The 45,886-nt window shown below is 42.5% G+C and carries 39 protein-coding genes and 1 riboswitch (1 of these 40 running past the window's edge); of the genes, 27 read left to right on the top strand and 12 right to left on the bottom strand.

Features of this window, described 5'->3' with window-relative positions:
- The first annotated feature begins 574 nt into the window (after positions 1-574).
- The 5 genes from spoIIID to JI666_RS16330 all read left to right on the top strand — a co-directional run bounded on the left by spoIIID (position 575) and on the right by JI666_RS16330 (position 3,410).
- Positions 575-847: a sporulation transcriptional regulator SpoIIID gene (gene spoIIID / locus JI666_RS16350; protein WP_048311390.1), complete on the top strand. Its 273-nt coding sequence runs from the start codon at positions 575-577 to the stop codon at positions 845-847.
- Positions 848-986: 139 nt separating this feature from the next.
- A complete protein-coding gene (mbl, locus tag JI666_RS16345; RefSeq protein WP_048311391.1) occupies positions 987-1,988 on the top strand; it encodes a cell shape-determining protein Mbl in 1,002 nt (333 codons plus the stop codon).
- 34 nt (positions 1,989-2,022) lie between these two features.
- The gene (locus JI666_RS16340) at positions 2,023-2,310 is read left to right on the top strand and encodes a DNA-directed RNA polymerase subunit beta (RefSeq protein WP_286170897.1); all 288 of its coding nucleotides are present in this window, start codon (positions 2,023-2,025) and stop codon (positions 2,308-2,310) included.
- Between the two features lie 21 nt (positions 2,311-2,331).
- Positions 2,332-2,754 carry a 3-hydroxyacyl-ACP dehydratase FabZ gene (fabZ, locus tag JI666_RS16335; protein WP_206893796.1) on the top strand — a complete coding sequence of 141 codons (423 nt, stop codon included), beginning with the start codon at positions 2,332-2,334 and terminating at the stop codon, positions 2,752-2,754.
- Positions 2,755-3,233: 479 nt separating this feature from the next.
- Positions 3,234-3,410: a hypothetical protein gene (locus JI666_RS16330; RefSeq protein ID WP_206893792.1), complete on the top strand. Its 177-nt coding sequence runs from the start codon at positions 3,234-3,236 to the stop codon at positions 3,408-3,410.
- A 78-nt stretch (positions 3,411-3,488) separates the two neighbouring features.
- Here the strand turns inward: JI666_RS16330 and JI666_RS16325 are convergent, their stop codons facing one another.
- Entirely contained in the window at positions 3,489-3,821 is a 333-nt protein-coding gene (locus JI666_RS16325) for a helix-turn-helix domain-containing protein (RefSeq protein ID WP_206893790.1), read from the bottom strand.
- Between the two features lie 301 nt (positions 3,822-4,122).
- Between JI666_RS16325 and sinI (JI666_RS16320) the strand changes: the two genes are divergently transcribed.
- From sinI (JI666_RS16320) to JI666_RS22010, 3 genes are read left to right on the top strand one after another with little or no spacing between them, the layout of a single operon-like run.
- A complete protein-coding gene (gene sinI / locus JI666_RS16320) occupies positions 4,123-4,245 on the top strand; it encodes an anti-repressor SinI family protein (protein WP_136946738.1) in 123 nt (40 codons plus the stop codon).
- A gap of 12 nt (positions 4,246-4,257) precedes the next feature.
- The gene (locus tag JI666_RS16315; protein ID WP_206893787.1) at positions 4,258-4,521 is read left to right on the top strand and encodes a hypothetical protein; all 264 of its coding nucleotides are present in this window, start codon (positions 4,258-4,260) and stop codon (positions 4,519-4,521) included.
- The gene (locus tag JI666_RS22010) at positions 4,518-4,844 is read left to right on the top strand and encodes a DUF5658 family protein (protein WP_414635150.1); all 327 of its coding nucleotides are present in this window, start codon (positions 4,518-4,520) and stop codon (positions 4,842-4,844) included. Before JI666_RS16315 ends, JI666_RS22010 begins: the two co-directional genes overlap by 4 nt.
- Positions 4,845-4,877: 33 nt before the next feature.
- Here JI666_RS22010 and JI666_RS16310 read toward each other — a convergent pair whose 3' ends face one another.
- Positions 4,878-5,213, bottom strand: coding sequence for a helix-turn-helix domain-containing protein (locus JI666_RS16310; protein WP_206893786.1), 336 nt, complete (start codon positions 5,211-5,213; stop codon positions 4,878-4,880).
- 119 nt (positions 5,214-5,332) lie between these two features.
- Positions 5,333-5,455, bottom strand: coding sequence for an anti-repressor SinI family protein (gene sinI / locus JI666_RS16305; RefSeq protein ID WP_286170895.1), 123 nt, complete (start codon positions 5,453-5,455; stop codon positions 5,333-5,335).
- A 19-nt stretch (positions 5,456-5,474) separates the two neighbouring features.
- Positions 5,475-5,573: riboswitch (cyclic di-GMP riboswitch) on the bottom strand.
- Between the two features lie 180 nt (positions 5,574-5,753).
- On the opposite strand from sinI (JI666_RS16305), the gene JI666_RS16300 reads away from it, so the two are divergent.
- The 19 genes from JI666_RS16300 (at position 5,754) to amyS (ending at position 41,140) form a co-directional block, all read left to right on the top strand.
- Positions 5,754-6,050, top strand: coding sequence for a hypothetical protein (locus JI666_RS16300; protein WP_206893782.1), 297 nt, complete (start codon positions 5,754-5,756; stop codon positions 6,048-6,050).
- 85 nt (positions 6,051-6,135) lie between these two features.
- Positions 6,136-6,903 carry an SDR family oxidoreductase gene (locus JI666_RS16295; RefSeq protein ID WP_206893781.1) on the top strand — a complete coding sequence of 256 codons (768 nt, stop codon included), beginning with the start codon at positions 6,136-6,138 and terminating at the stop codon, positions 6,901-6,903.
- A gap of 83 nt (positions 6,904-6,986) precedes the next feature.
- Positions 6,987-7,373 (top strand): SMU1112c/YaeR family gloxylase I-like metalloprotein, encoded by a 387-nt coding sequence (gloA2, locus tag JI666_RS16290; RefSeq protein ID WP_414635149.1) that lies wholly within the window; start codon positions 6,987-6,989, stop codon positions 7,371-7,373.
- Positions 7,374-7,558: 185 nt separating this feature from the next.
- The gene (locus tag JI666_RS16285) at positions 7,559-13,087 is read left to right on the top strand and encodes an alpha amylase N-terminal ig-like domain-containing protein (protein ID WP_206893780.1); all 5,529 of its coding nucleotides are present in this window, start codon (positions 7,559-7,561) and stop codon (positions 13,085-13,087) included.
- Between the two features lie 347 nt (positions 13,088-13,434).
- Entirely contained in the window at positions 13,435-14,052 is a 618-nt protein-coding gene (locus JI666_RS16280) for a transposase (RefSeq protein WP_286170894.1), read from the top strand.
- Between the two features lie 46 nt (positions 14,053-14,098).
- Complete coding sequence (gene dprA / locus JI666_RS16275) at positions 14,099-14,974, top strand: DNA-processing protein DprA (protein ID WP_206893777.1); 876 nt, start codon at positions 14,099-14,101, stop codon at positions 14,972-14,974.
- 599 nt (positions 14,975-15,573) lie between these two features.
- Positions 15,574-19,383: a cell wall-binding repeat-containing protein gene (locus tag JI666_RS16270; protein ID WP_286170891.1), complete on the top strand. Its 3,810-nt coding sequence runs from the start codon at positions 15,574-15,576 to the stop codon at positions 19,381-19,383.
- A 180-nt stretch (positions 19,384-19,563) separates the two neighbouring features.
- Positions 19,564-22,029, top strand: coding sequence for a cell wall-binding repeat-containing protein (locus tag JI666_RS16265; protein WP_206893775.1), 2,466 nt, complete (start codon positions 19,564-19,566; stop codon positions 22,027-22,029).
- Between the two features lie 149 nt (positions 22,030-22,178).
- On the top strand, positions 22,179-23,798 hold the full coding sequence (locus JI666_RS16260; RefSeq protein WP_206893768.1) for a cell wall-binding repeat-containing protein: 1,620 nt from the start codon (positions 22,179-22,181) through the stop codon (positions 23,796-23,798).
- A 138-nt stretch (positions 23,799-23,936) separates the two neighbouring features.
- Positions 23,937-26,711, top strand: coding sequence for a cell wall-binding repeat-containing protein (locus JI666_RS16255; RefSeq protein ID WP_206893761.1), 2,775 nt, complete (start codon positions 23,937-23,939; stop codon positions 26,709-26,711).
- Positions 26,712-26,873: 162 nt separating this feature from the next.
- Positions 26,874-28,751, top strand: coding sequence for a C40 family peptidase (locus JI666_RS16250; RefSeq protein ID WP_206893758.1), 1,878 nt, complete (start codon positions 26,874-26,876; stop codon positions 28,749-28,751).
- Positions 28,752-28,912: 161 nt separating this feature from the next.
- Positions 28,913-29,581 carry a DUF2306 domain-containing protein gene (locus JI666_RS16245; RefSeq protein WP_206893754.1) on the top strand — a complete coding sequence of 223 codons (669 nt, stop codon included), beginning with the start codon at positions 28,913-28,915 and terminating at the stop codon, positions 29,579-29,581.
- A gap of 99 nt (positions 29,582-29,680) precedes the next feature.
- Positions 29,681-31,483: a cell wall-binding repeat-containing protein gene (locus JI666_RS16240; RefSeq protein WP_206893753.1), complete on the top strand. Its 1,803-nt coding sequence runs from the start codon at positions 29,681-29,683 to the stop codon at positions 31,481-31,483.
- A 62-nt stretch (positions 31,484-31,545) separates the two neighbouring features.
- Positions 31,546-32,829 carry a D-serine ammonia-lyase gene (gene dsdA, locus JI666_RS16235; RefSeq protein ID WP_206893748.1) on the top strand — a complete coding sequence of 428 codons (1,284 nt, stop codon included), beginning with the start codon at positions 31,546-31,548 and terminating at the stop codon, positions 32,827-32,829.
- Positions 32,830-33,041: 212 nt separating this feature from the next.
- On the top strand, positions 33,042-36,353 hold the full coding sequence (locus tag JI666_RS16230; RefSeq protein WP_206893745.1) for a cell wall-binding repeat-containing protein: 3,312 nt from the start codon (positions 33,042-33,044) through the stop codon (positions 36,351-36,353).
- 243 nt (positions 36,354-36,596) lie between these two features.
- Positions 36,597-38,435, top strand: a complete 1,839-nt coding sequence (locus JI666_RS16225; RefSeq protein ID WP_206893742.1) for a CocE/NonD family hydrolase — start codon at positions 36,597-36,599, stop codon at positions 38,433-38,435.
- Positions 38,436-38,634: 199 nt separating this feature from the next.
- Positions 38,635-38,934, top strand: a complete 300-nt coding sequence (locus tag JI666_RS16220) for a hypothetical protein (protein ID WP_206893740.1) — start codon at positions 38,635-38,637, stop codon at positions 38,932-38,934.
- Between the two features lie 36 nt (positions 38,935-38,970).
- On the top strand, positions 38,971-39,357 hold the full coding sequence (locus JI666_RS16215) for a nucleoside 2-deoxyribosyltransferase (RefSeq protein ID WP_206893739.1): 387 nt from the start codon (positions 38,971-38,973) through the stop codon (positions 39,355-39,357).
- 241 nt (positions 39,358-39,598) lie between these two features.
- On the top strand, positions 39,599-41,140 hold the full coding sequence (gene amyS, locus JI666_RS16210; RefSeq protein ID WP_349769348.1) for an alpha-amylase: 1,542 nt from the start codon (positions 39,599-39,601) through the stop codon (positions 41,138-41,140).
- Between the two features lie 192 nt (positions 41,141-41,332).
- Here the strand turns inward: amyS and gvpU are convergent, their stop codons facing one another.
- The 9 genes in view from gvpU to gvpN are tightly spaced (at most 28 nt apart) and all read right to left on the bottom strand, a layout consistent with a single transcriptional unit that may run on beyond the window.
- On the bottom strand, positions 41,333-41,725 hold the full coding sequence (gene gvpU / locus JI666_RS16205) for a gas vesicle accessory protein GvpU (protein ID WP_206893738.1): 393 nt from the start codon (positions 41,723-41,725) through the stop codon (positions 41,333-41,335).
- A gap of 28 nt (positions 41,726-41,753) precedes the next feature.
- Complete coding sequence (gene gvpT / locus JI666_RS16200; RefSeq protein WP_206893737.1) at positions 41,754-42,698, bottom strand: YtxH domain-containing protein; 945 nt, start codon at positions 42,696-42,698, stop codon at positions 41,754-41,756.
- Between the two features lie 18 nt (positions 42,699-42,716).
- Positions 42,717-43,043, bottom strand: coding sequence for a gas vesicle protein (gene gvpJ, locus JI666_RS16195; RefSeq protein WP_206893736.1), 327 nt, complete (start codon positions 43,041-43,043; stop codon positions 42,717-42,719).
- A gap of 27 nt (positions 43,044-43,070) precedes the next feature.
- Positions 43,071-43,355 carry a gas vesicle protein K gene (gvpK, locus tag JI666_RS16190; protein ID WP_206893735.1) on the bottom strand — a complete coding sequence of 95 codons (285 nt, stop codon included), beginning with the start codon at positions 43,353-43,355 and terminating at the stop codon, positions 43,071-43,073.
- Entirely contained in the window at positions 43,321-43,596 is a 276-nt protein-coding gene (gvpJ, locus tag JI666_RS16185; RefSeq protein WP_206893734.1) for a gas vesicle protein, read from the bottom strand. Before gvpJ (JI666_RS16185) ends, gvpK begins: the two co-directional genes overlap by 35 nt.
- A gap of 17 nt (positions 43,597-43,613) precedes the next feature.
- The gene (locus tag JI666_RS16180) at positions 43,614-44,423 is read right to left on the bottom strand and encodes a GvpL/GvpF family gas vesicle protein (protein ID WP_206893733.1); all 810 of its coding nucleotides are present in this window, start codon (positions 44,421-44,423) and stop codon (positions 43,614-43,616) included.
- A 4-nt stretch (positions 44,424-44,427) separates the two neighbouring features.
- Positions 44,428-44,688 carry a gas vesicle protein GvpG gene (locus JI666_RS16175; protein WP_206893732.1) on the bottom strand — a complete coding sequence of 87 codons (261 nt, stop codon included), beginning with the start codon at positions 44,686-44,688 and terminating at the stop codon, positions 44,428-44,430.
- Complete coding sequence (locus tag JI666_RS16170; RefSeq protein WP_206893730.1) at positions 44,685-45,455, bottom strand: GvpL/GvpF family gas vesicle protein; 771 nt, start codon at positions 45,453-45,455, stop codon at positions 44,685-44,687. The genes JI666_RS16175 and JI666_RS16170 overlap by 4 nt, the downstream gene beginning before the upstream one ends.
- Positions 45,456-45,468: 13 nt before the next feature.
- A protein-coding gene (gene gvpN, locus JI666_RS16165) for a gas vesicle protein GvpN (RefSeq protein WP_206893729.1) crosses the window boundary here: on the bottom strand, positions 45,469-45,886 show its 3' portion. The gene runs 497 nt beyond the window's last position; only the last 418 of its 915 coding nucleotides appear in the window; its start codon lies off the right edge, out of view; it ends in the stop codon at positions 45,469-45,471.

Below are 45,886 nucleotides of genomic sequence, written 5' to 3'. Positions count from 1 at the left end.
CTTAGTTATGGGCTATTGGTTAGCACCTGCATCATAACGGAGGGTCCTTTTTTATGCAATAGGCTTCATTCTGTTCTCACAGGAATGCTCCTGCGGGATGAGCGGGACAGGTGAGACCCCACAGGAGCGTTAGCGACGAGGAGGCTCAAGTGTCCCGCCCCGCGGAAAGCGAGCACCTGGAGCGCAAATCAACCTCTACTCTTATAGCAACAATGTCTACAAATAAAGCCTACCTAAAAATTGAAAGGACTTCTGATTTTCACTAAAAACAGAGGTTCTTTTTTGTGTTCAGAAACATACAACATAAGCAATATTAAGCATTTTAAAGAAAACTTAAATAAAATCCCTTGTCCCTCTTGACTTTTTGGTATATAACCACCTTTGCCTTAATAAAATGTTACAAAACTTAGTAAATGAGGGGCAGAGGTGAGAAGTTGTGGTAACGCTTCGAAGTATTCTTGCATGCAATACTCCTGACATCATGTAGGTCACCTGATGACTAGAGCTTCGTAGCATGATCACTTTATCAGTCTCATTTCGCATCTCTCACATCCAATTTAGGGAGGCGAGTGGTGTGCACGATTACATCAAAGAGCGAACCATCAAGATTGGAAATTACATCGTGGAGACTAAGAAAACGGTGAGGGTGATCGCCAAAGAGTTTGGAGTGTCCAAAAGTACCGTTCATAAGGATTTAACGGAACGGCTTCCCGAAATTAATCCGGACCTCGCCAATGAGGTGAAGGGGATTCTCGAGTATCATAAATCGATACGCCATCTCCGCGGCGGCGAAGCGACGAGAATAAAATATAGAAAGGATACTGAAAAAGAAGAAGCTGTCAAATAACACGCCTAAAAACGACAATTTTTTCTAAATCATTTCTTCCTTGTGATACTTTTGTGGTACAATATACTAATGGATACGTAGTTTATACATACTAGGACTGGAACAATAGATGAGTTATAGTACACAGGGAGGATAAGTCATGTTTTCACGTGATATAGGGATTGATTTAGGTACAGCGAATGTACTGATTTATGTGAAGGGCAGAGGCATTGTTCTTGATGAACCTTCAGTAGTAGCAATTGACACTGGTACTGGAAGAGCACTGGCTGTTGGTGAAGAAGCAAGACAGATGGTCGGCCGGACTCCTGGAAACATCGTTGCAACACGTCCTTTGAAAGACGGCGTAATTGCAGACTTCGATATTACAGAAGTAATGCTGAGACATTTCTTGAACAAAATCAATGTGAAAAGTTTTCTATCAAAGCCGCGAATTCTTATTTGCACCCCAACCAATATTACATCGGTTGAGAAAAAGGCAATTAAAGAAGCAGCGGAAAAAAGCGGTGGAAAGCAGATCTTTCTTGAAGAAGAACCAAAGGTAGCAGCGATTGGCGCAGGCATGGATATTTTTCAGCCAAGCGGTAATATGGTAGTGGACATTGGCGGTGGAACGACGGATATCGCAGTTCTTTCAATGGGCGATATTGTCACCGCCTCTTCCATTAAAATGGCAGGGGACAAGTTCGATTACGAAATCCTCGACTACATCAAGAAAACATATAAGCTTTTAATCGGAGAACGTACAGCAGAGCAAATCAAAATCAACGTTGCAACGGTATTTCCAGGCGGCCGGAATGAAGAACTTGATATTCGCGGACGTGATATGGTTTCAGGACTTCCACGCACAATTACAGTGAAATCTGATGAAATCCAGCAGGCACTTCAAGAGCCGATCTCCCACATGGTAATGGCGGCGAAGAGCGTACTTGAACGAACTCCTCCTGAGCTTTCAGCAGATATCATTGACCGCGGTGTTATTATGACAGGCGGCGGCGCATTGCTTCACGGTATCGATCAGCTATTTGCTGAAGAATTAATGGTTCCTGTTCTAGTAGCAGAAGAGCCAATGAGCTGTGTCGCAAAAGGGACAGGCCTTATGCTTGAACATATCGACAAGATCGCTAAGAAAAAATTAATCTAGCTTCGTAACGGAAACTATTCGTAAGGGTGTAATCATGATGGCGAACAACCATGAAAAGGTGAACCAGACCTCAGAACGTAAGGACATTACAACGGAAGAGGCCAAACAAACGAATAAGAATACAGAAGAGAAACAGCGCAGGCCAAGAATTCGGTTAATCCCGATCTGGCTGCGCCTTCTTCTCGTGGTGCTATTACTTCTAGCTTCGCTTCTAGCAGGAGCTATGCTCGGTTATGGTGTTATTGGTGATGGAAGCCCTGGCGATGTTTTCAAAAAAGACACATGGGTGAAAATCACGGATATCGTTAAGAAGGAAAAGTAATGAGTGAAAGGAGAATGAGACATGTTAGATAGTCAGGATATTAAATCAATCATCCCGCATCGATACCCTTTCTTGCTTGTTGATCGCATTCTTGAAGTTGAGGAAGAAGTAAGAGCGGTCGGTATAAAGAACGTTACAGCGAATGAAGAATTTTTCAACGGGCACTTCCCAGATTACCCGGTTATGCCAGGCGTACTAATCGTAGAAGCACTTGCGCAAGTAGGGGCAGTAGCGATGTTGAAAAAAGAAGAAAATCAGGGAAAGCTCGCTTTCTTTACGGGGATCGACAAATGCCGTTTCAAGAAGCAAGTTAAACCTGGTGATCAACTCCGCCTTGAAGTCGAAATCATCCGAATCAAAGGACCAATCGGCAAAGGCAAAGCAACAGCCACAGTAGACGGCGAAGTAGCAGCAGAAGCAGAAATCATGTTTGCACTAAAATAATAGTTGAACTACATCCCTACCGATAGGCATTGAAGAGATGCTTGTTGGTGGGGGTTTTTATTTATGACTGTTTGCGTAGATATTATTATTTTATATTAATAAAGACCTCTTTCCAAAAAGTTTGTAGTGTTTAAAAAGAGGTTTTATAAACAGCAACACTTCGAAGTTGATTGGAGCGGAAGGTGCTCGACTCCTGCGGGACTAGCGGGACAGGTGAGACCCCACAGGCGCGCCCTTCAGCGACGAGGAGGCTAAAGTGTCCCGCCCCGCGGAAAGCGAGCACCTGGAGCGCAAATCAACCACTACTCTTAAGCCATTGAATTATGTTCTTGAAGCGATTTGTTAACCGTTTATTAGTAATGTAAAACCCTTATAGAGACTATGTAAATATCAACAAATTTCCAATCTGACTTGTTATGATGATCTCAACCGCAACGTAGCGGTAAAAACTTACTTGAGTTCAGGGAGGAATTTTGGAAATGAATCAGAAGAAATTCATGCTCAAAATTGCAACTTCGTTAGTAGCTGTCATGTTAATTACGGCTTGTAGCAGTAATGAAAGTAACGACACAGAGAACGGAAACAACTCAATGAACAATGGTAGTAACACAGAAGAACCTGCTACAAACGAGAACTCCAAGAACTCTGCTGAATAAGAACGTCCACTCCTGTCTCAACTGGACAGGAGTTTTTATTTGTAAATAAAAAATGAAGCAGGGCGGGATCCGGCTGCTTCAATCCTCTTTGCTATGTTTTAGTTGCCATTTCTTAAACTCTAAATAATCCGCAAAATCTTCTTTCGTTATCCCAGAGCGCATAGCCTCTTCAATCAATTCCTTCCATTCTGTATCAAGTGCAGGCTCTGCCATATCCTCTTCAAGGATAAAAACTTCCATGGGAACTTTAAGCTCTGCCGCTATCTTCTCAAGGAAGTGAATCGATGGGTTAGCCTGTTGATTGCGCTCAATTGAACTGAGGTATGACTTGGCCACTCCAGCACGTTTAGCTAACTCCGTTAATGATAACCCCATTCGGTTCCGATAAAGTTTAATTTTTTCCCCTATCATCCCTTTACCTCTACTTTATCATTATTTATTAAATTAATTTTATCAAGAACACATCGTTCTGTAAACAGAACGATTGTCATGGTTTTAAAAGTTTATAGCATAAAGTAAATAATGAAAATTTAAGAAAGATAGAGTATTTGTAAGTATACAAGTGGTATGAAGTTCAAAATGAGCCAAATCAATGAATTTTCAGTCTTTTTTATCTTCCAAAATAATACTATATTAGATGTACATTCTAAATAAAGAACAAAACGTTCTTTATTAATGTCGGTTATTGGAGAATCATATAAGGGGGATGGGAATGAGGACGTATACTGACGAAAAATTGGACGAAGAATGGGTAACGCTTATTTCAATCGCAAAGAAACTTGGGTTATCAAAGGAGGAAGTGAAGCAATTTCTAACCAATTCCTCGAAAAATTAAGGAGGAATGTAAATGATTCGGTTAGGTGAAAATACGTTTGTATCGTATATTCTAGGAAAAAGAATTAAAGTCATCGCAATAAATCAACGGCTGGCTAGACTTTATATTAATGATGAGTACAAAGGGAAATGTGAATTATCTTTGATATTAAAAAAGATAAACTCATTTGAGAAGAAGGAACAGGATATCAGGGGAATGATGCGGGATGAACAAAAACTATATTCCGACTTAGGTGAAATCATTAAGAATCAGAAGATATCTCCTCATCTAGAATGAAGGATAAGTCGACGTTTCGATTTCTTGTCATTTATTTAGGGTGCTGTAACCTGCTTGATGGCTTTGTTACGTTCTGGGGACTAGAGAACGGGTGGATTGAAGAAGTAAATCCCTTCATGAGATCAATGTATGAATTTCATCCTCTTGCTTTTCTATTTTATAAAGCGGGTATTTCCCTACTCTTACTTAGTTTTTTATTCTTACACAAGCAGATTAGATCTGTTTCCGTAAGCATTCTTTTAAGTGTTGCTTCCATTATTTATACGTTTTTATTATGTCTCCATGGCTACTGGCTACTTTTACTTTCCTATATAGGTAAATAAAAAAGAGCCGTCAAATAGGCTCTTGAATCAATTCTATTGATCGGACCCTTGTTTAGCACGCCATTTGTTAAACTCCAAAAACTCCCTGAATTGATCTTTGCTAACCCCAGACTCCATTGCTTCTTTCACAAGTTTTTTCCAATCTGAGTCTAAGTCAGTCTGATGAATCGAATCATTGCCTTGAAGCAAAACTTCAACGGAAACATCAAGTACGTTGGATATTTTATCAAGGAATTGTATTGAAGGGTTCGATTGAATATTGCGTTCGATGGAACTCAAATACGATTTCGCGACATTCGCTCGTTCTGCTAATTCTGAAAGTGATAACCCTTTTCGTAATCGGTATTTCTTAACTTCTTCACCTATCATTTATCGATCCCTCCGATGCCCTTGACAAAATTCTCTGTTATTCATAAGTATACCAGTATGTATTTGTTCCGTAAATAGAACAAAAGCGACAAAATGTATCGTCGCTTTTGTTCGTCTTCTTATTTGCTTTCTTCTTGAAGAAAGGCATGTACCTCTTCAACTGTTAAACCAAGCTTTTTTGCCTCCTTGATCAGCTCAATCCAGTCCTCATCAAGCTTTTCTTTTGTATGTACCTCCATCATAATCCTCCTTGTAAATTTTCCAGATAGTACAGCCATCATAGAAGTCTTGACTCCTCCACTTCCTTAGATCTGTATACTTTGCGTCCATTTCTTTTCAGAAAGGTTGCCTTTATGCTGGAGGATGTTTTAATCGCTATACCTATCATAGTTCAAGGAAAGTGAAAAATGTGTTGGAATTTGTAATAAATAACATTTTTTATAACTTCTTTTGTGAAACTCATCAGCTTCTCATATGAAACCGAATAGTTGGCTGATATTTGGCAAGAATACCATTACAACCTACTAGGAGGAAAAAAGTATGAGAAAGTGGTTATCGTCACTGCTCACGATTATGCTTGCCGTTGGAATCGTAGCAGGATGCTCTGATGCTGATGAGGAAGAAGGTCCTGTGGAAGATCCAGAGATGCAAGATGAGTCCCAAAAAGATGAAGAGAACATAAACGAAGACAAGGGAACAATCGATGAAGAAGATGATGATAGTATGAATGAAGATGGATCAAAAGAAGGCGATCAAGACGAAGATGGAAATATGGATGAAGACCATATGGATAAAAATGAAGAACAGCCGAGTGATGAAACGGAAGATCAGAATTAAAGACCTTGCAGAAGGTCTTTTCTTTTTTTAGCAGTCTTAAATGAAGGGAGTATCGGGTATAGACAGAAAAAAGGAGGACGTACATATGACGAAGGTTGCAGTTATTACTGGTGGTGGATCTGGAATAGGAGAAGCAACAGCAAAGCGATTCGCGCAACAAGGCATGCGCGTTTGTTTACTTGATTTGAAAGAGGATCGTGCAGAGCGCGTTAAAGAGGAGATTGTTAGGAATGGCGGGGAAGCCTTTGTATTAGATGTTGATGTGTCAGACGAAGAACGAGTTAGAACAGCACTGACAACCGTTAAACAAGAATGGGGTCGTATTGATGTTCTCTTCAATAATGCTGGCATTAATGGCACGTTAAATTCGATTGAAGAAATGAAAGTGGAAGATTGGGATCAAACGATTCATACAAATTTGAGAAGCACCTTTCTAATGGTAAAGCATAGCATTCCTTATATGAAAGAAAACGGTGGCAGCATTATTATTACAAGCTCAATAAATGGCAATCGAACTTTTTCTAATTTCGGAATGTCGGCATACAGCACATCGAAAGCGGGCCAGGTAGCATTTATGAAAATGGCAGCGCTTGAGCTCGCACAGTATCATATTCGAGTGAATGCCATCTGTCCAGGTGCAATTGATACGAATATTGATCAAAATACTCATAAAAAAAGCAGCGTGAAGGAAATTGAAATACCAGTTAAGTATCCTGAAGGGAGTCATCCACTTGAGCACAAATCCGGAAGTCCTGAACAAGTGGCGGATGTTGTTTACTTCCTCGCTTCAGATGCCTCCAGTCACGTGACAGGTACAGCGATGTACGTTGATGGGGCGGAATCTCTATTATAATCGCGCATGAACCCGACATCTTGTCGGGTTTCTTATTGACGGATATGATGAGCGTTAGTATCGTTAAACGAGAGGTGATGGGAATGTTTACTAAGTTGCACCACGTAGCGATTATTTGTTCAGACTATGTACGCTCAAAGTCTTTTTATGTTGAAACGCTTGGACTACATATAATAGAAGAAACGTATCGTAAGGAGCGAAATTCTTATAAGCTTGACCTTGCTGTAGGAAAGCATACGAGAATCGAATTATTTTCTTTTCCGAATGCACCCGAGAGACCTAGCTATCCAGAGGCACAAGGGTTAAGACACCTTGCTTTTGAAGTAGATGATCTAGATGACGCTGTGAATGAGCTTATAAAGAAGGGCATTGAATCACTTGAAGACATACGAGTAGATGATTTAACAAATAAGCGTTTTACCTTTTTTGCAGATCCAGATGGTCTTCCGATCGAATTATATGAAAAGTAGCACAATTTAACAAAAATAAGTTGATTCTTTCCAATTACTGTGGCAAAATAGATCGTGAAAGCGTTTGCTTACTCTCGGAAAAGACTCGCTTATTTTTTATTTAATTTGTGCAAGCGGTTTCCTTCCTTTTGCGAAAGTGTGCAAACGTTTCCACAGGTAGGTATTTATTTAAGAGGGGGAAAAGAATGAAACGGCGTAATCGAAGAAAACTTTCACTGTCACTTGTTATCGTCCTTGTTATGCAGCTTTTAGCTGGTGCTATACCAGGTGCAAAAGCGGCGGAACCAAGCCCGGTTATTGATGGATCGAGCGCAACGTTTGTTTATGAAGGAGATGGGAGCGAAAGCAAGGTGCTTGTTGCTGGTGATTTTACGAACTGGCAGGATGGAGCTCTTCCACTTGAAAAAGGAGAAAACAATGTCTGGCGTTTAACGGTTGATGATTTGTCAGATGGTCAGCATCAATATAAATTTATCGTGGGGGATGAATGGATGAAAGATCCGGCAAATCCAAATGGAAACGATAATAGTATATTTACGATCGGTGAGCCATCGTCTGAAAGAATCGTGACACTTGCTGGAGATTTGCAGGACGAAATGGGTGCAGAGAAGGAATGGGATCCTGCAGCAGAAGAAACCGTTATGAAAGCAAAAGGTAATGGATTCTATGAACTAACGGCTGAACTTCCAAAAGGGAATTACGAGTACAAAATCGCAATTAATCAGTCATGGGGAGAGAGTTACGGTGATGGGGCTAACAATTTTAAACTATCACTCTCAGAAGCTACTAAAGTAACGTTCTACTATCATGATGGAACACATGCGGTGGCGAATTCAACAACATACACACCAATTTCAAATGAAAAGCAGCCTAGATTAGTTGGTTCAATTCAACCTGCGATTGATGCAGGACCTGAATGGAGCCCTGAAAAGTCGACAGCGCTTTTAACTGATGATAACTTTGATAATATTTACTCTTATACTGCAAGTGTTCCAAAGGGGAAATATGATTTCAAAATCGTACTCGGAAATGAATGGGGCGATGATTATCCGGCAGATAATGCGAAATTAAATGTGTTGGAGAAAACGGATATGACGTTCTTTTTCAATGCAGATACGAAAGAAGTAAGCACGGATTACAGTGCAAAAGGTTCTGATGGTGCAGTTGCAAAAGCGAGTCTTCTACATAATTCATGGGAAGAAGCTTACCGTGCTCCATTTGGTGCTGTACAAGTAGGCAAGAAAGTGACAATCCGACTTGCATCAAAGAAAGATGATTTAACAAGAGCGGATTTGTACTTGAAGAATCAAAATACAGGAACGAGCAAGCTTGTACCGATGGAAAAGGCAGCAACAGCAGACGGTAGGGATTTCTGGGAAGCTGATGTAACACCTGATGAGAAAGGTCTTTACGGGTACAAATTTATCGTACGTGATGGCTCAGCGAAAGCAGAGTACGGCGAAGATACGAAGCAAGGTGCAGCTGGTAAAGCAGTCGATGCGAATGCTGAATTGTATCAACTGACAGTATTCGATCCAGGGTTTGAAACGCCTGATTGGATGAAAGAAGCTGTCGTGTATCAAATTTTCCCGGATCGCTTTCATAACGGAAATGAAGAGAACGATGATGCAAAGAAAAATGCTAGAGGTCCTGAGCCAATCGAGCATCAGGAATGGGGCGAACTTCCGGATAACCCGAGGCTCGAAGATCAGCCTGGATATGAAGGAGATGGGTTCTGGAGCAATGATTTCTTTGGCGGTGACGTGAAAGGAATTCAGGACAAACTAGATTACATTCAATCACTTGGTGTTAACACGCTTTACTTGAATCCAATTGCTGCAGCGGCATCGAATCATAAATATGATGCATCAGATTGGAAATCAATTGACCCTATGTTTGGAACGCCAGAAGAATTTAAAGCGTTTACAGATGAACTTGAAAAGCGTGATATGCACTTAATTATGGATGGCGTATTCAACCATGTTGGAGATGACTCTATCTATTTTGACCGATATGGCAAATACGATGTTGTAGGTGCATATGAATACTGGTCTCGCATTTATGACTTAATGAATGATGAAGGTTTAAAAGAAGATGAAGCAAAAACAGAAGCACGTAAACAACTTGAAAAGGAAGGCCAGACGTTTAACGATGAGTATGGCTTCCATAACTGGTTCAACATTAAGAATGAGAAAGTAGTCGATGAAAAAGGCAACGAACGCTATGATTATCAAGCTTGGTGGGGCTATGACTCTCTTCCAGAAATCAAGAGTGTTGATGGAGAAGCCGTTGACTATGAAAGCGAATTGAACAACAAGAAGTTCTCGGATTACATTATGTACGACAAAGACTCAGCTTCGAAATCGTGGTTAACAAACGGTGCTTCTGGCTGGCGTCTTGATGTAGCAAATGAAGTGGATATGGAATTCTGGCGTGAGTTCCGTAAAGAACTGAAATCAGAAGAGATCGCTGGTGAAGGGGCTACATTGAAAGAAGGAGAAGAGCCGCTTATCCTTGGAGAGATCTGGGACGATGCATCTAAATACTTCCTTGGGGATCAATATGATTCCGTCATGAACTATCGTTTTGAAGGAGCGATTCTCAACTTTTTGAAGAATGGGAATGCTGCTAGCACTGACGAGCAGTTGATGGCTGTGCAAGAAGATTATCCTGAAGAAGCCTTCCATGCTCTTATGAACTTAATGGGTTCACACGATACACCGCGTGCGATTTACGTGCTGGGTGGTGGAACAGATAGTTATGAACGAGCTGAGTTCGATCCGAAATACGATCATGAACTTGGTGTGAAGCGACTGAAACTAGCTGCTGTTCTTCAAATGGGTTATCCTGGTGCGCCAACGATTTACTATGGCGATGAAGCTGGTGTGAGTGGCTCTAAAGATCCAGATGATCGCCGCACATATCCTTGGGGCGATGAAAATGCTGACTTAGTAAAGCATTATCAAGATGCAGGTGCAGTTCGAACGGCAAACGCTGATCTTCTCGCGTATGGTGATTTAACAACACTGCATGCTGAAGGCGATGTGTATGCATTCGCTCGTACTTCTAACGACGGTGCTGCAGTTATTGCGGTTAACCGTGGCAGCAAGGCACAAACGCTTGAGCTGAATGTGGATGATGTTCTTTTAAATAATATCGCGTTCACAGATGGACTTGCGAAGGATTATCACGCAACAGTTAAGGATGGCAAGGTGAATGTTACAATTCCAGCCATGACTGGCCGCATGCTAATCGCTGATAACGGTCAGAGCTTTGAACGTCCAAACGCTGTAAGTGAGCTAAAAGCGACTGCAGGAGAAGGAAGCGCAACACTTTCTTGGAAGGGCGATGCAAAACAGTACAAAGTATATAAATCAACGCTTCAAGGTGCAATGTACGAAGAAGTAACAGTTACGGATCAAAAGTCCATTACAATCGACAAGTTGACGAATGGTCAGTCGTACTTCTTTGCAGTAACAGCAGTCGATGGTGATGGCAATGAATCGCTGAAAGTTGAAACAACTGAAGCATCTATTCCTCACATTGAATGGAAAGATGGGAAGTACGAGATTACACCAGTAACAGCCTTGGATGATCAAGTCCTTGATCTATCAAAAACGTTTGCTATTGAAGGAAGCGTTAAGATTGAAGGAGCAACAGAGTCAGGTCTTGCAGAAGGCTTGATTGCGAAGCTTCAGGTGAAGCAAGGAGACGGTGATTGGACTGAAAAGCAAGCTACGTATACTGGCCAAGATGGAGAGAAGGATGCTTATAATGGTTTTAAAGCAGATTTCCGTCCAATTGAAAAAGGCGTATACACGTACCGTCTTGCTTACTCGACCGATCGCGGAGCAACATGGAAAACAACGAATACTGAAGAAGTTAAATTAACTCAGAATGAGGATGATGTGAAAGCTCCTGCAGATGCAGTGAAGCTTGACGTACCGATGCAAGAGTCTGGTCAGGTTACATTAAACTGGGCACTTGAAGGAGCGGATAACCCGTATCTTCTTGCAATTGAGCGAAACGGCGAAACAGTTGAGCTTTTAGAAGGAGCAGACGCTGTAAGCTATACGGATTTTGCGGTTGAGAACGGTAAAACATACAAATATAGAGTAGTGGCCTACGATCAGGCTGGAAATCAAACAGCTTCGAATGAAGTGTCTGTTACCCCTGATATCGTTATGGTGGATGTGACGTTTAAAGTGCACGCACCAGATTACACGCCACTAAGCGCAAAAGTGACAATGCCTGGAGATCAAAACGGATGGAGCACAAGCGCGTGGGAAATGTCCCGTAACGGTGCAGTATCTCCAGACTGGGAATTGAAAAAATCTTTCCCAGAAGGTACTAATTTAACGTATAAGTACACGAAGGGTGAGTCATGGGATCAAGAAGGTCTTGCGGATCACACTCGGAATGATAAGTCTGATGATGATGTGAGCTTCTATGGTTATGGTGCTGAAGGAACTGATTTGAAAGTAACTGTAACGAATCAAGGCGGAAACAAAATGGTCGTTGAAGACGAAATTTATCGTTGGATCGATATGCCTCTTGTTGTAAACTCTCCAGAAAACGGAGCTGTCATTGAAGGCGATAAAGTAACGTTTAAAGGTAATGCCATTAAAGAAGGCGACCTTACAATCAACGGTGAAAAAGTAAAAGTGAACGACGACATGACGTTCACACACGAAGTGACTCTTAAAAATGGTGAGAACGAGATTCCTGTTTCAATCGCACCATCTGAAGAGAACAAATCCGAAATCTTTAACAACGATGGCGGTGCCATTGCTAAGAACACGAAAGAGTATACGTGGAAGGTAACATCGAATGCGGGTGAGCCTGAGCCGAAAGAGCCTGTGCGCTTATTCGGAGACGATCGCTATGCAACAGCGGTTGAAATCTCTAAAGAAGGTTGGGACCAAGCGGATACGGTTGTCATTGCTAGAGGGGATAATTTTGCTGATGCTTTAGCAGGCGCACCTCTTGCGTACAAACTGGACGCACCAATTCTTCTTACACGTGAAAAAGGACTTGAGAAGTCTGTGAAAGATGAGATTAAGCGTCTTGGTGCTAAAAAGGCGATCATTCTCGGCGGTACATCAGCTGTACCGAAGTTCATTGCCTACCAACTTGAAGGAATGGACTTGAAAGTGCAACGCATTTACGGACAAGATCGATTTGAAACAGCTGCTAACATTCAGGCGAGCCTTGGTGGTAGCCCTGATAAAGCAGTCATAGCAAACGGAATGAACTTCCCGGATGCACTAGCTGCAGCATCATATGCAGCAGAGAACGGATACCCAATTCTATTCGCTAAGAAGGATGAAGTTCCTAAAGCTACGAAGCTAGCACTACGTAGCGTGGATGGAACCATCGTTGCTGGTGGTGAAGCGGTAATTAATAAGAAAGTGTTTGGTAGCTTACCAGATGCGAAACGTTATGCAGGAGAAAATCGATTTGGAACCGCAGCATCCATCGCGACTGAATTGAATTCATCGAAGAAAGTATTCATCTCAACAGGCATGGACTTCGCCGATGCCCTAACAGGCTCGGTACTTGCAGCAAAACAGGATGCAGCCATGCTCCTCGTAAAGCCTGACAAGATGCCAACTGAAACGGCAGAAGCCCTTAAGAAGCTTGAAGCCGATACGTTTACGATCCTTGGTGGAACGAATGCGGTAAGTGATGGTGTTGTGGAGAAGTTGAAGTAGAGAGAGCATTAATCATAATGGGATCAGACCCCTGTCTGACCCCACTAAAAGACAAAACAGCAAAAAGTGTCCGCCCCAGACGGACACTTTTTGCTGTTTCAAACGGCTTTCAATGGCTATGAGCTTATATGGGGTAAGGGTTTTGAGGGGAGAGAGCGGTAGGGGGGTCAGGCTCGAGCCTGACCCCCCTATTACCACCGCATCAAAATTCCTCCAACTGAAATGAAAAATATTTCTGAATAATTTATAAATTAACTATTCCCAAATTCTTGAAAGGTGGTATACTACAATTATCAGCCCCGATATGGTAGAAATTCCCCATCATCCTTACTAAAGGAGCAAATCGAATGGCTCGCAAAAAACGCAATTGGTTTCCTGGTGCGAAGTATCATATTACCTGCCGAGGGAATCGTAGAGCGCCGTTATTTGAAGAACGAATCGATCGACTGAAGTACTTAGTCTTTCTCGAACAAGCTCGTCAGGCATTTCCGTTCCGCTTACACGCATACTGTCTCATGACTAACCATGTGCACCTCTCCATCGAAACCTTCGATCATCCCCCTGGTGAAATCATGAAAGTTATTAACTCCAACTATGCAAGATATTTCAACGACAAATATGAGTATACAGGACACGTATTTCAAGGCCGTTATTCCGCTGAACTGCTTGATTCAATGATGTATGAAATTGACGTGAGCAAATACATTCACCTTAATCCAGTTAAAGCCCGGATGGCTGTTAAGCCAGAGGACTATGCCTGGAGCAGTTATCGCGCCTATTTTTCATATAAAAAGGATCCGCATGCTTATCCCGACTACATATTATCTTTGTTTCAAAAACCAGCTCGGGAAGCTTATCAGCGTTATGTGCACAATTCAGATCCATCAGCACCACCTGAACTAAGGAAGCATGTGCCGATCCTTAGTGGCAAACGCATCTATTTACTAACAAATCTTCCTGAATAATAGGGAGAGCCCCTTTTAAAATTACAAGTGAAAGAGAAGTGAATGAATGGAGCGCTGGATCTGGCTTAGTTCAATTCCGCATGTTGGCCCAGTAACGCAAAAGAAGCTACTGGCTGTTTTCGGAACTCCTGAACAAGTCTATCATGCCTCTCCTGCTGAACTTCAAGAAGTAAAAGGAATCTCACAGCGTGCACGTGATGCTATTTGGGCTGCGCGGTCACTGGAGAAACCAAAACGCATTCTTGAAGTAGTTCATCAAAAGGAGATCTGGCTGTTACCCCGAGATGACCCGCTTTACCCTTATTACGCAAAAGATGTACCTGAATCACCTGTTCTACTGTATTACAAAGGCCTTATCCAACCTACTTTACCGTCTGTAGCCATTGTCGGTTCTAGAACTTGCTCCAATCACGCAAGGAGAGCTGCCGAAGAGTTGTCCCAAACGCTCTCAAGTCTTGCCATTCCTGTCATTAGCGGTCTCGCAAAAGGAATCGATCAGTTCGCTCACGTAGCCTGCCTCGCGAATCGTGGGCGTCCGATAGCCTTTGTTGCACATGGAGTCGATGAATGTTATCCGAAAGAGCACCGCTCGCTCTTTGAGGCCATCATCGATCAGGGTGCTGTTATCTCCCAGTATCCACCTGGCACAGCACCAAAACCGAAGCAATTCATCCAGCGAAACGCGCTTATCAGCGCATGGTCAAGTCATGTCGTGATTATGGAAGCTGAAGTGAAGAGTGGTGCAATGACGACTGCACACTTTGCGCAGAAGCAAGCAAGACAAGTCTATGCATTCCAAAACAAAGACGATCGAATTGGACAGGGAACAAACTGTCTCATCGAAAAAGGTGCTCTCCCATATGGTAGTGTTGACTCACTTACAAGTCGATTAGAGTTACCCTTTCATCCACGTGAAAAATAAAGAGATTCCCATACTCTCTATCAAACCAAACGATAATTGTTAAATTCTCCACATATAACCGCGTTTTGATCCCTCAAGGATCTTCAAGATCATCTCCCCCGACTAGAGCATGATGGCTTCCAACCCATCCGGGCAAAGATGAAAGATAGAAGAAGATAAACCTGCCTCTTAACCACCAAATCGAGCCATCGATGAGGTGGTTTTTTATTGTGCTCGCATTCCCATTTACAGGTGCTTAAGACCTATACGCTAAACACAGAAAATAAAGAATGAAAGAATCATAATTCTATAGTTGTATAATAGTTTAACCAAATCTTTACAAAAGTTAAGCGGAATAAAGTGGAAATAAGATGGGTTAAGTAGTGTCCTCCCAGCGTGGACAAATGCCGCTATTTGTCTTTAAGGGGGGTCAGGCTCGCACCTGACCCCTCCTTCTTTTGACCCCTCCTTCTTTCTTTCCCTTCTCTCCACCAATGACAGCGTATTCAAAAATTAGACAATTTACGCTATTTTTACACATCTAGTTTAAAAGATATTGTATACTTACAATTGGTGGCATTGTCACCAAAATTCGACTACATATCCGGGGGGAATAGAATTTGGAACGAAGGTCAACACGTCGTTTAATTAGCTTTGCGCTCATTTTCTCAATGGTCCTTAGCTTTTTCGCATTACCAGTTTCGCAGTATGCTTCAGCAGAAGGAACCATTTCCGTAAGTGAAGCGATCGCAAACAATACTGGTTCTGCCACAGTAGAAGGTTATATTGTAGGAACAACTTCAAGTGGACCATCTTATAACTTAGATGATGCCAATAATGTAAAAACAAACATTGCGATCGCAGATTCACCAGATGAGACAAAGGCAGAAAACATCATGCCTGTTCAGTTACCTAACAACAACCTCAGAACAGATCTGAATCTAGTTGATCATCCAGAAAACAAAGGTAAAAAAATTCAGATTACCGGAACCCTCGAAACATATTTCGGTGTACCGGGTCTTAAAAGCCCATCGACTTACACTTTCCCTGACAGCACAACTCCAGATCCAGACCCTATTAAACTCTCAACAATTGCCGATGCAAGACAAGAAGCAAAAAACACACAAGTTAAAGTAAAAGGAATCGCTACAGCAGCATTTGAAGCTGGCGGTCAAACAAATCTATTTATCCAGGATGAAACAGCTGGCATTATCATTCGCGTTGCAGGTATTACTGCTAAGCCTGGTGATGAAGTAACAGCTCAAGGTTCAATCACTGATTACTACGGTATGCAGCAAATCGAAGCGACTACTGTAGAGAACACAACTCCTGATAAAGGAATTCCAACTCCGGAGTCTCTTAAGTCAACTGATCTATCAAAAGAGAACGGTGAACAGCACGAAGCTGAATTCACTAAGTTTACAAACGTCACTGTGAAATCAGTCGACAGCAAAGGAAACTTTACAGCTGAAGATACTTCTGGTGAATTTGTTATCAAGCCAAATGACAAATCTTTACTGGAGGTCGGCAAAACATACGAAATCCTTAAAGGTGTGATCGATTATAACTTCAATGAATACAAACTAGTGCCACGTAGCGCAGCAGACGTTATTGAAAAAGCGTTCTCTGTGACAACAAACACGAAATCGGGATCTGTTATTGAAGGTACAAAAGTAACGCTTGCGACAGCTGAAGAAGGCGCAACGATTCATTACACAACCGATGGTAGTGAGCCAACAGCTAGTAGTACAGAGTACACTGCTCCGATCGAATTGACAAAAGACACGACAATTAAATCTATCGCAGCAAAAGACGGCAAAACAAGCGATGTTTCTACTTTTGAATACAGAGTATTAAAATCAGCAGATGGAATCAGCATTCATGACATCCAAGCTGCGGACCACACTTCTCCATACGAAGGTATGGCAGTAACAAAAGTAAAAGGAATTGTTACAGCGAAAAATGGATCAAGCGGCTTCTACATGCAAGAAGAGCAGCCAGATGATAACGTAGCTACTTCAGAAGGGATTTACGTTTATAAAAGCGGCGGCTCAGGCGTTGAAGTTGGCGATAACGTTGAAGTAGATGGTCAAGTAAAAGAGTGGAGAGAAGGCGGTTATAGCGACGCGAAGGATCTTCTAACGACTCAGATCACAGCATCCAACGTGACGATTGCATCTTCAGCAAACACACTACCAGAAGCAATCGTTATTGGAGACGACCGTACACCTCCAACTGAAAACATTGAAGACGACAACATGAAAACATTTGATCCGGAAACGGACGGACTTGATTTCTATGAAAGCCTTGAAGGTATGCTGATTGAAATACCTGATGCAACGATTTCAGGACCTGTGAAATACGATGAACTTCCTGTTTACGTGAATGCAAGTGCAGATCAACTTTTCACACGTGCAAATGGTCTATTGATCTCACCTGAAGATTACAATCCAGAACGTATGCTCATTGATGTAGATGGGATCGATATTGATGTCACTACAGGTGATCGACTCGATGGCTCTGTTACAGGTATCGTGAGCTACGATTATAGCAATTTCAAAATTCGTCCAACTGGTACGTTCCCTTCTGTCATCGAAGGAGATACGAAACGTGAAGTAACGAAAATCGAATCATCTGAAGGCGATTTAACAGTTGCATCTTACAACATTGAGAACTACTACACTGGTGTTGGTGAAAGCAAAACAGCGAAAATCGCTGACTCCATTGTAAACAACATGAAAACACCTGACATCATCGGTTTAATTGAAGTACAGGACAACAATGGTCCGACAGATGATGGCACAACAGATGCTAGCGAATCTTATAACGCAATTATTAAAGCAATTGAAGAAGCGGGAGGCCCAACTTACAAGTTTACTGATATCGCTCCAGCAGACAAAGTAGACGGTGGGCAGCCAGGCGGAAACATTCGCGTAGGTTTTATCTACAATCCTGAACGTGTTAATTTACCAAAGAAAACAGCTGGGGATGCAACAACGTCAGTAGATGTTGATGCAAATGGCTTAACACTTAACCCTGGTCGTATTGATCCAACGAACGATGCATTCAAGAACTCTCGTAAGCCACTTGCTGCAGAGTTTGAATTTAATGGTGAGAAAGTCGTTGTCGTAGCGAACCACTTCAATTCAAAAGGTGGTGATGGCGCACTATTTGGCGCAGAGCATCCAGTTGTTCTTGGTAGTGAAGTACAACGTATCAAACAAGCTTCCATTGTAAATGGTTTTGTGAACGATGTTGTTACAAACATGGACGATGCAAATGTAGTCGTTCTTGGTGACTTGAATGACTTCGAATTCTCTAAACCAATCAACACGCTTGAAGGCGATGTGCTAACGAACATGATGGAGAGACTACCATCTGAACAACGTTACACATATGTCTATCAAGGAAACTCGCAAGTACTTGACCATATTCTTGTATCAAACAATCTAGCAAAACGTACAACAATCGACAGCATTAACATTAATGCTGATTTTAGTGAAGCAGATGGCCGTGCGAGCGACCATGATCCAGTTCTAGCAAAGATTCAAATGGAGAACAAAGTCGACCGTACATCTGGTGAAAATCGTTATGAAACGGCGATTGAAATCTCCAAAAAAGGATGGGACAGCGCAGATACAATCGTGCTTGCAAGAGGCGACATGTTCCCTGATGCACTTGCTGGCGCACCTCTTGCTTACAAGTACGACGCACCGATTCTTTTAACCGAGAAGTACAAAGTATCTTCTGCTTTGAAGGAAGAAATTGCTCGTCTTGGTGCTGAAAAAGCAATTATCCTTGGAGGAGAACAGGCCATTTCGACGTATGTTGAATACTCGTTAAAGAGTCTTGGTCTTAAAGTGGAACGCATTGGAGGAGAGGATCGCTACGAAACGGCAGTAAACATCGCAGCCAAACTTGGCGGATCTCCTGACAAAGCGATTCTAGCAAATGCGCGTAACTTCCCAGATGCTCTTTCTGTTGCATCCTATGCGGCGAAGAATGGTTATCCAATTGTGTTAACTGATAACGATCAACTACCGGCAGTTTCGAAAAAAATCCTAAGCAACACAGATGAGCAAATCGTTGTTGGCGGTAAGGATGTCATCAGTGCGAAGGTGTTCGATCAACTATCAAGTGCAGTCCGCTATAGTGGCAAAGACCGCTATGCAACATCTGCTGCCATCGCAACGGTTCTTACACCAAACACAGATACAGCCATCGTTGCAACAGGTCTTAAGTTTGCTGATGCCCTTGCAGGATCTGTCCTTGCTGCAAAAGAAGATGCAGCAATTCTACTTGTAAAGCCAGACGACATTCCTGATCCAATTTCAGATGCAATTAATGAAATTGATATCAACAATTTCCATATCCTTGGCGGAACAAATGCCATTCACGACGATGTTATGAATGAACTAAAAGGGAAGTAAATGAGGAAATAGGCGGGTTCATTCCGCCTTTCCTTTTCCTATGAAACTAGTCATAAAGAATGATTTGTAATTTATCGAATGTTCCAATAAAAGGGACCATTAACCTAGTAATCTGTTATATAATGAAAAAGGATAAATTCCGACAAAAATAGAGTTTTCGAAAGGGAAGGGATTACGTACATGAACATGAAAAAACCTCTTTTCGGCGTCTTATCAACAGCTGCACTAGCCATGGCAATTGCTGCAGCACCGTCAACTCCTGTAGAAGCGGCAGATGGAGATTTTGATCTTACAATTATGCATACAAATGATACGCATGCGCACCTCGACAATGCACCACGTCGACTAACAGCAGTTGAGGAAATTCGTGCTGCACGTGCAAACACGATTCTATTAGATGCTGGTGACGTATTCTCTGGAACGTTATTTTTCAATAAATACAAAGGTCTTGCTGACGTACAATTTATGAACATGATGAAATACGATGCGATGGTACCAGGAAACCACGAATTTGATGAAGGTCCAAAGACGTTCTCTGAATTCGTTAAGCAAACGAAATTCCCGATCGTAAGCTCGAACATTGATTATAGTAAAGACCCTGATCTCGCTCCACTTTATAAGAATGAGATGGCGATGACAGGCGATGATGGCACGATCTATCCAGCAGTCATCCTTGATGTTAACGGAGAAGAAGTTGGTGTGTTTGGCCTAACGATCGAATCAACAGACGAGTTATCAAGCCCTGGAGACACAATCTCGTTCCTGAACCACCAAGAACAAGCTGAGAAAATGGTTAAAATGTTCCAAGACAAAGGCATTAACAAAATTGTTGCCCTTACTCACCTTGGAAAGACTGTCGAAGTTAAGCTTGCTGAAACGGTTAAAGGGATCGACGTTGTTGTAGGTGGCCATAGCCATACGAAGCTTGAAGATGCAGTTGTTGTAAATGAGAAAGAAGAACCAACGCTTGTTGTACAAGCTAACGAATATAGCAAGTACCTCGGCGATCTACAAGTAACGTTTAATGCTGACGGCGTTCTAACGGAATGGGATGAAAAGCTTCTTGACCTAGGTAATGGAAAAGATGTTAAAAAAGTATATGAATCTGATCCAGAAGCACAGAAACTTTTCGATGATCTGAAAAAACCACTCGAAGAAATTGAAAAGAAGGTTGTCGGTGAGTCAAATGTTTACTTAGATGGAAAACGTGGTTCGGTTCGAACTGGGGAAACAAATCTTGGGAACCTGATTACTGACGGTATGTTATACAAAGCCCAACAGTTCACAGATGCGACGATCGCAATTACGAACGGTGGAGGCATTCGTGAGTCCATTGATGAAGGTCCGATTACTCTAGGTGAAGTTCTTACAACAATGCCATTCGGTAACAACCTTGTTACGCTTGATCTCACTGGTGAAGAAATTATTTCTTCTCTTGAACATGGGGTAAGTGGAATCCAAACAGGCGAAGGACGATTCTCTCATGTATCTGGACTTAAGTATGCATTCGATAAAGATCTTCCTGTCGGTGAACGGATTCTAGATGTGAATGTGAAAACAGATAAAGGCTATGTTGATATCGATCCGAAAGCGACATACACTGTTGCGACAAATGCCTATATTGCTGATGGTGGAGATGGATATGAGGCTATGGGCAAAGCGTCTGCTGAAGGACGTATCGAACAGCTTAACTTCGTTGACTTTGAAGTGTTCACAGAGTACCTTGATCATATCGGAACGGTGAAGCAAACGGATGAGGCGCGTATCGTCGAAGCAGACGTTGAGCGAATTAATGGTGATAACCGCTACGAAACATCTGTGAAAATCTCGCAAGAAGGTTGGGAGTCGGCCGATACAGTTGTGATTGCTCGTGGCGATTCATTCCCTGATGCACTTGCAGGCGCACCACTTGCATACAAGTATGACGCACCGATTCTACTAACTGAAACGGGATCACTGAACTCTCTTGTTAAAGAAGAAATTAAACGTCTTGGCGCTAAGAACGTTATTATTCTTGGTGGGAACAGTGCTGTAAGTAGCTATGTTGAATTCCAGCTTGAAGGAATGAAGCTTGATGTGGACCGCGTTTCTGGTGACAACCGTTACGATACAGCAGCTAACATCGCAGCATTGCTTGGTGGTTCACCAGATAAAGCGATCATTGCAAACGGAAGAAACTTCCCAGATGCGCTAGCAATCGCTCCATACGCAGCAAGAATGGGCTATCCTATTCTTCTAACAGAAGCTGACGACATACCGAGTGAAACGAACAATGCGCTCATAAGCATTCGAGATGCAATTGTCGTTGGTGGAGAGCAAGCTGTTAATAAGGATTTGGACGATCTTCTTGGAACATCTGCACGCTATGCTGGTGAGAATCGCTTCGGAACAGCAGCGGAAATTGCAACTGAGCTAAATTCCTCTGCACGCGTCTACGTTTCAACTGGAATGAACTTTGCTGATGCGCTTTCTGGATCCGTACTTGCGGCGAAGAATAACGCAGCAATGCTTCTCGTGAAGCCGAACATGCTTCCTGAAGAAACAGCGGCAGCAGCTAAGGATATCGAAGCTTACGATTTCCGCGTTCTCGGTGGAGAGCAAGCAGTTGGTACAGAAGTTGTGAATAAACTTCAAAATCAAAAATAATTTTTTTGAAGCACAGAGCATTGTCTCTGTGCTTTTTTGTATGATAGTAACCTAAATCTACAAATAACAAGAAGGGATACAGGAAAGAATAGCCAATACTATATACTCAGACATTCGTAATAACGAATGGAATATGAGGAGGGATATGGTTGAAGTTATTTAAGAATCGTAGCCTGCTGCTTTCGTTACTTCTTGTGATCGCCATGCTCGTGCCAACGCAAGCTTTTGCCGCCACTGATGTGGTTGGCGAGAAGAATGTCGTCCATTATGCTGCGTTAGGAGATTCGCTAACTGCTGGAGTAGATTCCAATAACAAAATTGGCTTAAGCTTTGCAGACTACATAGCTCAGGATCTGCAACGTGTGGAACTGTACGGTAGTTTTGATAATTTTGGTGTGCCTGGTGATACAACAATAGATTTATTGAATGATTTATCTAAACCCGAGATGCAATTTAAGTTGCAATCGACAGATATGATTACAATCTCGATTGGTGCGAATGATTTTCTTCAAGTACTTAAGTCAGATCCAAGTCGATTGCAAAATGAAGAAGAAGTGAAGAAAATCATGAATCAACTTACTGAAAACTACGTAGCCAGTATGCAGATCATTCGCAAGGTGAACCCTACCGCTGAAGTGTATTTAATGGGTTACTATAATGGTTTCTATGCCTATCCTCCTGAAAAACAACAACCTCTCATCCAACTGACAAAAACCGTTAACGAAATCATTAAAGAAATTGCTCTCTTATCGAATAGCCACTATGTACCTACCTTTGAAACGATCGCCAAAGATTATCCAACCTATTTACCTAATCCAACGAACGTCCATCCATCACCGGCCGGTTACATGGCGATTGCAGATGAACTTTGGAAGCAAATTCGGACGAATTTACCGGTTAACACAACGCGTTTAGCTGGTGAGAACCGCTATGAAACAGCTATTAAAATATCACAAGCCGGTTGGAAGCAGTCTGCACAGGCTGTCATCCTTGCCCGAGGGGATGATTTTCCAGATGCGCTTTCCGGTGCCCCACTTGCGTATGACGCAAATTCGCCTATTTTACTGACTCACTCTGATGCGTTAGATCCAAATGTAAAAGAAGAAATCGCCCGTCTTAATCCTGAAGTGGTATACATTCTTGGAGGTAACACGGCTATTTCACCTGCTGTCGAAAATGAAATTTTAGCGATGGATATTAAAACGCACCGATTTGATGGAGCGGATCGCTATGAAACATCAGCCAAAATTGGAGCGTTTCTTCCATCATCTGATACAGCCGTTATTGCAAATGGAACGAAATTTCCTGATGCGCTTGCCGTGGCTTCGTACGCAGCTGAGAACGCGTATCCTATCATTTTAACGAAACAGAACGAGATTCCGAAAGCCTCTGCTAAGCTATTAAATAACTATCCAAAGAGCTTAGCAATCGGTGGAACCGCTGTTATTTCTGAAGATCTTTTTAACAAGTTACCAGGCGCAACACGCTACGGAGGAGCGGATCGTTATGAAACGGCATCCATTATTGCAAGGGAACTAAACCCTTCTTATAAAGCGTTCGTATCAACTGGCCTTGAGTTTGCTGATGCCCTAACAGGCAGTGTGCTTGCCGCAAAAACAGACAGTAGTTTCCTTCTTGTGCATCCTGAAAAGATGCAGGATGCGGTGGTTCAAGCGAAGGAAGATCTAGGAATCTATCACTTTACAATTCTAGGTGGACCAAAAGCGGTTAGTCTTTCGGTCGAAGAAGAGCTTCAAGGGGTAAAGTAACTTGAATTATGAGGGGACAGCATATCGCTGGCCTCTTTTTCTCCCTAAAATATGCTGAATTATGGAAAAGTTTAACTCGCTAGTGGTAGACTAATAAAGTATAAGATTCGGGGGACGAACGACCTTAGGGGGAAAACGATGAGAAAAAGCGCATACGGTTTTGGAGTACTATTATGTAGCCTTTTGTTAGTGCTTGTGTTTGCGGGCAACGCGAACGCCATGCCAGCAAGAGAAGAAACGAAACAGCTAGTTCAACCAACAGGGGAGACTTTCAAAGCAACGTTGAATGGGAATGAGAACCTGAACTGGTGGACGACAGAGGATGCTTCAGTGATCAAAATAGGGAAAGATAACTATTGGTATTATACAGAAATTGTGGATCAAGACCTGCAATTAACAAATGCCAAGTATGCGATTGATGAAAAACCTTCTGATGCAGCCAACCTTAAGGAAGTGATGAAGCTAGAGCCCGGTCATAAACTGATGGCTAAGCCAAAAGATATTCCCACTGAGGATCAAGTAGAATTACTTAGTGCTAGCGAACATCCAACACTCGTATTATTAGTTGAATTTAATGATGTGAAAATAAAAAATAAAGAAGCTGATTGGAGTAAACGGTTTTTCGGTGCCTCAGGCAGCACGTTAAACAATTATTATGATGAAGTTTCTGAAGGGAAACTTCAGTTTATAGCGGCAAGGGAAACAAGTGGCGTAGTAAATGATGGTGTTGTGAAAGTTTCTGTTAACAAAAACCATCCTCGTCCTGAAGGAGCTTATAATCAAAACCAGCGTTACACGCAACTATTTAAAGACGCCGTTGCAGCTTCCAATGCAAAAGTGAACTATGCACAATTCGATCTGAATAAAGATGGATACCTCTCATCAGAAGAATTGCATATTGTGACGATCGTTGCCGGTGGTGAAGCGAGCTATGGTGATGAAGGAAGAGTGGTCTGGGGGCATATGACCAATTTATACGATACTGAAGCGCCTCGTCTTGACGGGGTGAAAATTGGTGCATACAAAGCAAACGGTGGCTACACGATGTTCGGTGAAAATCATGGTGATCACATGGCTACAGTTGGCATTATTGCTCACGAGATGGGACATGACCTTGGTCTACCTGATTTATATGATTACGACGATTCATCATTTGCAGTAGGGATTCATAGCCTTATGGGTGCTGGCTCATGGACTACAGCGAATAATAAATATGGCGGTGAGTACCCAACGCATTTGGATGCCTGGTCTAAGATGGTTTTAGGCTTCGTCAGACCAGTTGAGGTTCAGGATAATGGAACCTATCAAGTAACGAACTTCATGTCTAACGACTACTCGGTGCTTAAGCTGAAAACACCTGACGAGTCCGAATACTTTCTGGTCGAAAATCGGCAGTTCAAAGGATTTGATATCGGTTTAGCTGGGTACGTTGCAGATCCGGGTATCGCAATCTGGCATATTGATGAAGATCAATTTTCTAATGGAATGGGCAACCAGGATGAAACGCATAAAGCGGTTGATCTAGAAGAGGCGAATGAAAGTAGGCTCGGTTACCCAGAACTTGATCAAGATCCAAATCAGGATCCCTATCCGTATATGTATTATGATCATTATTACAGCGGGAATGGGTATGCACAATTTACGAACACATCGAAGCCAAACAGTAAGCTCTATTCAGGATCCAATTCGAGCGTATCGGTAACGGTAATCGATTCAAATCGTGATTCAATGGCCGTTTCCGTGAAAGTACTGAATGGAGAAGATAAGAATCCACCTGTATGGCCAAAGAATGCAAAGCTCACGTCATCTGCTATCACCAATAGCTCGATTACGTTAAACTGGCCAGCAGCGACCGATCCATCTGGCATTGCTTCCTATATCATCTACAAGAATGGTAGTTTTCTAAAAGAAGTAAATGCAACGACTAAGAGTTTAAAAGTACAGGGACTAGCAGCTAATAAAGAGTATACGTTTAAGGTAGAAGCAGTCGATAAAAAAGGGTATGTGACAGCGAATGGTCCATCTCTAACGGCCAAAACATCGGCTACGACAACGTCTAGAATTGAAGGATTAAATCGATTTGAAACAGCCGCTAGAATTAGTAAAGAAACCTTCAACGCAGCGGAAACCGTTGTTATAGCAAAAGGAACCGATTTTCCTGATGCCCTTTCAGGTGCACCGCTTGCCTATCAATTGAATGCACCAATTCTTTTAACAAAAACAGATAGTCTACCGAAAGAAACAGCTGACGAGATCAAGCGCTTGAAAGCGACGAAAGCAATCATTCTTGGAGGCGAGAACGCGATCTCTTCTTCAACTGCAAGTACAATCAAATCACTTGGATTAGAAATCGAACGCATTAGTGGCGAGAACCGCTATGAAACGTCAGCCAAAATTGCGAAGCGAATGGGTGGAGACCCTGCATATGCGGTGATTGCGTATGGTCGAAACTTCCCAGATGCGCTAGCAATCGCTCCTTATGCCGCTAAAATGGGCTATCCGATTCTTTTAGTGGAAAGTGATAAGGTGCCACAAGCCACGAGTAAGGCGCTCGCAACAATCAACGATACGATCGTTGTTGGTGGAGACCAGGTGATCACGAGTAAGGTGTACAATACTCTTCCATCGCCAGAACGCATTAGTGGTGAGAACCGTTTTGGAACGGCAGCAGCAGTGAAAGCGAGCTATTACCCTGATGCCAAAACAGCGTATCTCGCAAATGGCTATGGTTTTGCTGATGCCCTATCAGGATCCGTTCTTGCAGGGAAGCAGAACGCTCCTCTCCTTCTCGTTAAATCGAATAGTATCCCACCTGAAACAACCGGTGCGATTAAAACCGTTACCGATTTTAGAATACTCGGTGGAGAAGCGGCCATTAATAAGAGCGTGGAAGACCTGCTTTTTCAAAAATAATAAATAGTAGAAAATGAGGGAGATACAGGTAAAATGACCTGTATCTCTTTTTTTTGTGAAAAAATAACAGGATATCACTTAAACTTTGTTGAATAATAGCCGATAGTATATGCAAAGTGTCGATATTTGGGCAGTAACTTAATTGGAATGAGGAGGATCTGGATGCAACCTTCATTGGTCAAGAAAGCAATAACTGGTTCTGCGATTGTAGCTGGAGTAATGTTTGTTCAACCTGATGGTGCAGAAGCAGCGTTTGGGGATCAAGAGCTTAAGAAAGGCATGAACAATCAAGATGTGAAAGAGCTACAAGATGTTTTGAAGGCGAAGGGGTATTTTACATACCACACCTCAACAGGGTACTACGGTCCAATTACGGAAGATGCAGTAGGTAAGTTTCAGCAGGCAGTTGGCTTAAACGTTACTGGCGTCGCAACAACGGATACGCTGAAGGCGCTTGGTGCAAAGTCTGTGAGCAAATCATCTCAGCACACGTCGTCGTTACAGGTTGGATCAAGAGGACAGCAAGTCACTAATCTGCAGACTGCGCTTAAAGACAAAGGCTACTATTCTTACAACGTAGACGGCATTTACGGTCAAATCACCCAGAAAGCAGTACAGGATTTCCAGCGAGAAGAAGGTCTCTCCGTAACTGGTAAAGCAGATGCTACAACAATTAATGCACTATCGAAAAGCTCGGCTTCAAGCTCAAAACCGTCCAGCTCTTCTTCAGACATTTCAATCGGAATGCGTGGAAGTGCAGTGACCGATTTGCAGTCAAAGTTGCAATCAAAAGGTTATTACAACTACAAGGTAGACGGTATTTTTGGAAAGATCACAAAAACAGCTGTGCAGAATTTCCAGAAATCAGCTGGGTTATCACAAACTGGCGTTGCTGATAGAAAAACGCTAGCCGCACTTTCTGAGAAAGAAACGGCAAAGCCTGAGTCATCCGTTACTGGACTATCGATCGGATCTCGTGGAAGCTCCGTCACTTCCCTTCAGCAAATGCTTAAGGATCGTGGTTATTACAATGATTCAATCGATGGAATCTTTGGTAATAATACGCATAAAGCCGTTAAAGAGTTTCAAAGTATCGTAGGGTTGCCTGTCACAGGAGTGGCCGACGACAAAACCATCGACACGCTAAAATCGAGAAGCAACCAGCAAACGGAAACGGTGTTGAAGGTAGGATCGAAAGGCAATGCAGTGACGGAATTACAGAACAAACTGAAGAAAGCGGGTACGTTCCATGTTGAGGCGACAGGGTATTATGGTCCTGTTACTGAGAAAGCGGTCAAGGACTTCCAGAAAGCAAAGAAACTGCAGGTAACAGGAACTGCAACGAAAGAAACCATGGATGCGCTTGACGGCTCGACAGATAAAGTTGTGACAACACCTTCAACAGGGGAAGATCAGGGGGATCTCCTAAAGAAGGGATCAACAGGCTCACTCGTGAAAGAACTTCAATCGAAGTTAAAAGCGATTGGACTCTACTCAGGACCACTTGATGGCGACTTTGGGAACGGCACAGATGCAGCTGTACGAGCATTCCAGTCGCGCAACAAGCTCACTGTCGATGGTGTTGTTGGACCTGCTACATGGGAAAAGCTTAAGCAATCAACAGGTTATGAAGGAAATGGAAATACAGGTAGCGATAACGGAACTTCGAACTCAAGCTTCAGCGTGATGGATCTCATCGCTGATGCATCTGTATACATAGGTGTACCGTACGTATGGGGTGGAAACACCCCAACGCAGGGCTTCGACTGTAGCGGCTTCCTCGTCTATGTGTTTAAGAAGCAGGGCATTTCTCTGCCTAGAACAATGGCGCAAATGTGGAATGTAACAACACCTGTTAGCTCACCATCCGTAGGTGACATCGTGTATTTCACAACCTATAAACCAGGCGCTTCACACGGAGGCATCTACATCGGAAATAACAAGTTCATACATGCTGGATCTTCAACCGGAGTAACCATCAGCGATATGAACTCAAGCTACTGGGGACCGAGGTACCTTGGGGCGAAGCGGGCGCATTGATTTAACTTAATGGGGGGGTCAGGCACGTGCCTGACCCCCTTCAAAGACAAAACCACGTAAATGTCCGTCTCAGACGGACATTTTTTTGTGTTGGTTTAGTGCATTAACGCAGTGGGGGTCAGGTACCTCTCTGACCCCCCTCACTAAAGGGGGAATACATCATGTTCAATCTGTTCTTAATTCTTCACATAACCGCAGGGTTTAGCGCCCTACTGTCATTCTGGCTACCACTTGTCCTAAAGAAAGGTGGCAAGTGGCACATTCGCATCGGGTGGTTCTTTGTTGTGATGATGGGGATCGTTAGCATCACGGCAGCCGGCATGGCGTTCATTCGAATCTTCATTCAACCAGATACATCACCTGAGCGCTTTTCATTCTCTATCTTCCTCTTATTTATTGCTGTACTAAGTTCATCTACAGCCTATTACGGGCTACGCGTTCTACGATTCAAGAAGAAAGCAAATCAACACCGCCATCCTGGTGACCTTGCTTTCTCAAGTCTATTGTTCCTATCAGGACTTGCCTGTTCAATCTACGGTTTCAGTTCTGGCAATACGCTCATCTCATTCTTTCCTTTTCTAGGAATCTTTCTAGGTATTGGTCAATTAGCTTACTGGCTCCGTCCAATGCCTGTCAGAAACAGCTGGCTACTCGAGCATATTCAAGGGATGATTGCTTGCTCGATCTCGACGGTGACTGCATTCACCGTATTCGGTGCACCTCGTTTACTAGGTGGAGGGTTTCGTAGTATTTATTTATGGATTTTGCCTACGATTGTCCTGGTGCCACTGATCTTTTATTTTAGTAGGAAGTACCGTAGTTCAAGATAACTATTTATATGATAAAAATTGGAATTAAAACCACCAGATGCTAGAATGAGAGAAGACGAATAATTGGAAAATGGTAGTAAATCCTTAAGGGGGGAAATTATGGCGAAAAAAATTAGTAGTTTACTAATAGGGGTTCTTTTTCTAGCACTAGTACAGCCTTCGATTGCGAATGCAGAAGGAAATGAATCCATTACAAACAATGACATTAACAAATTACTTACAGAAAGTGCAATCGAACACAAGATACCGCCAGAGATTGCAAAAGCTGTAGCATTTAAAGAGAATAGTCAGTGGCAGCAGTGGACGAAAGATGGCGATCCTCTTATCAGTGAAGATGGCGGTATTGGGCTTATGCAAGTGACGGATTACATTTGTGAGGATGGTAAAACGCAAAATTGTTATGATCGCGTGAAACTTGAAAATGATATTTCGTATAATATCGATGCTGGACTAGATATTCTAAACAAGAAATGGGAGCTTGGTGTTCAAGGAAAGATTCCGACGATTAATCGGAATGATCGCAATATCCTTGAAAGCTGGTATTTCGCTATTATGGCTTACAATGGAACTGCGCCAGAAAACAGTCCTTATTTTAGAGAAGAAGAAGATGGGACAAGGAATCTAGATACGTATCAAGATCACGTCTATCAAACGATTGAGGACTACAACTTTGATGTGAATATTGAGGCGCTCGTTTTTGAAAGAGATGATTTCTCTTACGATAAAACTAGTAATGCTCCAATTGTTTTCAATAAGCTAAACTACAATGTGGATGAACAGCTAACTCGCTCAAGAACGTTGTATGAAAAAAGTGATAAAGTGATCACAGTTAAAGGAAAATACTTCAAAGATTCGCCTAGTACGACAAAACATATAACACTAACGGAATCTCATACAGCTACTGTACTGGACAGCGAGGTCTATTATGATACTTCTGCCGATTCACCAGGACGTCAATGGGTTCGCTATCACGTGCAACTGGATGATGGTAGAAAAGGGTATATCGCTTCAAGCAGCATGATCCCTGTAACCGAACGTCTTTCAGGCGATAACCGCTACAAAACAGCGATCGAAATCTCAAAAGACGGCTGGCAGGACGGCGCTGACACGGTTGTCCTTAGTCGTGGCTATGAATTCCCAGACGCTCTAGCTGGTGCGCCACTTGCTTATCAGTTGGACGCTCCTATTCTACTTACGGATGATAAGACACTCACAAAAGAAACTGCCAATGAAATCAAGCGACTTGGTGCTAAGAAGGTCATCATTCTTGGTAGCGATAATGCGGTTTACCCTGCAGTTGAAAATCAGCTCCGCAATATGGGCCTCAAAACAGAGCGAATTGGCGGAGAAGATCGTTTTGAAACCGCCAAGCTTATCGCAGAAAAACTCGATTCTTCTAGCAATAAAGCGGTGGTAGCATACGGATACAACTTCCCAGATGCGTTAGCTGTTGCCCCATATGCAGCGAAGGAAGGTATGCCGATTCTTCTTACGAGAGACAATAAGCTACCTGACTACACGAAAGAAGCGTTAGCTGACACGAAAGTAACAATTGTCGTTGGCGGGGATAATGTCGTGCAAAAGAATGTGTACGATCAATTACCAGGTCACAAACGCTTAGCTGGAGACGATCGCTATGAGACAGCTGCTGAAATCATCGGCTATTTCGATGACGAAGCACACACCGGTTATGTTGCTACTGGCTTGAATTTTGCTGATGCATTAACGGGTGCTGTTCTAGCAGCGAAAAATGATTCACCATTGTTACTAGCGAAAAAAGATCAACTTTCACCATCCATAGAAGCGACGATCAATGATTTGCAAACAGAACAATTCGTACTTCTTGGTGGCCCTGATGTGGTAAGCGTAGAAGACAGACTTGCGAAGCTTACGATAAAATAAAGAAAACGAACCCTCTGGACTTGATTCAGAGGGTTTTCTATAGCATGAAAGGAGTGAGGTAAATGAACGTATTAGGACAATCGCTTGAAAAGTGGATTCAAGAATACCCTCTTATAGGTGATCTCGTGAAACTTAAGGAAGTTGTTTGGGAGAATCCTGCTAAAGGAAGTCCGGTACAAAGTGAGCTTTCATACGAAGATATCCTTGAAGCCGAAGCACGCATGAAACGCTTCGCCCCATACTTCAAGAAAGCTTTCCCGGAGACGAACGGCATCATCGAATCGCCTCTATCTGAAATTAGTGCTATGAAAGCTAAGCTCGAGAACGATTTCGATACGAAAATTCACGGTCAGCTGCTACTAAAACGCGATGATCGCTTGCCAATTGCAGGGAGTATTAAGGCACGTGGCGGTATTTACGAAGTGATCAAACATGCGGAAAAACTTGCTACCGGGCATGCATTACTCAGAAAAGACGACGACTACGCGATCTTAGCAGATAAAAAGTTCACCGAGTTATTCTCAGCTTTCTCTATTACAGTTGGTTCGACTGGTAACCTTGGACTGAGCATAGGCATCATGTCAGCAAAGCTTGGTTTTAACGTAACGGTGCACATGTCGTGCGACGCCAAACAGTGGAAAAAGGATCTTTTACGGAAAAAAGGAGTAAACGTCGTTGAGCATAAAGCAGACTATAGCGTTGCGGTTGAACAAGGACGACAGCAGTGTGAGAAAAGCCTCACGTGTCACTTTATTGACGATGAGAACTCGAAAGACCTTTTTATGGGGTATGCGGTTGCGGCCCTTCGACTTAAAAAGCAGTTAGATGAGATGAAAATCAAGGTCGATGCGGAGAATCCATTGAGCGTTTACCTACCTTGTGGAGTAGGCGGTGCACCTGGTGGAATTGCCTTTGGACTGCATCACGTGTTTGGGGAACACGTTCATTGCTATTTGGCAGAGCCAACGCATTCACCTTCAATGTTGCTTGGATTAATGACGGGCGGACATGACAAGATCTCAGTCCAAGACTTTGGCATTGATAACATGACAGCAGCAGACGGATTAGCAGTAGGACGACCATCTGGATTTGTTGGGCGAGAGATTCAATCGATCATCGACGGTGTCTACACAGTCGACGACCAACGGCTCTACGACATGCTACGCTGGCTCTATAACACCGAGCGGATTAAGCTTGAGCCGTCTGCGCTTGCTGGAATGATTGGACCTGTCGTTACGAAGGATCATTTGAAGAACAAGGGAGGCACCCATCTTGTGTGGGCGACAGGAGGAAAGCTTGTACCGCAGGAAGTTTGGATCGAGTATTATTTAAAAGGGAGTCATTAAAAGAAGAGAGGGGGGTCAGGCTCGAGCCTGACCCTTCAAATACAACACACTAGAAAACAGGGGTCTGACCATTGTTCTACTAAAAGAACAGATAATGTCGTCATTTAAACTTATTTCCCGTTTTTTGTTTAACGAAAAAGCTATTCCATTTATTCCCTTCATGCTATTATCAAAGGTGTTATAAGCATTTTAAAGCACGAGGGGGATAAAGTATGAGAATGGGTAAACCGGTAGGTACATTTCTATTTTCTGTTTGTTTGTTCATTATAATGAACAACAGCGCACTCGCTGCTCCGGCAAACGATGTATTTAGAACAGTGGAGCAGCCAGATGGGACGACATTCCTTTCTAAGGCAGTCGGAGATGAATTTCGCCACTGGGTTGAGACAGAAGACGGACATGTTATTTTACAAGGTAAGGATGATTACTGGTACTTTGCAAAAGTTGAGGGATCTAAACTTACAAAAACAACTTCTAAAGTAGGGATTGATTCTGTTCCTAAGAATGCAGCTTTGAATGACCAGGTGGTTAGTATCCCACCAAAGATAGATAACAAACTTTTAAAACAAAAACAGAAAGAAGTTAATTTTAAATCTAACAGTTCTACTAAACAGGATCTCATTGTCCTTTTGGTCAATTTTAAGGATACAAAAGCCAGGTATACCGAAAATGATTGGAGTACTAAGATTTTTAGTCAGACGGGTAACTCGTTAAACACGTTTTATGCTGAGAATTCTGCAGGTAAGTTTCAGTTTACACCAGCAGAAGAAACTGGTGGTGTAAATAATGGCGTGGTATCCGTTCAATTGAATTATAACCATCCAGACCCTGTTGATAAATACAATGAAGTTCAACTATACAGACAAATTGTGGCAAATGCATTGATAGCATCAGATGGAATGGTGAACTATAGGCAGTTTGATAAAAATGGGGACGGTTACATAAGTGTGGATGAACTCCATATTGTCACAATTGTTGCAGGTGGTGAAGGTAGCTATAATGACCCTTCCCCAAGAGTATGGGGGCACAAATATGGCTTGTTCTCAGAAGCGCCAACTTTGGATGGCGTGAGTGTGGGAAATATTTATGCCAATGGTGGCTACACTCAATTTGGCGAAAAGCATGGAAACCATATGGCAACGATCGGCATTATTGCTCATGAACTCGGACACGATCTCGGCTTACCAGATTTATATGATCGTGATGGATCTTCGCTTGGTGTTGATGTTCATAGCATAATGGCCTCAGGTTCTTGGGCTTTTCAAACTGGAGAGTATCATGGACAGACACCAACACACCTGGATCCATGGTCTAAAATAAAGCTGGGATTTGTCTCTCCTGAAGTCGTATATTCTTCCAAAAAAGTAAACTTAAATTCAATCAAGAATGGAAACTATAACATTGTTCAAATAAAAACTTCAGATCCTTCAGAATACTTTTTAATGGAGAATCGTCAGTATTCGGGATACGATAGGGGTCTTGAAAACAGAACGGTGTCTGGCGGTATTGCACTGTGGCATATTGATGAGGATCAAAACCGAGCCGGAAACGATGATGAAAACCATAAGCTAGTCGATCTTGAAGAAGCAAATGAAAAATATGGAAGCGATCTGGACTCACTAAAATACTATGTAGACTATAATCATTATTATCGAAAAGGATATGAGATGTTTTTTAATAACGAAACAACTCCAAACACTAAGTTATATAATGGATTAACTACAAAATTAGCTATAGAAGTAATGGATTATAGCAATGATACGATGGGAGTAGCAATTAACCTTGGGGATGATAAAGATATTAAGGAACCTAACTGGCCAGCTGACGCAGAGATTAAAGCCACTGAAGTAGGAAAAGAATCTCTGAAATTAAGCTGGACGCCTGCAACAGACGAATCAGGAATTGCGCAGTATGAGATCTATGAGGGAGGAAAATTGATTGAGACAGTAAGTGGTGATGTAGAAAGTACGGAATTATCCAACCTTACATCAAATACATCCTATACATTTAAAATCGAAGCAGCTGATGTTGAGGGAAACACCACGACGAATGGGCCATCATTAACGGTCAAAACGGAAGAAGACCGTGATACGAAGGAACCAGTATGGCCAATGAACGCAGAGATTAAAGCCACTGAAGTAGGAAAAGAATCTCTAAAATTGAGCTGGACATCTGCAACGGACGAATCAGGTATTGCGCAGTATGAAATTTATGAGGGAGGTAAATTGATTAAAACAGTAAGTGGTGATGTAGAAAGTACGGAATTATTCAACCTTACACCAAATACATCCTATACATTTAAAATCGAAGCAGCTGATATTGAGGGAAATACCACGATGAATGGGCCATCATTATCGGTCAAAACGGAAGAAGACCGCGATACGAAGAAACCAGTATGGCCAATGAACGCAGAGATTAAAGCCACTGAAGTAGGAAGAGAATCTCTAAAATTGAGCTGGACATCTGCAACGGACGAATCAGGTATTGCGCAGTATAAGATCTATAAGGGAGATCAACTAGTTAAATCCTTAAGTGGAGATGTACTCAGCATGGTAGTAACTGGACTTAAAGAGAATTCATCCTACACTTTTAGGGTGGAAGCGGCTGATCCTACAGGGAATATTGCGAAGGGGCCAACTTTAACAGTTGAGACTAAACATGATGTGATTTTGAGACTTGAAGGGGAAGACAGGTTCGGTACAGCTGCGGAAGTGAGTCGGCACACATATAAAACAGCTGAGACTGTTGTGATTGCTAGGGGACATGGTTTTCCGGATGCTCTTGCAGGTGCGCCTCTTGCATATAAGTTAAAAGCACCAATTCTGCTTTCAGGTAAAAGGGACCTATCACTTGAGAGTGTTAACGAAATTAAAAGATTAGGAGCAAAAAAAGCTATTATTCTTGGAGGAACAAGTGCAGTACCGAAATCAGTTAAAGATCAACTTGATAGAATGGGTCTTGTAGTGCAACGCATTGACGGGAAAGATCGTTTTGAAACTGCTGCTAAAATTGCAGATAAACTTGGAACATACAAACAGGCAATTATTGCTTATGGACTAAATTTCCCAGATGCCCTTTCAATTGCGCCATACGCTGCACAGCATGGTTATCCTATTTTATTAACAAAATCAGATGAATTACCTGCAACAACTCGCGAAGCTTTAACAGGAATAAGCAAAACAATTGTTGTTGGAGGATCGAATGTTGTTTCAAATAATATCTTTAAAAAGCTACCTAATCCGACTAGATATGAGGGTGCTAATAGGTATGGTACTGCTGCAGCCATAGTGAAGGGTTTATATAAAAACTATGATACTGTCTACGTTGCGAGCGGTGCTAATTATCCAGATGCTCTCACAGGTTCTGTGGCGGCTGCACAAAATAGCTCCCCAATGTATCTAGTTAAAAAAGATGTCATTCCTGAAGAAACAAGTAATCTAATCCAAAATAATCAACCCTATTCCTACGTCATTCTTGGTGGAGAAGCTGCAATTAGTAAGGAAGTGGAGGAGCAAATGAAGTAAAAGAAAGTAAAGAGCATTCAGTGAGGGGGGTCAGGCTCGGGCCTGACCCCCCTTAAAGACAAAATCAAAGAAGTGTCCGTCACAGACGGACACTTCTTTGATTTACAAAAGCCATCACGCACTACTCCTCTCTACAAATTACATCCTTTGGCGTATAGTCATTAGTTACTTCACTCTATTTATTACTGCTTTAACGCTTAGTATCATTAATGAAAAGGCTTACAAAAATAGGGAGGTAATACGATGTCTTTGAAACATGTTCGGCATGGCGTATTCTTTTTCCTTATGCTAGGTATGGTGCTAGCTCCAACTCTTGTGCATGCTTCAGCAAATGAAAAAACGAAGAGCAAATCCAAAGCAACCTCAAGTGCAACAGCAGAAGCATGGGACGAGGAGGCTTACGATCGTCCTGCTGATTATTCAACCTATATCACAGAGAAAGATGTTTTTATTACGATGCAAGATGGCGTCGTTTTAGCCGCTGATGTTCATCGACCAGATGGACCAGGTCCATTTCCAGTTATATTAACGCAGACACCTTACAATAAAAATCAGGATAATAAAGAAAACCATAATGACTATTTTATTAAACGAGGCTATGCCCATGTTGTTGTTGACGTACGTGGGACAGGCTCCTCTCAAGGCGCGTGGGATTCTTTTGGTATCGCTGAGCAGAGTGATGGAAAAGAAGTAGTTGAATGGTCGGCAAAACAGCCGTGGAGTAATGGAAAAGTTGGACTGTACGGCTCATCTTATCGAGCAATCAATCAGCTACTCACTGCAGCTAAACAGCCTGAAGGATTAGAAGCCATTTTCCCAGTCGTGCCAATGGCTGACGTCTACCGTGACATTATGATGTCCGGTGGCATGGTGAATACAGGATTTATTCCGCTCTGGTTAGGGTTGGTGACAAGTAGCGGTCTCCTCCCACCAACGTATACGATGTCAGAACCGATTATGGCAAGTAGTGTTCTCATTAACCATGCAGGGCAAACAACCGGGTATCCAACGAGCACGCTTAGTTCAGCCATTACTGGTGGGGACTTTGCTTATGATGGTCCAGCTGCTCATCTACGCTCGCCAATCTACGTTGCGGATCAAATTCAAGTACCAACCTTTTTGACAGGTGGGCTACATGATCTCTTCCAAAGAGGTACGCCACTTCTTTACGAGAAACTAAAAGCTAATGGCGTTACGACGAAACTCTTAATGGGAAACTGGACGCACGGAAACTATGGCAGTGGACTGCCTGCTGATAATATTCCAACGCTAGATCAAATCGCTTTAAAATGGTTCGACACGTACTTAATGGGTAGTGATGGCACAGAAATCAATCAAATTCCTGATGTGACGCAATATGTGCTTGGTGAAGATCAGTTCCAAGTTCAGCCTAACTGGCCACATTCAGAAGCGACGGCAGAAAGGTTCTACCTTCGTTCAGGTAAGATGCTTACAAAGGATACACCTTCATCACTCGAATCTTCCTCAACGATGGTTCAGCAGCCAGCAAACGGGATTTGCTCGGGTAGCACAAATCAATGGACAGCTGGCATTCCAAGTGCGCTACCTTGTACAAAAGATAATCGTTTAACAGAAACAACAGAACTTACCTATACAACTGCACCAGTAAACAGCGACTTGCATATCTCAGGTCCAATCGCAGCGAAAGTTTATGCTAGTACGACAGCGAAAGAGTTAGTTCTTTCCGTGCGTTTGACAGACGTCGCTCCTGATGGCAGCTCAAGTGAAATAACAGCCGGCTGGCTCGCTGCATCACACCGAGCGGTCGATGAAACGAAAAGCCGTTTTCTAAATGAAGAAAACATCCAACCATGGCATCCGTTCACTAGAAATGCCGTAAAAAAAGTGACACCAAATGAAGTGATGGAATTAAACGTAGAGATCTTCCCTACCAATGTTGTTATTAAAGAAGGACACAAACTGCGTGTCGCAATCGGTCCAAGTGACTTCCCGCACGCAATGTCTCCAGTACCGCAACAACTGAACCAGCTAGGTGGAATTGCAACCATACTAAACAACAAAGAATACCCCTCTTCGATTGTTGTACCGGTTGTGAAGTAGATGAAGTTGAAGGGGGTCAGGTGCGAGCCTGACCCCCTTTAAAGACAAAACAGCCAAAAACAGGCGGAAAGTCCACAGATCGAGGACACTTCGCCTGTTTTTTTATTTTATTACCAAATAATTGAATCAAAAGCCTGCTTCGATTCGTATTGAAGATAAGAGCATGCATATGGTAAACAGGTAGGAGGGAGAGAGTAAGTTGGAGCTAATCGTAGAAATTTTCGCCTTTTTCGGTGAGGTGTTTTTTGCATTTGGTGAAGGTCCAAGTGAAGAGCGTATTGAATCAAACATAGCAGCCCTTATGGCATTTAGCTGGTATCAAGATCTTACGAAAAAACCTAAGTACGTTGAGTTAATTAGAAAGAATGCCTCGGTGCGACATGTCATCGGGAAAATGAGGATCAAGAAGATGAAAAAATCAGTCATGTATGAAGAAAGGCAAGAGCGAAGGTTGATGAAGGAGTTACATAAGCAGCTAACCGGACAGGTGCAGTCCTGACCTACTACATAAGAATAATGAAAGGAAGTAACGGACATGAAATTCTACGTCGCATCAGGTTTTCAAAACAAAGCAAACGTGCAACAGGTGAGCGAGCAATTAAAAAAGAAGGGCTACACTCAAACCTATGATTGGACCAAGAACATAAGAGCCTCAACAAAAAAGGAACTTGAGGTTATTGGAGAAAAGGAACTCAAAGCTGTAAGAAACGCAGACTTTTTGGTTGTTCTTCTTCCAGGGGGCAAGGGCACCCATATCGAAATGGGCATTGCCCTCGGACTTTCGATACCAGTCTACCTTTATTCTGAAGGCAACTTTCCTGAGGCATCAGAATCGACGACGTTCTACTATACGACGAACGTAATACGGTGCTCCGGTAGTTTATCTGATTTAGTCGATACTATTTTAGAAAAAGAGAAATAAGATGGCTATGTTATCAATTCGTACCGGTTAAACCTGTCTTCTTCTAATGAAGACAGGTATTTAAAAGATACGAGACAATGACTTTAGTTCCGAGTCTATACACCTGACAACTTATTCTTTTGCTTATTTTGAGACAAAAGTCATCCCCCGATCTGTGAAAAAAGTCGATTGAGGTGCACAAATTGCACACGTAGACTTATAAATGCAAACGCTTTCATAAACGAATCAGGGGAGGGATTTTTTGAAAAAGGGAAGAAGATTTTTATCGTTGATCGTTGCAACTGTCATGCTATTACCTATGTTTGGTCCGGGAATGACTGCTAAGGCTGCTTCAACCAATGGAACGATGATGCAGTATTTTGAGTGGTACCTTCCGAATGATGGTGCACATTGGTATCGTCTAAACAGTGACGCACAGCACCTGAAAGATATTGGGGTGACGGCTGTCTGGATTCCACCTGCTTATAAAGGGACTCAGCAGAATGATGTTGGGTACGGTGCATACGATTTGTATGATTTAGGGGAATTCAATCAAAAAGGAACAGTCCGGACGAAATATGGGACGAAGGGTCAGTTGAAAAATGCGATAACGTCGCTACATCAGAAGAATATCCAGGTCTATGGAGACGTTGTCATGAACCACAAGGGCGGGGCGGATTACACTGAGAACGTCACAGCGGTTGAAGTGAACAGCAGCAATCGTAATCAGGTTGTCTCAGGAGAATATCAAATCGAGGCGTGGACAGGTTTTAATTTTCCAGGAAGAGGCGATACATACTCAAGCTTCGATTGGAAGTGGTATCACTTTGACGGAACAGACTGGGATGAATCGCGCGATCTGAAGCGCATCTATCAGTTCAAAGGAGCAGGAAAAGCGTGGGATTGGACGGTCTCATCTGAAAATGGTAACTACGATTACCTGATGTATGCCGATCTCGACTTTGACCATCCAGAAGTCGCAAGTGAGATGAAAAAGTGGGGCACGTGGTATGCAAATGAGCTGAACCTTGATGGCTTCCGACTCGATGCGGTGAAGCATATCAAACACTCTTACCTTAGTGACTGGATTACATCCGTTCGTCAGGACACTGGAAAAGAAATGTTCACAGTAGCGGAATATTGGAAGAATGACCTTGGTGCGATTAATGACTATCTTCAAAAAACAAATTACACGCAATCCGTGTTCGATGTGCCACTTCATTACAATTTCCAACAAGCATCAACGAGCGGTGGATCGTATGATATGAGAAATCTGTTGAATGGCACGGTGATGGCTTCAAACCCAAGTAAAGCCGTGACGATTGTAGATAATCACGATTCACAGCCAGGACAAGCACTAGAGTCAACAGTGCAATCATGGTTTAAACCGCTCGCTTATGCATTTATCTTAACAAGAGGACAGGGCTATCCAAGCGTATTCTACGGTGATTATTACGGAACAAAAGGAAGCACCTCTTATGAAATACCTGCGCAACAGGCGAAGCTCGATCCATTGCTTCAAGCAAGAAAATCCTTTGCTTATGGCACCCAGCACGATTACTTAAACCACCAGGACATAATCGGTTGGACAAGAGAAGGCGACGCATCACATGCTAACTCTGGTCTTGCCACACTGATTACAGATGGACCAGGTGGTTCAAAATGGATGTACGTTGGCGTTCAAAACGCTGGCGAAACGTGGAATGACATCACAGGAAACAAATCCAATTCCGTTACAATCAATAATGACGGATGGGGAGAGTTCTTTGTCAATGGTGGCTCTGTCTCGGTTTATGTGGATTAAGAACTAAGGGGTCAGGCTCGGGCCAGACCCCACTAAAAGACAAAACCACCAAAAGTGTCCGCCTGAGGCGGACACTTTTTCGCTTTATAATCAGTACGAAACACTCATCCAAGCCTTATGCACCAAGGGTTTGATAACAAAAAGAGAGTAAGGGGGTCAGACTCGCACCTGACCCCCTTACTCCCAATCCACTTATTTCGAATCAGATATCTTCCCAAGAAAGAACCCATCCACCTCGCTAATTTTACCTCTCCAGAGAATCTTACCCTTTGAAGGGGTAGGCTTACTATCACCTAAGTAAACTTTTGTGTTTTTTAGATGGATATAATTCGTTTCAGCACCATTATTGCCTTCCAATGCCTCTCCTGCATGCGCAAATTCTTCACTCAGCTTTTCAGCAACGTCATTTCCATCGCCAATGGAGTCGCTCAGGGTATCGAAGTATTCTTTTACAGAAACGGTTGTGCCTGTAACGAGTGCACCGTTAATATTCAAAGTGATATCAAGGGAAAAGTCGTGTTTATTAGATGCTTGTGTGAAGAATTCGAGTATGTTGTCTTTATTACTGGTTGATTCAAAGCTCATTTTTCGCTTCTCCTTTCTAACAATCTACTTAAGAAGATGTGTCATCATTGCTAGATAGCGTTGTTACTTTTTCCTTTTCGTCTTCAGAATCTGTGTTTTCTTTATCTTCATCGGAATTATTGTTCTTCTTTGAAGCGTTCTTGCGAGTGGAACGACGCTTTTTCTTGTTTGTGTTCTTTGGCTCGTCTTCTTCATCGTCCTCCTCATCATCGTCATGATCCTGGTATTTTTTTAATTCACTGTTTTGCTCGTTTTCTTCTTCGTCCTCATCTTCAGCATCTTCCTGATCCTCTTCATTCTTAGGTTCAGTAGATTTCGAGCTTTGTTTCTTTTTCTTTGAAGAAGTAGCCTGTTCGTTCTCATCATCGTCCTCATCGTCGCTTTCTTCACTTACACTTGTCGTCGATTTTTTCTTCTGTTTCTTACCTCGCTTGGAGGCTGGTTGATCATCCTCATCGTCATCTTCATCATCCACTTCCATCGCTCGCGTCAGACGATCAAGCTTATCCTCAATTTGCTTAAGACGGTTCTGTAAGTCATCATTCTCCTGCTTAAGAGAATCGTAGTCTTGCTGTTGATCGTCAACTGAATCGAGTACACTCGTCTCCGAGCTTGCAGCTGTTTCAGCTTCCACTTCATTTTCATCATCAGCGTACTGTTGCTTGTCCCTTTTAAAAAGGTTCGCTGTAGACGTTTTGATTGAATCAGCTGCTTTTCTTGAGCGTTCTTTCGTTGCCTTTCCGAAGTCTTTTCCTTTGTTTTTCAGTTTCTCCTGATCAATTTTGGCAAAAAGCTTCTTCCCGTTTTCTGGAGTGGCAAGGTAACCAACCGTCGCTCCGAGAATACTCCCTGTAACGGTTCTTGTTAAAGGTCCGTTAATCCCCGACTTAGCCTGATTTTGACTATTATTCTCGTTCGTCGCTATCTTACCCTCCGTTTGATTCTCTACAGTCGTCGTGTTTTGCTCTGTCATGTTAAATCCCTCCAAATATTATTTTTCCGCCGTAGTAAGGCGGTTGGTCTCTAAACTTTTCTCAAGTGAGTTCAGCCGTTCCTGAAGCTTCTTGTTTTCTTCCTCAAGTGCTGCTGTTTTGTTATCTGCAGCTTTCGAGCTAAGGTAAGGGTCGTTTTCCCACCAGTCCATCCCGATTTCTTTCGCTTTGTCGACGGAAGCGACAATCAGGCGGATTTTAATCGTGAGAAGTTCAACGTCGGCTATGCCAACGGTAATATCGCCGGCAATGACAACGCCTTTATCGAGCACTTTTTCCAACACATCAACAATGGTATTTGATTGAACCTGATGTTCAACAGCCATCCAAACGCCTCCTCTGGCTCGGCCGAATTAAAGTAAGCTTCCTAGTGGTCCAAGATCAATATTGAGATCCTCTGCATCAAGACCAAATACATCTTTTAATTCTTCCATTTTTTCTTCGAGATTCATGAGTGCCACACCAAGGTTCTCGACCTGATCGTCTGTTAGTGTCCCACCTTCAACACGTCTCATCGCGTGTCGCTCGACAATTTGTCTTAGTAGCTCTACGACGGTTAACACCAGTTGAGCTAATCCTTGTTCTGCCTTGTCAGGGTCGAAATTAATTCGACCACTTGTCTGGTTGGCCAGTTGCATCGATTAATGCCTCCCTTTCTTGATCGAATTGATTGGAATGGATCGTATTGCGAGTCCCTTGCTTATGTTGCACAAGGGTTTCGACTGACGAAATCAAGACGCGTAGATCCAAATAGACGAGATCAACGTCTGCAATCGAAATAATTAAATCTGCTTTGATGGCCACCCCTTTATCGAGAATGACATCCAATATATCGATAAGGGCGATATCTTTGTTTTCAATTGACTCTCTAACGGTCATGGAACTCAATCCTCACTTTATGAAGTAAAACTAGAAAAATGATAAGGTGGCCATGGACCGGATACTTCAAAATCCCATCCGTTAAGACCGTACGTTTCTTCATCGAGCTTTATTTCCTCAATAAATTCTTCGACATTTGCGGAAGGGAGGAGGAAGACGCTGTTCCATGCCATTTTTTCTTTCCGTCCGGTCACGTCCTTGCTCCAGTTTTTCTTAATGCTTCCAAACAGAGATATCTTCTTTAACTTTCCATGAATCTCTTCACAGAAAAGATTCTTTTCATTCTCCAACTCCTGATTGATCAGCTCATCGATTTTCTTTTTCTCGAAAAATTGTCTACCGGGAGGCAATTGACTGATTTCCTGTCTTTTCGCTTCAATGGTAGCGTTGCTTTCGCTCACTTTTTTCTTAAGCTGTTCATCGTTGCAGTAGATTTTGAGATTCCATTCTTCGTTACCTTCTAACAACTGAAACGATTCATGCAGCTTTTCTTTATGGTTTTCAACGGTCGTGATCAAGCTGTCCGGGTTTTTGTATAACGTGCAGAACTTTAACGGAACAATTGTATACAGCTGTGCCAATTGCTGGACAGTTTCGTGATGATGAAAGGCTTTCTCCTGAAGCCATTCCATATCGTTATTGATTTTGTCGCTAATCGTTTCTTCTGAATAGGAATCAGCATCAAGTTCACTCACAAAGGCAGTGACATCACCGATTCGTAAAGGATAGATCACGCCGTCACCATCGAACCCCTTAAGAGAAGGAAGGGGAGTAGTAGTAGATTCATGACTAGGGATCAAACCGTATAAATAAAGGAGATTACTCATGTGTTCACCTTCCATCTTTTTTCGTTAATTCTTCCCATTGTTCAAGCTCGCGCCGTTTGGCGATTTCATAACGCATCAGCAATTCTTCTTCTTTTTCGGTATAAGCTTCTTCAGGAATCTCGCCAAGCTCATACATCATTTGAAGCTGAATTAATTTCTGCTGAATTGTGGGAAGATCAAACAATTCTTTATCTGCTTCTTCTTTAATTTTCTCACCGACTTTGATGACTAAATCAAAAGGCGCGGTCACCAGTTTGTGAATCATTCGCTCTCTTCAACCTTTAAGTGAATGTTCACGAAGTTGTAGGCTGGCCATGGGCCGGTGTAGCTGAAATCCACTTTGTCCTTCCATTGATCATGCGACGCGTTTACTAGCTGATCGAATTCCTCTTCCTTTTCACGATCAATGAGAAAGGCTGCATTTAATAACATTTTCTCACCGAGCGGATCATTGGTTTTCGCTGCCTCTGAAATGTCTTCTAGAGGGGAGAAAATTTCTGCCTTAATGTCACGCTGAAGGGAAGCGAAGAACTTCTGGGCCATGCCACCAAGCTGAATTCGTTCATAATAGCCAGCCGCTTGCGATTTGCCTTTAACTGATGCGGCCATTTTCTCGACTTCGGGGTTTTCATTCACCATCGTCTCAAGCCATTCTTTCTTTCCAATTACCTTAAGTCCAACCTCAATCTTGCCTTTAATATTAGGAAAAAGTTTCTCAAATTGCGGGTAGAGATTCTCGAGAAGAACTTTAACGTCATCACGTGATTTGAACGTATTCCCGAAACTGATTGGGATGACGGTATCTTTCTGATTCATAACGAAAGAGACGGCTTCCTGGTGTGTTAATAGATTCTTTTTGTTAGGATGATAGATTTTCATCGGAACCTCGGCTGCCACCATTGCTGCATCCTTATATCGAATGGTGAAAAGGTCTCTTTCCTCACCTTCAAGTTCAATCGTTCCAAAATGATCTTCTTCATTTGTCTGGATGGCACAAAAGATATAAATGCCCATTTCTTCATTTTCACTCATGCGTAGCGCTCCTTTACTCCTCGTAAACTCTCATGTTTTCACATGCATCTATAATGAATTCTTCTGCATTACTGATTGGATTCTCATCGTCAATGCATTGACTGACGGTATGTGCGAGTATATCGAGACATAGACGCTGAAATTCAGAATTCTTACCGTCTATGGGAATATCTGATTCAATAGCGAGCGTTGCAATCATAAGAGAGGCGCGCAAACTAGGACCGTCGCCGTTACAATGATCCCGCATTTGTGAGACCAGATTCGTAATGGCACGCGCTTCACTCATCACAAGGTTTGCTTTCTCTGAAACGATCAGCATTTCTCGCTCACTGTCTTTGTAATCCACATGGATTGTAATCAAGCGATCTAATAACGCATCCTGCGTTTGATATACGCCAGCATATTCGGCAGGATTGCTTGTAAAAATGACA

This window comes from Bacillus sp. NTK071, from assembly GCF_017303315.1.
Classification (GTDB): domain Bacteria; phylum Bacillota; class Bacilli; order Bacillales; family Guptibacillaceae; genus Guptibacillus.
This window is presented reverse-complemented; position numbering and strand designations above follow the sequence as displayed.

Excerpts from the sequence above, each read along its gene's own strand:
- JI666_RS16300 (WP_206893782.1), top strand. The coding sequence starts at position 5,754 with ATGAGAAAGTGGTTATCGTCACTGCTCACGATTATGCTTGCCGTTGGA.
- fabZ (WP_206893796.1), top strand. The coding sequence starts at position 2,332 with ATGTTAGATAGTCAGGATATTAAATCAATCATCCCGCATCGATACCCT.
- JI666_RS16265 (WP_206893775.1), top strand. The coding sequence starts at position 19,564 with ATGAACATGAAAAAACCTCTTTTCGGCGTCTTATCAACAGCTGCACTA.
- JI666_RS16170 (WP_206893730.1), bottom strand. The coding sequence starts at position 45,455 with ATGAGTGAAAATGAAGAAATGGGCATTTATATCTTTTGTGCCATCCAG.
- JI666_RS16250 (WP_206893758.1), top strand. The coding sequence starts at position 26,874 with ATGCAACCTTCATTGGTCAAGAAAGCAATAACTGGTTCTGCGATTGTA.
- JI666_RS16340 (WP_286170897.1), top strand. The coding sequence starts at position 2,023 with ATGATGGCGAACAACCATGAAAAGGTGAACCAGACCTCAGAACGTAAG.
- JI666_RS16330 (WP_206893792.1), top strand. The coding sequence starts at position 3,234 with ATGAATCAGAAGAAATTCATGCTCAAAATTGCAACTTCGTTAGTAGCT.
- mbl (WP_048311391.1), top strand. The coding sequence starts at position 987 with ATGTTTTCACGTGATATAGGGATTGATTTAGGTACAGCGAATGTACTG.
- JI666_RS16215 (WP_206893739.1), top strand. The coding sequence starts at position 38,971 with ATGAAATTCTACGTCGCATCAGGTTTTCAAAACAAAGCAAACGTGCAA.
- JI666_RS16280 (WP_286170894.1), top strand. The coding sequence starts at position 13,435 with ATGGCTCGCAAAAAACGCAATTGGTTTCCTGGTGCGAAGTATCATATT.
- JI666_RS16255 (WP_206893761.1), top strand. The coding sequence starts at position 23,937 with ATGAGAAAAAGCGCATACGGTTTTGGAGTACTATTATGTAGCCTTTTG.
- dsdA (WP_206893748.1), top strand. The coding sequence starts at position 31,546 with ATGAACGTATTAGGACAATCGCTTGAAAAGTGGATTCAAGAATACCCT.
- gloA2 (WP_414635149.1), top strand. The coding sequence starts at position 6,987 with ATGTTTACTAAGTTGCACCACGTAGCGATTATTTGTTCAGACTATGTA.
- JI666_RS16175 (WP_206893732.1), bottom strand. The coding sequence starts at position 44,688 with ATGATTCACAAACTGGTGACCGCGCCTTTTGATTTAGTCATCAAAGTC.
- JI666_RS16240 (WP_206893753.1), top strand. The coding sequence starts at position 29,681 with ATGGCGAAAAAAATTAGTAGTTTACTAATAGGGGTTCTTTTTCTAGCA.
- gvpJ (WP_206893736.1), bottom strand. The coding sequence starts at position 43,043 with ATGGCTGTTGAACATCAGGTTCAATCAAATACCATTGTTGATGTGTTG.
- JI666_RS16285 (WP_206893780.1), top strand. The coding sequence starts at position 7,559 with ATGAAACGGCGTAATCGAAGAAAACTTTCACTGTCACTTGTTATCGTC.
- sinI (WP_286170895.1), bottom strand. The coding sequence starts at position 5,455 with ATGATGGAGGTACATACAAAAGAAAAGCTTGATGAGGACTGGATTGAG.
- JI666_RS16180 (WP_206893733.1), bottom strand. The coding sequence starts at position 44,423 with ATGAGTAATCTCCTTTATTTATACGGTTTGATCCCTAGTCATGAATCT.
- gvpK (WP_206893735.1), bottom strand. The coding sequence starts at position 43,355 with ATGCAACTGGCCAACCAGACAAGTGGTCGAATTAATTTCGACCCTGAC.
- dprA (WP_206893777.1), top strand. The coding sequence starts at position 14,099 with ATGGAGCGCTGGATCTGGCTTAGTTCAATTCCGCATGTTGGCCCAGTA.
- JI666_RS16315 (WP_206893787.1), top strand. The coding sequence starts at position 4,258 with ATGATTCGGTTAGGTGAAAATACGTTTGTATCGTATATTCTAGGAAAA.
- JI666_RS16245 (WP_206893754.1), top strand. The coding sequence starts at position 28,913 with ATGTTCAATCTGTTCTTAATTCTTCACATAACCGCAGGGTTTAGCGCC.
- gvpU (WP_206893738.1), bottom strand. The coding sequence starts at position 41,725 with ATGAGCTTTGAATCAACCAGTAATAAAGACAACATACTCGAATTCTTC.
- JI666_RS16325 (WP_206893790.1), bottom strand. The coding sequence starts at position 3,821 with ATGATAGGGGAAAAAATTAAACTTTATCGGAACCGAATGGGGTTATCA.
- JI666_RS16310 (WP_206893786.1), bottom strand. The coding sequence starts at position 5,213 with ATGATAGGTGAAGAAGTTAAGAAATACCGATTACGAAAAGGGTTATCA.
- JI666_RS16230 (WP_206893745.1), top strand. The coding sequence starts at position 33,042 with ATGAGAATGGGTAAACCGGTAGGTACATTTCTATTTTCTGTTTGTTTG.
- gvpT (WP_206893737.1), bottom strand. The coding sequence starts at position 42,698 with ATGACAGAGCAAAACACGACGACTGTAGAGAATCAAACGGAGGGTAAG.
- JI666_RS16295 (WP_206893781.1), top strand. The coding sequence starts at position 6,136 with ATGACGAAGGTTGCAGTTATTACTGGTGGTGGATCTGGAATAGGAGAA.
- sinI (WP_136946738.1), top strand. The coding sequence starts at position 4,123 with ATGAGGACGTATACTGACGAAAAATTGGACGAAGAATGGGTAACGCTT.
- gvpJ (WP_206893734.1), bottom strand. The coding sequence starts at position 43,596 with ATGACCGTTAGAGAGTCAATTGAAAACAAAGATATCGCCCTTATCGAT.
- JI666_RS16225 (WP_206893742.1), top strand. The coding sequence starts at position 36,597 with ATGTCTTTGAAACATGTTCGGCATGGCGTATTCTTTTTCCTTATGCTA.
- JI666_RS22010 (WP_414635150.1), top strand. The coding sequence starts at position 4,518 with ATGAAGGATAAGTCGACGTTTCGATTTCTTGTCATTTATTTAGGGTGC.